We start from the raw sequence: 42,537 nt of genomic DNA on the forward strand, positions 1-42,537 counted from the left end.
CCACCCCAACGTGCAATTTCATTTCACGCCGACAAGTGCGTCATGGCTCAATCAGGTCGAAGTATGGTTTTCCATCTTGCAGGGGCAGTCGCTCAGCGGCACCTCCTTCACGAGCCTCAAGCAGCTTCAGGAACACATCGATGCCTACGTCAACGCATACAACGACAGAGCCGAGCCCTTCGTCTGGACCAAGAAAAAGGTCCGTCAACGCCGTTTCAAAGGCCGCCGTATCACTCAGCTCTGATTCCGGGTACTAGGCGCGGCAGCGACAGTCCTTTTTTTCTTGGTCAATCCACGCGCTGCGGGCGTTGGCCTTAAAGAGCGCGGCGTGATCTCTCTGGTCATCATGGTGGTCGGCAGTAGCGTACCGTGCGCGATATTGTACGGCTTAGGCGCTTTGGCTCGCCGTGTTTTTGCGGGAGCGACTTGAAGAGCGAGTTCGGCCGCTACAACTTCGGCCTGCTCCTGCGATGGCTCGCAGAACTCTTACGTGCCATCATCCGGGCCTTCGCCGAAACTGTCCCGGCTCAAAAGATCGCTTAAATCATCGCTCGTCCGCGTTCTTCACGGAGGACTCTTTATTTATTTGTTTGCACTGCTCCCTTGAGGATTGGGAATGAGCCTAAATTGGCCGCCTATGCGTCAGGTTGTGGTCAGCCAAGCGGTATATCCTCCTCCGCGCGGAGCTTGCGCGGCACGAGCTCCAGCGTGCAATTGTGCCGAGAGGAGAGCGAATCTGATGTATGGTAGAATCATTGGATCGTCCAGCCAGCCTGGAAGCGCCAGCCATGTTGATGAATCTGGAGATGAGGGAGAGAGCCCCCGATTTGCGGACACAGTTGCGGGTATGGAGCCCGGTACGTCGTCGTCGGTGACAACGACGCCATACTCTCTGGCTTCCAAGCCGCCGATCATAGAGATCTATCATCAACGCTCCTTCGAAAACGGACTGAGGAGATTTTTGGACGGCGACGACATCACGCACATCGCCGGTAACCCACAAGAGTACTCGGATCACGTGTCCAAGAAGGCTTGGCGCACAAGAGCGGTTGCTGGAGCCTACCTCAACACTCCCGAATATTCAAACAAGCCAGGACGATTCTACAGCTATCAGTTAGGTGACGAAACTGTCGGGCTTTTAAAAGCAGGTGGGCCGACCGAGCAGTTCACGTCCGTGGTTGAGCTTCGGGTTACTCATCCGTTGGTCGAGAACGCGGGCGATATTCTGCTGGAGCATCAACTGCGACAGGACGGCGACCATCCCTTGGTCTTGTCACGTCCTGGCATGGAGGGCATGGAACCCCGCCTGACCAAAATGGGTTTTGTCCACATGGGTGATAATAATTGGGTGCTTGATCCTAACCAGCATCCCGAAGTGTGGACGAAGAACGAGAGCAACGAGTGGCAGCGAGTAGACAAACCTACTAAGTATCTTACTAAGGTCGAGGATAGTGACACCGCTTCTAGTGACACCGCTTCTGAAGCAAGTGACGAAAGTGCCGAAACGACCTCTTCAGGTGGTGATCCGTCATCCCTCTTGGCGCAGTACCTCGAACGAATGCGCATGGAGTAGAACAGCCGCAATAAAGAGAGACCTTGGCAGGAAATAGCGGCTGTTTCGTGAATGGACGCGGCGCCGCGAAGGTCCTAGCGCTAAACGAGGGGGGCGTACGTTAGCAGCGTGCGCCCCATTCGCCTGCCTATCCTATTCAGAAAGTAGAGTAAAAAGGCACTCCGCTCCATCACAGTGCGAACCACCGATGCGAGGGGCGACCGCCGGTCTTGGTCGAGGCGAACCGCTGCTCGATCTGCTTGGACTCGAGAAGCTGTTGGGTGATGTCGTTCAGGCGGCGCAGGTCGAACTCGCCGTTGACCATCTTCTTCAGCGTCGAGCTAGTCACGCCGTCCGATCCGGCTTCCTTGATCCAGCGGCGGACCTTCAGGTACTCGGCCTGCTTATCGTTGAGGGCCAGCCGGTCGCTGACCTCGACGATGCAGTGCCGGGTCGAAAGCTCCATCAGCTTCGCCGCCCAATCGACCAGATCGCGCGTTAGCACGGGCCGGATAGGATCGACGCCGATGGCGACGATATGGGCGATGCGCAGGGCGACTTCCATGGTGCGGGTCCACAAAGCAGCCAGGTCGGGCGAACACGCCTCCCCTCGCCGCTTGAACGCCAACCTCAGTTCCATCCACCGTTCCTTCGCGCCGACGCCCCAATCGGCCACGCGAGGCCGCAGGATCGGACGCGACGACGAGTCGCCCAGGTTGCCCGCCCCGTTGTGGGTGATGATCGCCCGGCAATCCTCGATCAGCTTGGTCGGCGGTTCGAGCGACGCCTTCGGCTCAACGCCGTCCGCCGGGTCGCCGGTGATCGTGAGGACGAGCCAGCGCGGCAGGAAACCGTCCGAGATGCCCTTGCCCGACATGGACGGCCAAAAGTCGTGAGGCGTGGACGTGCCATAGATCGAGAAGTTGGGGTTATAGATCGGCACGGCGCTTTCGGCCGCCGACGCGGTGCCCTTATAGAGCGAGTCCGCCGAAGTGAACATCTGCATGAGCATCTGACGAATGCTCGACTGATGCGTCCCGGCGCGCCGGTCCATGATCTTCGCGATGAAGGCCCCGAACTCGTCCATGAGCGACAACTGCGACGGGTTGTGCTCGATGGTCTTGCGGAGCGCCGAGTCGGACAGGAAGCCTTCCGGCCCGAGATAGCGATCGAGGCCCGCTTCCACGGCCAGCCGGGACAGTGCCTTGCGAGGATGGTCCTTGCCGTAGCCAGCGGGGGCCAGGGCGACGATGTAGAGGTTGGTGCGGAGATTGGTCGGTCCCGCGTGATGCCGCCCAGCGAGCGTCCCCACGAAGCCCAGAGCAGGCCCCAGGGCGAGCGGACGCGACGGGCTCGACGTTGACGCGGCGATCCAATCCATGATGCCCCCGACCAATCCCGGCGGATGGCACAGGGCCTCCAATTCCGCCATCGTGGGCGTCGTTTCGTTGTGGTCGGCATCCGTAGAAGGATCTTCAGCGGCCTCGCCAGCGGGCTCCGCAGGCACCGTAGCGGGCACGCCAGTGATCGTTGCGAGCGCCGCCAGTTCATAGGGCTGCGGGTTCGTCTTGACCCACGGGGTAATGCCCGCCGCCATCTGGCGCTCGACCCAAGAGCCCGGCTCCATGCTCGGCGCAGCTTCAAGGATGGCCTTCTCGCGCGAAGCGATCCGGGCGGCGTCACGTTGAGCGGCTTCCGCCATCAGCGCGGCTTCCTTCCGGCGCGAGCGCAGGTCGATCTCGACGCCGAAGTTATAGCCAAGCTGCTCGCCCAGCCATTGCACGGCCGCGTCCCGCTGCGCCTCGCCAAGCTCCATCGCCTTCATGACGACGTTGATGGGCGTGAAGGTCTCCATGGTGCCGAAGTCCTGAATGCCGCTCGGATCGAACGACAGGTTCGGGTGGCGCTTCGCCATGGGGCGTCCCGAGCCGGACGAACGCCAAGGGGCGACCGCGCGGTACTTGGACCCGAGCCACCGGCCCTTCGGCAGCGCCAGCTTGCCGACCCACGAATGCAGGTTCGCGAGCGCGTCTTCGTTCAGCTTGCGGAAGAAGTCCGTCGAATGGCACTGGCTGACATCAGGGATATCGGTCGGCGGCTCATAGCGCCGGTCCGCCTGGGGATCATAGCCATACGGCTTCAGCGCCTCGCCGATGCGCTCGGCGATGTCGTCGGGCAACTCGGTCAGTTGGTCGAGGCGCACGTCGAGCAGCGTGTCATCGGTCCACCAATAGTAAGGCTCGCCGGTGTCAGGATGGATCGAGGGCGGCAACACGGTCTGCTTGCCTTCAGCGAGAAGATCGACAAGGCCGACGCGGTCAGGCGTGCGGAAGTTGCGCGAGCGAATGGCGTCGGTGTTGCCGCGATAGAAGAGCGAGATGCCCTTGCGGCCCTTCTTCTGCACGTTTGACTGCGGCAGCATCGCAAGCAGCGCGTCCATCGCGGGCTCGAAGTCGATGTCGATGCAGATCAGGCCAAGGCCGCAGGCCACGCCGACACCGGCGTTCGGCCACTTAGACCAATAATTGATCTGCAACTGGCTAGGCCGCGTGGTGCAGTAGTCGTTCCAACCCTTGGCTGCTTTCCAGCTATCGTCGGCATAGGTGCCGGGCAATTTGCTATTCGGCATAATCGGGATCGGGCTGTAGCCGTTCTCAAAGAGCCCCGGTCCGGCCTGGGTGAATGGCGAAGCGATCATCAGCGTGAATCCTTAGAACGGGGCAGTGCCAGCGGTGACACGCTTGCGCATGTTCTCGCCGTATGAATTGAGGATGGTGGTCAGGAAGTTGCCCCACTCTTTCTCGCTCAGTTCGGACAGGTTGAACTTGCCCAGGCGTTCGAGGTAGGCACCAGCGTCAGCGCCAGCGTCTTGAAGAGCAATAGTTTCGGTCGCAGTCAGAGTCTTTGGCGTCATGTGGAAGACGGCCTTTCCTAGTGAGATACATTCAAGCTCTTCGCAGAGCCAAAGGATCGGCCTGCCACCCTTCGGGGCGTAGCCAATGCCGGTTGCTTCGCGGCGGCAGACGCCGCAGCAAATGGGCTCGGGATCAAACACGCGCATTGTTGTCGTTGCTCGCTAGACGTTGGCGGATCACGCGCTTGATCTGCGACACGCAGTTGTCGGCAGACCGGCAGTCGCCGGCGCTCGACGGGAAGAAGAACTTGACGCTCTTCCCCTCGCCTAGCTGCACCACAACATACGGATGCTTCCCCGCCATCGACGGCTCGAACGAGTAGCCGTGCTGCGTCAGGTAGGCGCTCAGTTTGATGAACGACTCGTTGCGCCGAAGCGCCCTATTGAAATTCCCCATGTTCGTCCCCCTTCAAAACGGAATGTCGTCGTCGAGATCGGTGTTGTCCCAAGGCGCTCGGGTCTGCGGCAGCGGCGGCGTGATCTGCGCATTCCACGGAGCCGTGGTGCGAATCTGCGCGACCGGCTTCTGATGCCCAGGCATCACGGCCCGATGGTTGTCGTTCGCCACGGGAGTCGATTGCCAAGGCTTCAGCTTCGCCGCCACGGCAGCGCGGTACGCCGCCGCCTCTTGCGGCTTCCCGTTCAGTTCGAAGTTGCGAGCGATCATGTCATCGCGGCTCGGAGGCGGTGCCGCGACGAACGACTGCGTCTGACCTTCCGGCGCGATCTCGCCCAGCTTGCGCGCGACGATCTCCCAATGCTTGCCGTTTGCCTTGATCATGATCTCGGCGGTCTCACGGCATTCCTTCGCGCGCTCGAACGTCTCTTGGATCGAGAACGGCGCGTTGTCCTTGCCAGTGTGTTGCTTCCACCACTTCTCGAACTTGACGCGAGCGAAGCCCTTGTGCTCGGGGCAAATCCATTCCTTGTGAGAAACGGTCCCGCACAAATACTCGACGCGGATGCTAGGCGTGCCCCCCGGCTTGTCATGGCGATAGAACGTGCGCCGCTTCACCGGCACCCAATCGGGTTTTGACGTTGACATGATGGGCGTCACGTCGGCGGTCTGCTTGATGTTCTTCTCGACATCGCGCTCGAACTTGTGACCGCAATCGGGGCACTCGCTAAGACCGGCGAAGATCAACGAATGGCACGTCGGACATTCCTTCACCGGGGCCTCGCCGCCGCCCTTCCCCGGCTTACGAATCGTGACGCGATCAATGGGGCCGTGACGCCGGACGTTGCCGCCGAAGTCGAGAACGAGGCAGTCTTCTTTGCCGTTGCGGATGGACTCTTCGTAAGTGTCGCCCAAGAGCCGCGTTCCGCGTCCGCACATCTGGACGTAAAGCTGCGTGCTATCCGTCGCGCGCAACAGCGCGATCAGGTCGAGCCGCTTAATGTTGGTGCCGGTCGTGAGCACACCGAAGTTCGTGACAGACGTGAGTTTGCCAGACTTGAGATCGTCAAGAATCCGGTTGCGATCACCCTTCTCCATGCCCCCGTGGATCGTTTCACACGAATAGCCGCGTTCGCGGATCGCATCGCGAACATTGAAAGCGTGCTCAACGCCAGCACAAAACAGAAGCCATGACCTTCGCGGCCTCTCGTTGCTGGCCGCGTAGCCAATGATTTCATCGACTGCCGCCTTCGTGATCTCGCCCTGATCGAACACCGCCTTGAGCGACTTGTCGGTGAACTCGCCGCCAGATCGGCGAAGCTTGCTCAAATCGACCATCGTCTTCGCGGTGGCCGTGGCCTTCGAGACCAGCGGACAAAGGAAGCCCTTTTCGATTAGCTCGCGGATCGAGATTTCGTAAACGATGGCGTCGAACATCGCGTCGTCGCCATCCGTGAGCATGCCGGAGTTGGTCCGATACGGCGTCGCGGTCAGGCCCAGGATCAACATCTTCGGGTTGATCAACTTCAGAGCGGCGATGAACTTGCCGTACATGGTCTCCGCATCTGGCGGCAGCATGTGCGCTTCGTCGATAATCAGAAGGTCAACGTGGCCGATGCGGGCAGCGTGCCGCCACATCGTTTGGATGCCGCCAAAGACTATCTGCGCGTGCGCTTCTCTGCGGCCGAGGCCAGCCGAGAAAATGCCAGCCGGGGCGAACGGCCAAAGCCCCATAAGTTCGGCGTAGTTCTGTTCGATCAATTCGGAGACGTGCGTAGCCATGACGATGCGCGTCTGCGGCTCGAACCCGATCATCTCTTCTGTGATGGTGCCGAGCACCGGCGACTTGCCGCCGCCGGTGGGGATCACGATGAGCGGGTTTCCGTCCGGCTTTTCGGCCCAATAGTCATAGACAGCGTCGATTGAGTCGCGCTGGTAATAGCGAAGCTTGAAAGCCATCAGAGAGCAGCCCCAAACAGTGAATTGTCGTTGGCTGCGCGAGCCGGATGGCCGGGCAGATGAAACAGGTTCGGGACACCGCCGGTCTTGCCGACCTCGTTGCCCCATTGGCTCCAACCGGCGCGCGCGTGACGCGCGAACAGTTCGATGTACGGGCCATCGAGAAGGCGTTCGATGCGGTTGTAGGCTTCGAGCGGCTTTGCCGAGCGCTCACCGCGCGGTGCGAGGATCGTGCGATCATTCGGATCGAGATCGAGGATCAGGCGCTCAACGCCCTTGCCGTTGCGCTTCGGCTTGCCGCGCGTGCCGAACAGGCAAATCTCGGGGTTGGCGCGAGTCCAATAGCCCATGCCCATGTGAGGGCGCAGAGCACGACCGACCTTCACGTAGTAGAAAAGGACGGTCTTGTATGTGAAGCCCCACTCGGCGAGCACCTTAATGCCTTCGTCGATCATCGTGTCGATGACCCAAAGGCCGCACGCAGCGTCTTCCGGCACGATCTCTCGGACCGGCAGCGCCTTGATCTCGTCAAGCGGCATGCAGTCATAGTGCTCTTCAGGCGAGCGCTCTTTGCCTTCCTCGCTCCACGTCTCGAACATCCAAGCCGGGTCCGCGTAGACGAACGGAAAGTTCATTGCAGAACCTCCGTCAGATCGGGCTCATGGTCGGTGTCGTCATCGCGCGAGGATGCCGACAGGTCGAAGAAGCTGATCTTCCCCTTCTTGAGCGGCTGATGCGTCGCCTTGTGATGGCAGTCGCAGTACGACTTGTCGTCGGTCGCGGGCGCGCCGCAGACGAAGCCCTCCATGCCGGATTCCCCAGGCAGGAAGAACATGCACTGGCCGCGCTTCGTCTCGACGAAGCGGGTCTTGAACGGATAGGCGGACATGCGCGTTATTCCCCTTGCGCTGTGTAGTGATCGGTCAGGCGGATGAACTCGGCGAAGGTGATCTCTTCGCAGAGAGGTTCGGTGTCGCGAGGATCGGGCTCGCCGGGGAGCGTGGCGAAGACGCTTCCGCTTTCGGGATGGTGCCAATAGCTGCGCTGCGGCTCGGGCTTCACGCCGTCGCGCCACTCGCGGCCGTCATGCAGCGTGTAAAGCGCCCACTCTTCTTCATCGCTCGCGTCGATCAATTCGCCTGGGACGAGCGACGGCAGGAAGATATGAGCCGGACAGGCTTGCTTCTGCTCGGCGAGTGAGAGCGGGTTATTCCAGCGGGCGCAGGACCACGCGGCATCGCCGAACATCTCGGGCGTGGCATGGATGCAGGTCCGGCAGGTCAGGCGAGCGAACGAATGCTCATGGCAGTTGGCGAGATGGTTGCACATCGTCCGGCACTTGAAGGCCATCTTCGCGTTTGGATCGTCGTGCAGACGCGGCGGCGGGTTCGCGTACTTGATGATGCGCTCGGCGCGAGCGAGCAGCCGGATCGCTTCAGCGTGGTCCGTCTCGATGCGTTCGCTGATGACTTCGCCGGTGTTCTTGTTCCGGCAGATGTAAAGGCCACGCTCGAAGCCGAAGAGATGGCAATAGGTGTTCAACTGCACCCAATGCGCGAAGTAGCCCTCGCGGACGCCGAGCTTCTTCACCTTGTCCCAATAGGTGTCCTTCATCGACTTGGCTTCGACGACGTGCCAAGTCTTGGGAGCTTCCGGCAGGCCGAGCACCTTGCCGTCCGTCTTGCCGCGAACGTGGCCGGACACGGCCGTCACGCGGTATTGCTTGCCGCGATCATCGACATCGTCCACTTCGCAGCCGATCATGCGCAGCGCGTGGAGCAGCCGCGTCTCTTCGATCTCGCCGGTCTCGAACGTGATGGCCTTCAGGCCGTCAATCACTTCGGGCTTCGAGGCCCAGCGGAAGGCGTACCAAAGCGCTCGCTCGCACTCTTCACCGAGCAGCGAGATCGAGATGCCGATAGAGTCCCAAGCTTGGCTGCGCGCCTTCGCATAGGCGGCATAGATGGCTTCGGTCGTGGCGCTATGGGGTCTCGGCAACGGTGCCATCAGACAAGCCTCTATCGTTCGCGCCGAAGCGCGTTGTGCAGACTGGATTGTGAGGGGGAGGAAGAAGGTGCCGGGGCCGAAGCCCCGGCGTTAGTTCCAGCGTGCCGTTAGGCGGTACGCTGCCAAGGCATCTGACGGCCGCCGCCGGACGCAGCCGCCCCGCCGTTCTGCGTGGAGCGCGCGGTCGAGGGGTTCGCCTGGGTGGTGGTCGTGGTGGTGGCCTTCACGTTGTCGTTCGCGGCCGGGGCCTTGCTCGGCGGCGGCTCGTTCGCGTTGCCCGCATGGATGAACTTTTTCACGACCATGCGTTCCTTGTCGGAGTTGTCGCGGCCCTTGTAGGTCTCGACATCGAGATCGGCGTAGAACGGCTGGAACAGAAGCTGGTCGGTGTCGGTCAGGTTGGCCTTGCCGATGCCGGTCGCTTCGGCGAGCGCGGCCAACTGAGCCTGACCGATCTTCTGCGCGGTGATGTTCTGATGCGTGACGTTGATGTTGCCGAACACCTTGACGCCTGCGAACTCGCCTTCGACGACTTCCGCCTTGTACTCGAACAGATCACCGGTGTTCTTCGAGTTGCGCTTGACCTCGCCCTCGACGATGTTGAGCAGGTAGCGGTCGCGCGGGATGATTACACCACCACCGCCTTCCGCATCCTTTTCATTCACGTCCGAGAGGTTCACGTTCAGTTGTGCCATGTTTATCTCCTATGGCGTTGTGTTGGTGGTGATTAGGCGGCTTCAGCGAGGGGCGCAGGCAGGTACTTGGCGAGCGCCGCGTAGCCTTCACCCTTCTTGAACTGCATCTCAGCGGGCATGCTGAAGCGGTTGCCAGCGATGAAGCCGGGGCGCTCTTCGAGGAACATCCAGCGAGTGCCGCCGCCTTCAGCGTGCGTAAGCTGCTTGTTGAAGCCCGCATCGACCTTCTTGATCGAAGCCTTGAAGTTGAGGAACGCGATCACGTCGCTGTTCGCTTCGATGATGTCGGCGGCGTCCTTGTGCAGGTTGACGCGATAGCGCGAATACGGATCGGTCGTCGGCGATTCGAAGCGGCTGATATCGCAGTGACCGAGTTGCACCACGGCCATCTGCCGATGCGAGCGCAGCGTCATGATGCCGTCGATGTATTCGAGGAAGATCGTCGCCGCGATCTTGTAGCCCTTGCCGTAGCCGGGCTCTTCGATGGTCTTCCAACCGTTGCGCGCGCAGGCTTCCGCGCGGATCAGGTTTTCGAGGCCCGTCGTCGAGTCGAAGATCGCCGTGGCGTAGTTGTGCTCTTCGTTGACGAGCGCGCCGATGGCCTCGCACAGATCGTTGTAGCTGCGGACTTCGATGGTGTCCGCGACGATGCCCGCCGGGACGCTTTCGCCAGCCGCCGTCTGGATAAACACCGGACGCGGAAACTCCGCAGCCAGCGACGATTTGCCGATCTTCGGCACGCCATAGATCGTAATGATCGGTTGGTCTTCGGCAGCCGACTTCTTCTTGACGCTGCCCTTCAGTGAGATTGCCATGTGGCTCCCCGGTTAGTGCTCGACGGCGTCGAGCTTCAAAGTCTTCGTCCACACCAGCCGGTCAACAAGCCGGTAGCCGGTGCGATTGATCGTCTCGATCTTCACGGAATGGGGTTCGGTCTTCGACCGGATGCGCGACATGAACATCGCGACGCTGTGATCCGGGCGATCTTCGGTGCCGTAGAGAACGAGCATCGCCATCTCTTTCGTGACGGTGTCGTTCGCGAGCAGCGACAGGAACAGGTCGCGTTCCTTGGGGGTCAACCGCCAGTTGGCGGGCAGAGCGGCGGATGCGCGCATAGAGTTGCGCAGTTCGACGAACCTCTGTTCGAGCGCCCCGACGCGCGCGACCAGCGCTTCCTTCGTTTCGTTAACAAATTCCATCCGTCGATACCGCTTGACATCCGTCACCTATCCGGCTTTAAGCCGAATCAGTTGGCAACTTTTCCGTGAAACCGCTGAACTTTCTGTAACGGACGGAATCGGAGGCGTCAACGGATGGCAACGGATGAATAACAAAATTCATCGGACGGTCCGTCGCCGGGCATTGGTAACAGGGCATTTGTCTTCGAGTAGCGATCCCGAGACAGCTAGTTTAGAGAAGAAGGGGCTATCGAAATGGTGATCAGCAGAGTGCGTGGGGGGCTGGGAATGAAGTCGCGAGCAGATGAGAAGCGCACCAAAGCGCATCCGGCGCTCGAAACCATCAAGGCGAGGATTGCGGAACGTCTGGTGGCCGCCGGACTATCGGGAAGAGAGGCTTCGGTTCGAGCGAAGCTAGGACTCACATACGCGAACGACATTCTTTCAGGACGTTCGCTAAATCCAACGCGCGAGACACTTGCTAAGCTTGGAACTGTTTTGGACGCCGACGCCGACTATTTCTTCGGTACTCAGAGCAGCCCCCGAAACCTTCCACCCTCCAACCTGCTGCCAATGCGCGAAACCGTCGCGGCTGAAGCTCCTCTCCCCGCCGCAGCGATTCCATTGTTCCAGATCGGCTTGACCGATCCTGACGGCTTCTTCGCTCTGAGAGCAGATCGTCGGACCGCATGGACCTCGTCGATAACTTCGAACGGCGATGCCTACGCCATCACTGTTCCCGACGACTGCATGGCTCCGCGCTACCGGATCGGTGAAGTTGTCGTTGTGAGCCCAAACAAGCCCGTGGTGCATGGTGGCTTCGCGCTAGTGCGCCAAAAGGACGACCGCGTTGCGATTCGGCAGATCGTCACGATCTCCACCGACAAGATCACAGTGCGGTGCCTCAACGGGGAAGCCGACATCGATATCCCCCGATCCCAGGTGAAGGCGCTGGAGCGCATTATCGGTTCTTGTGAATTAGTTTGACTTAGTCCGATTGATTTGTCCGTCGCCATCCGTCACCATCCGTTGACATAACGGATAGGAGTCCATATGGTCCGTTGCCACTCGGGAGAGGCAACGGACCATGCAAAGCATCAAATTAGTAGTTTTGGAGTCGCCCTACGCTGGGGCGGTCAACGACAACGTCGCCTACGCGCGGCGTTGCCTGAAGGATTGCGCGCTTCGCGGCGAGAGCGCCCAGGCTTCGCACCTTCTGCTCACTCAGGTTCTCGACGACACCAAGCCGGATGAGCGCGCGCTGGGGATCGCGCTTGGTCTCGCTTGGCGCGAGGCCGCCCACTACTCCGTCTTCTACACGGATCGGGGGTGGTCGAACGGGATGCAAGACGCGCTGAAGAGCGCGCTCGAAGAGAAGCGTCCCTTCAAGCTCCGCGCGCTCGACGGCTCGGTGAAATTCCCCAACCCCTACTTGCTGCCGCTCAACCTGTACGAAGCGGTCGATCACTCGAAGGCTCCCGCCAATGATGCGTGAGCCCTCGCCGACCGACAAGCTCGCGCTTCTGCGCGCGCACGCTGCGTTGAGCGTCGGCGATTCGATGGTGGCTCGCCGCCATCTCGCAACTCTCGATGCCGTCGCGATCCGTGACGAGATCGACGTGGTGATCCGCGCCGGTCTGAACGATGACGCATTGCATCGTCTCCGTCTCTTCACCCATCCGAAATTTCCGTCCGTTGACGAGTGCAAGGCGCACGTCGGCAGCGAGCGCCACTTTCACACGACCAAGCAAGGGAGCCTTCTGTGAAGTTCAAGATCAATCGTGACACTCTCGCCGACATCGTAACGCGCGGCGTATCCAGCGCACCGAAGAACTCGCCCGCTGTGATCGCGAACAACGCGCGCATCATTGTGCAAGATGGCACGATCTCCATCGCCACGACCGACTTCGAGATGATGGTCGAGGCGACGGGCGCATGCGAGGTCGAGGCCAACGGCGCGACGACCGTCGATGCGACCAAGCTGAAGGCAGTCGTGGATCGTCTGCCGAAAGGTGTCGATGTCACCTTCACCATGGACACGGCAAAGTACGAACTGATCGCCAAGGCGGGCCGCTCGCGCACCACCTTCCCGACGCTCGCCGCTGAAGACTGGCCTGCTCGCGACTACGCTATGGACGGCGCACAGTTCGCGCTCGAAGGCTCCGATCTCGTCCGGCTGTTCGGCCACACCGCCCAGGCTCTTTCGACCGTGCTCAACTCGCCCATGCAGGGCGTCTTCCTTCACGTTGCCGACGACGGCAAGCGGCTCGCTGCCGTTGGCACCACCGGAACGATCCTGTTCAAGGCGACCGTCCCTGCGCCGGACGGTGCCGACGACATGCCGATGAACGACAACCGCCCCGGCGTGATTTTGTCAGCGGAGACCGTCAACGCCGTGCTGCGCCTCTATCGCAGCGCCGACGTTGTGAACGTAATCGTCAACGCCAACTCGATCTTCTTCTACACCGACACGACTCGCTTCTGCTCTTCGCTGTTGGTAGGCACCTATCCGAACTATCTGCCGCTCGTCTCGAACCCGGCGGCCGAGAGCGTTGTCGTGAGTCGCGCATCGTGCGCCAGCACGGTCGCCCTGCTCGAAACCTTCGCGTCGAAGGAATTGGGCCATCGCTTGCAGTGCGCCGGTTCGGAAGATGGTTTCGTGATCGCGGTCGGCAGCCAGACCGGCGGCAGCGTTGACGTGGTCGAGGCGACGATCAACGGCGACATCGCCGCGTTCGGCATCAACGGCATGTTCATGAAGACGATGCTGAACTCGTTCCGTGCGAGCAGCATCGCGCTCCACCCCGACCACCGCAATCGTCGCATCATGTTCCAGGCGGATGACGAACATCTGACCGGCGTCATCGCCATGATGAACATCGCGACCGATCTCGCGTCCGGTCCGAAGCATGAGTAGCCGGACCCGCGACCGTGCCAATCGGCGCACGGTGACGATGCCCGACCGCGTCGGCCCTCATGTGAAGCTCGTCTTCGCAGAGATGGCGCGGCTCCGCGTCACCTATGACGAGACCGAGGAAGGTTCTGGCGTCCGCCGCGCTTCGATCAAGGCGTGGCGGCGCAAGAACAAGCCGGGGCTCGAGTCTCTCGAAGCGGTGCTCGGCTTCCTCGGGTGGGACTTCGTCGCGGTGCCGCGCGCGAAGGTTCTGCCCGAGCAAGTCCGCGCGGAGCTTCAGCCCATCGCCGACAAGCTCGGCCTGACCATGCCGCAGACGGTGACGGCTCTGATCGAGATCGTCACCGGCATCCACGAACGCTTCCCCTTCCTGCGCGACCCGACCGCGATCCGGCCGGTGCGTTTCAAGGCGGAGCGGAAAGAACGGCCGACCATCCACCCTGATCAACACTCGCTCTTGCAGGAAGTCCAAACCCATGTCGCTCACTGACATCAACGACATCACCACCCAGCGCATGGTCGAGGCCGCCCGCTCGCGCAACGCGAAGCCGAACGTCGACTCGGTCGCGCTTGCTCTTCTCGACGCCCGCTTCCGGGCCTTCGAGATCAACATGCGGATCGACGCCGTGATCGCGGGCGTGCGCGAGGTCTCCCGCCGGGTAGAGGTCGAAATCGCCGACAGCTAATCGCCACACGTCGAGCCCGAAAAAGCTAGTGATTTCGGGCTCTTCCCCATCTCCTTGCAACCGCTCTCGGTCCGGTTTAAAACCGGATCATCCGTCGAGAAGCCGAAATCGCAATATGAAAGCAGCGAACGACAATGTGCCGCTGGGCACCATTTCGACCACCGCCGAAGTGATGGTCCGTCTCCGCGTGTCGCGCAAGACGCTTTACGGTTTGGTGGCGACACATCTTCCCGACGCGGCTCGCGTCGGTCGCGAATATCGCTTCGAGGAAGCGGACATCATGACTATCTGGCGTGGAATGAAATCATCATGCGACTCTATCTCTGGCAACGAACCCCCGGCAAATCGAACTGGATCATCCGGGGGACGGACGACAAAGGGCAAGAGGTCCACGAGTCTACAAAAACGACTGACAAGAAAACGGCCGAAGCTCTCCGCATAAAACGCGAAGGCAGGCTGCTCACGGAGATCGTCCACGGCAAGCAGGCCGTGGTGACATTCCATGAGGCCGTCGAGTCGTATCTCGATAACGGCGGCTCGCCTCGCTTCTTAGGGACGTTCGACGAAGACACACGCCAGTGGTCTGGCCTCATGAAAGAATTGGACGGCGTCCTTCTGAAGGACATCACCCAAGACCGGATGAACAAGATCGCGGCGACGCTCTATCCCAACTGCCAATATGACACGATCAACCGGCAGCTATGGACACCGTTCATTGCGATCTGGCGCAACGCCTGCCGCGCCGAGTGGGCTACACCGAAGTTATGGGTGCGCGCGAAGAAGCCGAAGGGGACGAACGTCGTCTCGATCAAGGCGAAGCGCGTCGGCTCCTATCCGGTCGATTACGCCACGGGCTGGCGCTTCGTGCAGGGGCTCGGCGTCGCCAACCAGATCATCATGACGATCCTATTTTACACCGGACTGCGCCCCATCGAACTATTCGTTATGGAGACCTCCCAGGTCAACGTCCCCGGCCGTTGGATCACGATCCCGAAGTCCAAGATCGGCGAGCCGCGCGGCGTCCCGATCCATGAGGCCATCGTTCCCTTGCTGGCCGACATGGTCGAGAACCGGCCCGGTAAGTTGGTCCGCACATGGGAAGGCGCTCCCTTCACCGTCTATGACGACAACGGCGGCCAGATGAAGAAGGCTATCGCCGCCGCCCGGCTACGGACCCATGTCTTCGACGTGGCCCCGTACACCGCCCGGCACTCGGTCTCGACGCAGCTAGTCGTCAACGGGGTGCATCCGCACATCAAGGATCAGATCATGGGGCACGCAGCCGACGACATGAGCCGCCTTTATACCAGTGTGCCGCAACCGAAGCTGATCGAGGCCATCAACACGCTGCCGACCTTCCCGGATTGGCTCAATGCCGATTGGATGAAGACGCCGGTCACGCTGACCGCCCGCAGGGCGAAAATGCTAAGTAAGGCTGAACGCGACGCAGGAACGCGCGCTTTTGAAGAGTGGCGAGCCCGTCGAGCAGCATAGTTGTTTATGTAATTTCCAGCCCGGCCCATAGGGCGGGCGCAATGCAGATCACGGGGTCGTCGTCTGCCGACTTCTGAATCAAGCCCTTGAGTCGTAAGATGTCATAGTTGACATCGTGGATATAAGTCACTTGGTTAGCATTGCGCCGGAGGCCAAGCACACCGTGCCAAAGCAACATCGTGAAAATGGCTTCGGCCGGAACTGTCTTGCTGACATACTTTTCTATCAATGACAGGACCTGCGAGCGAGACATCTCGCGCGGCTCTCCCAGAAATGCGTACAGGACGTTCCCGGCATCGGGTAATACGTCTCTGATTTCCAGACCGATCTCTTTGATCGTTTCGGTCGAGTACGTTGATAAACCTTCTTTGATGTCCTGCTCGTCGATCCGGTGGCGGTCAAAATTGATGGCGTTTCCTCGGCAATAGTTCAGCAGTCGGATCAGATAGCGTGGCCTCATCATAGAGTGCGCGATGAGAAATTCGAGTGAGTTCTGCCCGTCGACCATTGGAACGCAAAGGGAGTGCCAAATTTGGCCAGCATCAACGTTTCGGTGACTGTGCGCGATACGTCTCCTCACAAGTTGCGCCAACAGCTGCGGATTGGTCCAATCGACCAGCACGACGGTTTCCTTCCCGCGATCAGACGTGTGGGACAGCAGCGCTTCGTACACATCGTTCCGCAGAAAAACTGAGCTTGAGAACTCAATCCCTTGACGACGGAAATCGTTGCCAAGTTTGCGAGCGGCTTCGATTAGGGTTCGAATAATCACGACATCGGCTTCTTCCAGTCCTGTCGCGTTCCAGCCCTTGTCGATGTTGTCGAAGAGAATAAAAACCAATCCCTTGTTGGACGTATACGCAGCCACCTGTTCTCGCAGTTTACCAAGGCTGCTTTGATAGAGAAGATTGGTGAGCTGATCGTCACTAAGATCTACGCCTTCCCGATCCTTAAACGTGTGAGCGTAACGCTCGGACAGTCGATCAATCAGGCGCAAAAGACGGTCCGAAAAACTGATTCCTGCCGTAGACGTTTCTTCACGGTAAAACTTCATCAGGCGTTGGTATGGCTCGAAGAGCTTGTGGTTGCGCTTGTGAACATCCTCGTCTTTTTCCAGCAGCTTACCGCAAATTTCGAGCAGCAGCACGTACTCCCAGAAGGCGGATAGCAGAAACTCCTTGCTGCCCGCAGCCAGCCAGCGCAGGACGAGGTCCTTCAATTTTTTTAGCTGATAAGCTTCAGGACTCAGGTCGATGATTACGTTTGATCTCGCGTCCTTCAGGCGGTTTCGAACCTGGTAAAATATTGCTGTCTTTCCTGATCCCTTGCGCCCGACAACAATTTTTGCCCGGCCATCAAGCACCTGCCGGAACTCGTCGCGTTCGAGAAAATAATCGTCCAGCGCGTCTTCTTCGTTTTCAGCGGCTGGATCGCCAAAGTTCAGTGTTGCCAGCGGGTTTTTAGGACCGGGTGCAGGAAGCGCACCCGCGTATCTTACCTCGTGTACCTTCGCGGCAAACTCGGTGAAAGCCGTCGCAAGTTGAGCTTCAGTGTGGTAGCTGACCGTATCGTCACGGACGTCGAGCGGGACCGGCCAGTTTCCCTTCTTCAGAAGTAAGGTTGGTTTGCCAAGCGCGTGTGAGATGCCCGCGACAAATGCGGTTCGAAGATTGTGCTCCTTTGCCCCCTTCATTTCAGGCGCGAGTAGTTGCAGCACGACACCGCTGGAAATCGCAACTGCTCTAACTGCATCGGTCGCCGACAAACGCGCCTGGTCGAATTGATCGTAAGTGCGCGGCCTTAACCCCGCTCGTCTTGCGCGAGTCACAAGTTGGTTAGCGTCGTCTGTCAACACCGGCGGGAGAACAATATAGAGCGGCAAAGGGTCCAGCGGATAGTCGGTCGCGAACCTTCTGCCTGGTTGGGCAACATTAAGTAGGCCAAGCAGGTCGTTGGCTGTCGCGTACTGCTCGTAGAGCAGAGTGTCGAAAATGCCGACCTCTTGCGCCTCTTGCTGGCTGTGAGCGAAGGCACGACTAATGATCGGCAAAGCGCGCTTGCCGAGCCCGATCCCATAGCCGAGCTCGTAGACAACGTTGAAATTGAGGTCCGTGATATCGCCTACGACAATGTCGGCGTCGCTGATCGCTTCAAGAATAGGTGCAATTACTGGCTGTCCAGAAAGATCATCTCTCTTCCAAGTTGTGATATCGACTGCTTTCCCGAAGGCGCGTTTTGTCGCTTCGATTGTTTGTCCGATATCGGCAGGCAGCGCAGGGTATGCTACGAATATTTTGGTCATGAACGGACCTCTTTGATCCGTACATATACATTTGCGCGATTGGTTTGCCTATTTTCAACCGGCTGTGTTGACGAAATTTCAGCCTTGCCAAGGCGGCGATATTGCTGCATTAGAAAATTAGCCAAGAGGCCGTGCGCGGGCTCTGTCAACGGGTCCCCAGGAGCAACAAGATGTAACCCATTGAAGCCTTGTCAATTTTCGCTTCATTGAGATGTCGTAAGCGCGCTTTTGGCGCGCTTACTCTTTTGGCGTCACACGACGCCCCCGATTAATTACCTGATTGTAGTTCGGCAGCCATACGCTGGCGCCTTGAGACTTCCGGCTCGATTCGTATAACCGCCTACGGCACGGCCGTCTACTACGTGTATAAGCCGTGCGCGCCGCTGGGTTAGGCAAACAACTCTTTGATTTTTCTTGCAAAATAGGAATGGCCCGCAGCCTTCACACGGGAGAGGTCCAAGGTTCGATCCCTTGTGCGCCCACCATTTCAAACCTGAATTCAATGATTTAGTCGCTGGCTTCCCCTGTAATGTGCCCCAAAAAAGCGGGGGCACAATAGGGGCACATCGGCTCCTACCTTGGTCAGTCGTTTCCGAGAAGCCAACCATCCAAGAGCAGACGGCAGGCGCGTTATTGCCGAGCATGTTTTCGTAAAGAGCATGCGATGCTGCTCTAGACTTGCGAGCAACAGCGACGACGCGCGTGAAGGCTTTGGTCTAGTCCGCAGCGCATGAAAGCGCCGCTCGCGATCATCGCGGATTCGATGGCAATTCCCGCCGAACATGGACTGCGGAGGTCTAGGTGGTTACAATTATGGGTTGACTCGTCTGGGGGCAGACGGGCGTACGAACAAGGGGGTAGGCCGTCTGTCGACCATCACCGCGACTGATCTCACGTCCGCGCTGACAGGGAATCCGGAAGCACTCGACGTTCACCTCATGTTGGTGGAGCGCGACGTCCTCATCGAGGGTCATTCGGTCAAGATCCACTGTCATTGCCTCACAGTGGATGGAAACGGCCGCGTCCAGCCGCACCGGCTGGCGGAGTTCATGCGGAACGCCGTAGTCGACTATGCGATACCGCGCTCGAAGCTCGCTGCAGCGAAAGCGCGCGACGCCAAGTACAATAGCACCGAGGCGGTCGCCGAACTCGTCGAGCGCGCCAAGCGGTCGTTCACCGATTTGGCGAAGACCGGAGAGGGCGGCGAGATGCTGCTGTTCTTATTGGCCGAGCGCTTCCTCAAGCTGCCTCAGATTCTGTGCAAGATGGATCTCAAGACAGACACGCGCCTACACTACCATGGAGCCGATGGGGTGTACGCTGGCGTGATGCCGGAAGGCATCCCGAAGCTCTACTGGGGTGAATCCAAAATCTACAAGGACGCGGGAGCCGCGATCCGCGACTGCCTCGCCTCACTCGCTCCCTTCCTCATTGAACCAGAACACGAGGAAACCGACAGGGAACGCGATCTGGTGCTCCTGAGCGACAAGGCCGACCTCAGTGATGCGACGCTCACCGACGCGCTGAAGAAGTATTTTGACAAGTCGTCGGTGATGTCCAAGCGGGTCCAATACTGCGGCGTGGCCCTGGTGGGCTTCGACGCGCCGTTCTATCCGAAAGATGACGTAAAGGCGATCGCGGAGGAGATCGTTGAGGCCTCACGCGCGGAACTGGCCGTTTGGAGCAAAAGGATCGGCGAGCGGCTCAAGTCGGAGAAGCTCGACCAGATGGAAATCGAGCTGTTTTGCATCCCGCTGCCGTCGGCCGACGGCTTCCGCGCCGCATTTCTCAGAGCGATGGGGATTAAGACGGAATGAGCCTAGTCGGTCTCCAGTCGTGGCTTCTTCAGGAAGGAATTCGCGACGATCTCGATGCGATCATTCGACTCACCGTGCGCACCGAACTTGACAACCTAGTGCCCGAACCCGCCGCCCCCTCTGCCGTGGCGATCGATTGGCCAAGGCTGCTGCTCGCCGGCAGCATATTGGCGCGGTCCGATCAACGGATCGACCAGGAGGCCGCGCTCCGGATCGCAACTGCGGCGATCTCTCTGACGGACGATCAAGCACTCAAGGACGCGGGCGCTGTCCTGTTGGGCAAGCTCTCCAATTACCGGGCCATCACGCTAGCCAACGATCGCCACCTACTGACGGCCGGTCTCGACCGGACGGCTAGGTGTGGCGCTGCGCCTTGAATCCCAGCGGCGCGAGATGGACCGTTCCATCCTGGTGGAATCGAGCGGCGCTTGGCTGCAGGTGAACGATTTTCAGCAACGCTTCTGGCCAATGCGGGCGGAGAAAGTTGGCTCTCGGCGTCCGCCCCCACTGCCTCCGGGAAGACGTTTCTCGTCCTTCAGTGGTTGATCGACCAACTAAGCGCGGGTGACACCCGGGTCGCAGTCTACCTCGCCCCTACCCGCGTGTTAGTTTCGGAGATCGAGACCACTCTCCAAGGTCTTCTCGGCAAGACCAAGCGCATCGAGGTGTCGTCCCTTCCCCTCCGTGACAAGTACGAAGCGGCGCGCGCTGGAGGCGCGCAAGTAATTCTAGTCTCCACGCAGGAGCGGCTGCACCTTCTCGCCAACGTGCTCGGCGACGCGTTCTCAATTGACCTGCTTATCGTGGACGAGGCGCACAAAATCGAGGACAGCCAACGCGGCGTGATCTTGCAGGACGCCGTAGAGCGGGCTAGCCGTGCGAACTCGAAGCTGAAGGTCGTATTCATCAGCCCCGCGACACAGAACCCGGAGGCATTGCTAACGGACGCGCCCGACGGTGTGCAGACTGTCGCCGTCGACAGCGACGCTCCCACCGTTCTCCAGAACCTGATCGTCGCGAACCAAACCCCACGCAAGCCGAAGCTCTGGAACCTGACCGTCCGACAGCAGGGTTCGACACTTCCAGTCGGAACGCTCCAGCTCGCAAGCACGCCAGCGGGACTTAGGAAGCGCCTCGCCTTCATCGCCGCAGCGGCGGGCCAGAGAGGCGGAACGCTCGTCTACACGAACGGCGCCGGAGAGTCGGAGGATGTCGCCGATCTGGTTAGCCAGCTCCTGCCTCAGCCTGGCTCAATCGATCCGGAGCTTGCACAGCTCGCCGACCTCGCCCGGAAGGGCGTACGCCCCAACTTCCGCCTTGCACCGCTCGTTGAACGCGGGGTCGCGTTCCACTTCGGCAATATGCCATCGACGCGGCATCGTGGCGCTTCGAGAGACTGGCCGCCGAAATGGACCCGAGCCGCATGAATGTGGTGAGCAGATAGGCGCCCGAGTCCTTGAGGTTGGCCGAGATGATCCGCGGGAACATCGAGTGGCACCGTACCACCGGTAGGACCTACAGCCTTCCGGTGCAGATCCGCAACACGATGGAGCTGGTCGAGCAAGTCGCGCGATTCAAGGCGCCGAAGTATCTGTCCGCCTACATGGATGTCCTGCACATGCATCTCCGCCAGATCAACCGTGAGGACCTGATTGATCACGGCTTGGACATCGGCACACAACTTGAGTTTGGTATTTCGTCGAGGACCCTCCTCTCACTCATGGAACTCGGTCTCTCCCGCATGAGCGCGGTTGCCTTGTACGAGAAGACCGATCTCAGTAAGGAGGAATGCGTGGCGTGGGTCACCGAACGCGAAGGTCAGCTCGAAGCCATGGATTTCCCGGTCATCATCGTCCGCGAGCTACGCGAGCGGCTTCTGCCGCTCGACGACGTGGACAGCAATTCTACCGCTTGATTGGAATGGAGGTTTCACATGCCCGCGAAGCCGATCGACCTCGGCCCACTGCACTTCGCCAAAAGAGGTGACGCCGTTGCTTATTTGAATGACATGCTTCACCGGTACGACGTGGGCGATCGGGTTGGCGCCAATGACACAGTGATTCTACGAGCGGCACTGGAGCACCATCCCGATGCCGAGGCCAAGAAGGGATGCGGAATTACCCACTTTAACGTCCGAACTGCTGACTTCGGTACGAAATGCTTCTGGTTGAACCGTACTGACGGAGCGACCGAAAAGTTTTCTCATAGGGCCTGTATCTACGGTACCTAGCTAAGCAATTCGCCGAGCTCGGTTGCATAGCGGTGCGCAGTTCTCGGCCTGGTCGGGCAAGATTTTCGCAGGTTCAAATTGCGGAGGCGCAACCACCGATACCGACATTCGGTTCAAGTTGCGATCTGATGGCTTAAGACCACGGCGTCCCGAACGCAGTGAGCATCTTCTAAGTTATTGATCTTTCTTGGTGTGGTGATCGTCCTCGTCCCGTTTTGTTCACGGTCGTTTCACCCAATTCGTTGCGATTTCATTGCTGCCTTTCGCAACGAGAACGGCGCTCGCTGAAACATCGAGCGTGCGTGTGGCAACGCAACGAGTAGGTTGCCGGCCGCTATTTCGCAGAGGGTCGACTTCCCGCGAGATCTCCAGGAGCGCCAGCAAGTACACTGATAGGGCGTTGCCGCTGCTCGACGGCATGAAGGCGCCCGAGAAAATTGTCGAAACGCGCCGCGGGAGATACTCAAGCCAATTTCGCCTAAACCGGAGACACCGGCGCCAGATCCAGACGAAGACGATATTGAGGATGATCTCGACGAAATCGATGAGGCGTCGCGGCAGGATCCGAAGTTGCCGCACTTTATTCACAATTCACACGGGGATGCAGATCCGCGGCCGCTCAAGGCATGGCTAATCAAACGGCTGATGCCAGCGGTGGGGCATGGCTTGCTGTCGGGTCAGTGGGGCGCCGGCAAAACATGGTGCACCATCTTGGTGCACGGTGAGCGAAGCAGATCGGGTTGGCGGGACGTTGGCCCATGCGCCGTTCTTCGTGGCGAGCTCCTTAATCCAGTCGGCGTCGTAGCCACGTCAGAAAGCTGCATCGATCCGCGCTTCAGACAAGATAGTCGCTTTCTGGCAAGCCGATTCTCGTGAGCCTCGTCGGGCGTCAGCGCCAGCCGGACCGGCAGGCCGTTGGCATCCACGAGTGCATGAATCTCACTGCGAGGAGGTGGAGGCGGCCGGCTTCGTACTGGACGCGGAAAGCACAATGCTCGCGAACAAGGACGATCCGCACTCGATGAAGGTGTTCGATCCCTCGATCAAGGGCGAGACCGATCGCTTCGCCTATCAGTTCGTGAAGCCATGACAGGTCCGGGATGTAGGATGGACGGAACTTCCTCTAATCGAGCGGCACATCAAGTTGGATTGTTGTGCCCTTTGGCTCGTTTGATGAGACCGCGATGCGTCCATTGAGTTGGGCAAGCAGGCTCTTGATCACCTTGAAGCCCAGGCTCGCTCGCGGCTGGTCCATATCGAAATCCGCCGGCAGTCCCACGCCCTGATCCGCTACCACGACATGCAAATCGGCTCCGCGCCCCGCGCCCGCCACCTGGATTTCGCCGGACTTGTCGGAGTAGGCGTGCTTCGCCGCGTTCGTGACAAGCTCATTGATCAGGAGGCCAAGCGGAATTGCCTTGTCCGCCGGAATCATCAGGTGGTCGAACTTACAGTCAATCTTGTAGGCGAGCGTTTCTTGCAGCTTCCTGCAAAGCTCGCCCGCGAAGTCCGCAATATCGACAAACCCGATCCTGGTGCTGCGCCACAGGTGGTCGTGAACCTGGGCGATCGTCGTGATGCGGGAAGCGGCGTCCTTGAGCGCGTTTTGAACTTCCTCGGACTGTGCGCTGCGGGACTGGACGCGGAGCAGGCCTACCACCGACGCCAGGCTGTTCTTGACACGGTGGCTCATCTCTCGAGTCAACATGGCTTGGTGCTCGAGGGCTTTTTGGAGCTCGGCGTCGGCATGCTGCCGCTCAATGGCGATGCCGAGCAGGCCCGCAAAGCCGGCAAGGAAATCAGCATCCGCGAGATCGAACTGACCCGAGTCAGCGCTGTCGACTTCCAGAACACCAAACGGTAGATGACCTTCGCCGCCCCGCGCGATGAGAACGTTGATGGCGCGCTTGATGCCGTGCTCCAACAGTAGTTTCGGCGTTCGAAAGCGGGTTTCTTCCTGCAGGTGGTTGGAAATGACGATTTGGCCGGTATGGAACGCGTAGCCGGCGGGAGACTCCAGATCGACGCCCAGGGATATCTGGCCGATCGTCTCCGGCGCCCATCCGACGCCTGCGCTCACCAGCAACCGTTTTTCCTCCGGCATGTACTCCAGGACCTTGGCAAAAGGTGTTTCGAGACCCTGGGCACAGAGCTGCGTCGCTCGTTGGAGTATCTGGCCGATGTCGCGGGTCTGCAGCGCGGTTCGGCCGAACTCGCCCAGCAAGGACTGTTGCCTCAACCGGTACGGAAGTTCCTGTCTGGTTGCCCCGGTCGATGCGACGGGAGACGTCACGGATTCTGTCCCCGTGAGGGTTGGCATGAACTCGTCCCTTCGAACCCTGGCTGGCCCGCCTTCGGCTTGTAGCATGATAAGTTACGCGCCTAACCTCTTTCCTAGCGTCTAGTGCTTGGCGCGGCCTTGCTGGAAAATACCCTAGTAGGATCTCAATTATGGAACTTACTGTTCCACCACGTCTTACCCTGCCGCGCGACTGCGACGAGGGAGCCAGGGGGAGATTGGCTTTGACCGATGCGGTTAAGATTCTGGTCGTCGAGGACGACAAGCTTATTCGGGCTATGGTCGAAGAAGCTCTTTCAGACGGCGGCTTTGCGTCCACCCTGACGGCGTCTGGCGAGGAAGCCATTACTCTTTTGCAGGCAGGACGACGAATCCAAATTCCGGGCGGTCGTGACCGACATCAACCTGCTGGGAAAGCTCGATGGATGGAAGGTCGGTCGCTCTGCCCGGGAGATCGATCCGACGATGCCCATCATCTACATGACCGGCACTCACGGGGAGGAATGGGCGTCCGAGGGCGTCCCAAACAGCCTACTGCTTGCAAAGCCCTTTGCCCCTGCTCAGATCGTAACCGCGATATCGCAGCTTCTTAACGCGGCCCCGCCGATCCCGCCCGCAGACTAGCGAGCCGGTCTCATGGGCGAGAAAGCTGAAGAACCAATCAAGCCTCGCTGGGCTAGTTCGACTAGGCTATCGAGGCCGAGCGGGCCGCATTGGAGGGCGCTCGTAAGCAACGCCCGTTGGGAGAAGCAGAAGCACAAGCTGAACTTCGCCGCGCGCCGGGCCCCAAAAAACATAGTTCACGCCGCCGCCGTTGCGCATCGCCATCAATGGCGCGGCGCAGGCCAACGTGCACCAGATCGAGTCCAAGGCGGCCTGAGCGAACGCGTATAACGGCCCGGCGTTTCAGGCACTACCCCCACTCGTCATCGAATGGGGGAAACGATGAACCCGCCCGGCGGAAGGCCGCAGCGCCGCTTTTCTACGGCGCGCGCACAAACCACCTGAAGGGACGGCTCGAAATCCGTCTACCCGGCAGGTGCACGCTGCCGCTGAGCGGCATTAGAAGCCATCCCTTCCATTCGGCAGGAGGTGCGCGATCTCCGTCGCAAGTTGAGCTTGCGTGTAAGGTTTCGCGAGACGTGCGACGTCTACCACTTCGCTTCCTTCCAGTTCAGCGAACCCCGTCGCAAGCAAGATCGGAAGTCGAGGATATTGGCGGCGCACTTCTCGGGCCAATTCGATTCCTGTCATTCCTGGCATCGCGTGGTCGGTTATTAAAAGATCAGCAGCTAAGCCACTTTCAAGAAGCCGCAACGCCTCAATGGCGGAATGCGCTTCAATCACCTGATGTCCCAGGTCTTCCAGCAGATCGACAGTACTGCCGGCGATCAGAAGATCGTCGTCTACAAAAAGAATCTTCGCTGGCGCCGAGGCTTGGGTAACGATGTTCGGCGCGCGTCCGGAAGGCGGCGACGTTTCACTGGCAACGGGAAGCCAAAGTCTGGCGGTTGTCCCGCTTGAGGGGGTGCTTTCGAGCCGCAGGGCACCTCCGGATTGTTGCGCCAGGCCGAACACCATGGACAAACCCAAACCCGTGCCCTTGCCGACTCCCTTCGTTGAGAAGAAAGGTTCTACGGCCCGGGCCAGCGTTTGTGCGTCCATTCCTTCTCCAGTATCTCGCACCGAGAGCACCACGTATCGGCCTGGTTGGACACCAAGCTGATCGTCGATGTCGACAATTTGCTCGGACAGCCCGATCGTGAGGACGCCGCCAGTAATCATAGCGTCCCGGGCATTCACGGCGAGATTGAGCAGAGCCATTTCGAGCTGGTTCGGGTCGACGTCGACGACCGGCATATTGTCTTCGGCGTGAAGCTCGATCCGAACCATCGGACCCACCGAACGATCTATGAGGCCTATCATGTCTTCCACAAGACTTCGGACGTCTGTAGCTTGCGCCTTCAGTTCCTGCTTGCGCGCAAAAGCGAGTAGCCTTTGTGTTAGAGTGGCGCCACGGCGGGCGCCCTCCATGGCGCCATCCAGGAGCCTGTGAAGTCGAGCATCTTCACCTAGTTTTTTCGAAAGCAGGTCGAGGTTGCCGATGACAGCCATAAGCAGGTTATTGAAATCGTGCGCGACCCCGCCGACAAGTTGGCCCAACGCCTCGATTTTCTGTGCCTGCAGCAACGCTGCCTGGGCCCGCTCGCGACCCGCAATTTCTTCCCGGAGTTGACTGTTCGCCCGCTCAAGGTCAGCCGTTCTCTCCGCAACCAAACGCTCCAGTTCGGCAGAGGCGCCGCGCTGCGCCTCAAGGTACGCACGAGTTTGATACTGTCGTCTTCGAGCGCGCTCTGCGGAAAGTACCGTGGCCTGAAGCGTGATGGCCTGCAAGGGGCGCTCGAGAAAGCCCACGTTACGCAGGCGAATGACCAACTCCCGCCTGAACGCGGCAAACTTGCCACCTTCATTGCGGTTGGTCAGTACGACAAAGGGTTGATCGGACCACGGTGGCTGACGGCCCACCCAGTCCTCCAGAACGCGGGCATTATTGCCGTAGAGCGCCTCCTCCGCCACAACCACGACTTCGATGACCCACTCGAGATTCTCTATCACTTCCTGAAGCGTGTTGCAGACCACGGGACGTAAGCCTGCCCTTTCGATCAACTTGGCAACAGTTGCCGCGTCCCGTCCAATGGGCATCAGGACCAAAACCACGCCTTTTGGCGTTTCAGGCCGGACCATCGGTGTCCCGAGGCATCAAAGGTGCCTCCTCCCCCTTGTACACCGGCGTACCGCCGAAAATGCCACTGAAACCCTTTAGCGGGGGTCCGACGGTGATGCCTTGGTGGCTCAGTTTGAATTCTCGGATCGTATGTTCGTGATTGCCGCTTCGCTTTTTCACGACGGACAGTGCGCGCCGCACGCTGCCATCAAACTCGAAATAACGCAGCATCAGCACGCCATCGGCGAGATAACTAATGTCCAGCGGCGTATCCATCGGTCCGACGAGGCCATGCTGAGCCAGCACGAGGATGGTCAGGGCGCCGCGATGACTGAGATAGCTCAGCAGCTCGTGCATCTGAAGAATCAAAAAGCGCTCATCCGGCATCGCATTGAGATAGCCATTGAGGCTGTCGATTATCACTACCCGCGCGTCAGCACGTTCTACGCTGCTCCGCACCGCGTCGGCAAACTCGCCTGGCGCCATTTCAGCAGGGTCGATTTGCTGAAAATCGATCAAGCCTTTATCGAGCCCGTCTTGAAGTGGAAGTCCCAACGTCTTCGCTCGCGCACTCACAGTGCCGCGTCCTTCGTCGAAGGCAAAAATCACGGAGCGTTCGTTTCGGGCTGCGGCTGCGATCGCATAGGTAAGCGCCAGCGATGATTTTCCAACGCCCGCCGCACCGATGAGGAGCACATTCGTTCCGCGCTCAAGGCCACCGCCCAGAAGAGTGTCCAGTTCCGGATTGCCGCTCAAGACGACGTCGCTGTCGAATTCCTTATGATGTTCTGCTGCGACAAGTCGGGGGTAAACCATGAGACCACCATGCCGGATGGTGAAGTCGTGAAATCCCCCCTTGAATTCGATACCACGCATCTTCACGACACGAAGGCGTCGCCGCTGCGCGCCGTAATCGATTGCCAACTGTTCAAGAAGCACAACGCCATGGGCGATCGAATGCAATTGCAGATCGTTCTGCTGTGATGAAAGGTCATCAAGCAAAACCACAGTGGACTTGCGACCTGAAAAGAAGTGTTTCAACGCGAGGATCTGACGGCGGTATCTAAGGGGGCTTTGTGCCAGCAGGCGAAGCTCCGACAGGCTATCGAGTACAATTCGCGCCGGCGCCAGTGCCTCGACCCGGTCAAAGATCATCTGCGTGGTTTCGCTAAGCTCCATCTCGGCCGGATGCAGCACCGTGAGTTCCTGGCTCGGATCCAGCGTGGTCTCAGGCGGGATCAATTCAAAGATTGTAATGCCGTTGAGCGACCACCCATGACGCTTTGCGACCAGACGCAATTCTTGCTCAGTCTCCGATAGCGTGATGTAGAGGGTCGGTTCGCCGACGCGAACTCCTTCCAGCAAAAATTCCAGAGCGAGGGTTGTCTTGCCTGAACCGGGTTGGCCTTCAAACAGATACATTCTCTCGGGATCAAAGCCGCCTCCGAGAATGTCATCTAGACCAAAATTTCCGGTGGAAATCCTCGGGAGCTCACAGCCGTCGAGCAACCGCTTTTCCTCATCCATATCAACCCCCGTTTCGCCGCAGGCGGAGCCGCCTTTGATTTATGGAAACTTCTGCTCCCGGGCAGGGTTCCCCGGCCAAGCCGGAGCCTCGACGGCGATACTCACCACTTGCGATCCTGTGGTCTTAAGCATTGCTCGGCCGGCCACGGCGACAGGGGCACAATGCCACGGTGTACGGAACAATCCCGCATCCAAATACGTTGAACCTGTTTGGGAGCGCTCCACCCGTTGAAAACACTGCAAACAAAGCTCGACGGGGTCGCCGACGCGCGGCCGCTTCAACTGCTCATCGACTCCATCGTGGACTACGCCATCTACATGATCGATGTAGATGGCACCGTGCGCAGTTGGAACTCCGGTGCCGAGCGATTGAAGGGCTACTCAGCGGACGAGATCATCGGCAAGTCCTTCTCATTGTTTTATCCGCCCGAGGATCGCGCGAAAGAGCTTCCCCAAACAGCGTTGAAAATTGCGGCAGAGACCGGCCGGTTCAGTTCCGAAGGGTGGCGCGTCCGCAAAGACGGGACCCGCTTTTGGGCGTTAGTCGTCGTGGATGCGATCCGCGACGAGCAAGGTCAGGTGATCGGCTTTGCAAAGGTCACGCGCGACATCACAGAACGTCAGCAGGCCCACAACGATCTGCTGGAGAGCGAGCGACGATACCGTCGATTGATCGAGGCTGTTGTCGATTATGCGATTTTTCAGCTGGATCCTGCCGGCAATATAACCGCCTGGAATCCGGGTGCACAGCGCATCAAAGGCTACGATCCGGATGAAATTATCGGTCAGCACTTCAGTCGCTTCTACACGCCTGAAGATATTCAAACTGGCGTACCGAAACGGGCGCTCGCCGAAGCGGCCAAATTGGGACGCTTCGAGGCTGAAGGTTGGCGAGTGCGAAAGGACAGCAGTCGCTTTTGGGCGTCAGTTGTCATCGATCGCATCACCGACGAGGCCGGCGAATTGGTTGGGTTTGCAAAAGTAACGCGTGACGTAACCGAGCGAAAGCAGGCCCAGGACGAACTCCAGCGCACTCAGCAGCAGTTAGCCGCCTCTCAGAAGCTCGAAGCGGTAGGCCAGCTCAGCGGCGGGATCGCGCACGACTTCAATAATCTCCTGATGATCGTGCTTGGCAACCTTGAGACCGCGGAGCGGAACAGCCGCGGCCTGACTAACAGCACGAATCTTCAGCGGGCACTCTCCAATGCCAAGCGCGGCGCGCAGCGTGCCGCAGCACTGACTAGCCGCCTGCTCGCATTCTCCCGTCGGCAAGCGCTGGATCCGCAGCCTATCAATCTGAATATTTTTCTGAATGGATTGCAGGAGTTTCTGCAACGTACCCTCGGTGAACGCATCGAAGTTCAAACCGTCGGAAGTGCGGGTCTCTGGTCGATCGAGGCTGATACCAACCACCTCGAGTCTGCCATTATCAATCTCGGTATCAACGCACGCGACGCGATGCCGGATGGCGGTAAACTCACGGTCGAGGCTATGAACGTATTAGCTGACGAGGACTATTGCCGAGTGAATCCTGAGCTCTCCCCGGGCCATTATGTCATCGTTTGCGTAACAGACACTGGGACCGGGATGACCGCGGACGTCCTCAATCATGCTTTCGAGCCTTTTTTTACCACGAAAGAGCTCGGGCAAGGGACAGGCCTCGGACTTAGCCAAGTCTATGGTTTCGTAAAGCAGTCGGGTGGGCACGTGAAGATCTACAGCGAAGTCGGCCAAGGTACCAGCATCAGAATGTATTTCCCCCGCTACCATGGAGATGCTCGACCCGCCGAGGGTAATGCAGACGAGTTTCGCCCGGAAGGTGAGAAACTGGAGACGATACTCGTCGTCGAAGATGATACGGACCTGCGTGCATATGTTTCTGAGCTTCTGCGAGATTTAAATTATCGCGTGGTTGTGGCATCCAGCGCCCAGGCTGCCTTGACCATCCTTCTGCAGGAAGAGCCGAAGGTTGATCTTGTGCTGACGGATGTCGTCATGCCGGGAATCAATGGACGGGAGATGGGCCGGCGCGCACAGCAGATCCGCCCAGGCATCAAGATCCTGTACATGACAGGTTACTCGCGAAATGCCGTGGTCCACCAAGGGCGCCTTGATGAGGGCGTCGAGCTATTAGAGAAGCCGATCTCTCAGGCAAAACTCGCTTTTCGTGTGCGCGAAATGTTAGACCGGCTTGACCAATACTGAATTGAATTCGCGCCAGCGCAGGCCGTGATCCGGTACACAGGTCAATTCTATTCGCTCTTCTTGTTGGCCAAAGTGCTCCGCGTCGAGAATCTGACGGCGAACTACATGCTTATCGGCGCGACTATCATCACCGTGCCTCTGTATGTCGTGTTCGTCAGTCTTTCGGACAAGATCGGCCGCCGCAAGGCGTATGTCGCTGTGGCCCGAGTATGCGTGGCCGCACCCCAACTTTTTCGGCGCCCGCGGTCGACCTCAGTCGAAATGCGGAGGCGTACAAAATCGCGCCAATGACGGAGAGAGTGTCAGTCAATCCCAAATGAAAGATAAAGCATTTTTAAGTTTCTTGGGCGCCAAAACCCGCCATTCGAGCTACGGCCGAACACAACTGTCTGCGGCATGCTCGAGCATTTCTCTAAGACAGAGGCCGTTAGAATGACCTATGAAAAGAACGAGGGCCGATGGCCCTCGCAGTCTGGGAGAACAGACAAAAGCAGTATCCGGCAGCCGTCATGACATGGTCGGCATGACGAATTCGGCACCGGCCCGTATTCCGGTTGGCCAGCGGCTTGTCACTGTCTTCATTCGCGTGTTGAAGCGGACGCCTTCCGGTCCATGCATGTGATGATCGCCGAAGATCGACGCTTTCCATCCACCGAAGGAGTGGAAGGCCATCGGCACCGGAATCGGAACGTTGATGCCGACCATGCCGACCTTGATCTGGTGAGCAAATTCACGAGCAGCATCGCCGTCACGTGTGAAGATCGATGTCCCGTTGCCGAACTCGTGCTCATTGATCAGCCGCGCGGCCGTCGCATAATCCGGTGCTCGCACGACCGAGAGCACTGGCCCGAAGATCTCCTCCTTGTAGATCTTCATGCTCGGCTTGACGTGATCGAACAAAGTCCCGCCCAGGAAGAAGCCGTCTTCGTAGCCCTGCATTTTGAATTTGCGTCCGTCGACGAGCAACTTCGCGCCGTCCGCAACGCCCGCATCGATGTAGCTTCGGACCTTGTCCAGATGCTGCTTCGTGACGATAGGACCCATCTCGGCCTCGGGATCGGTACCCGGCCCGACCTTCAGGCCTCGAACCTTCGGCTCCAAGGCTGAGATCAGCTTGTCCGCGGTCCCCTCGCCGACCGGCACGGCAACAGAAATCGCCATGCAGCGTTCGCCGGCGGAGCCGTAAGCGGCACCCATCAGTGCATCAACCGCCTGATCCATGTCGGCATCGGGCATCACGATCATGTGGTTCTTGGCGCCGCCGAGAGCCTGACAGCGTTTTCCGGTATTCGCGGCGGTCGAATAGATGTACTGCGCAATGGGCGTGGACCCTACGAAGCTGACCGCCGAGACGTTCGGATGATGCAGTAGCGCGTCGACGGCTTCCTTATCACCCTGCACCACGTTGAAGACGCCATCCGGCAGGCCGGCTTCCTTCAGCCATTCCGCCATGATTAGCGAAGCGGATGGATCACGTTCCGACGGCTTCAGGATGAAGGTGTTTCCGCAGGGGGCTCAGCTTGAACTGTTCGAGCAGCCTCGTACGGGCTTTGTGGCCGGCTTCCTCGGGTCTCCGTCGATCAACCTCGTCCCGGCGACCTCAAGACAAGCGGCGGCTGCGCCGCAGTTGTGTTTCAGTCCGGCGGTGCGCTGACGCTTCCGAATGCAAGAGCCAAATTGCGGACAGGTGCGGATGGCCAAGAAGTTCTGGTGGGCATTCGACCCCAGCACTTCAGCCGGGCTGGCGGCGGACCTCCGCGCGACGGGGTGGTCTCCTATTCGGCCGTCGTCGACCTCATTCAGCCGACGGGGACCCGTACATTCACCACCATCAAGATCGGCGGCGTCGATGCGGTCGCGGAGTTGCAGGCTCATGACGTCAGCAGCCATGGCGAGCGGATCAACCTCGCCATCGACCTCAATCGCGTGGTGCTGATCGATCCGGCCAGCGGCCTGGTCATCTCGTAACGAGCGCCGGCAATCTGGAGAACGGGAGGAAAAAATGGCGTCGAGACTGTTTGCCACCGGAATTGGAGCTCCGGAGGGGCCGGTGTGCCTGCCCGATGGATCGATGTATGTGACCGAAATGTCCGCGTCGACCCTTTGCATCACACGGCTTGACTCTCGCGGCAATCGCAGGGTGATCCGGACGACTGGCGGGCGTCCGAACGGGTTGACGACTGATGGCCACGGCCGGATCTGGATCGCGGAAGCAGGCCTCCGGGCGCTGATCTGCATCGACGACGGCGGAAACGAGATCCGGCGCATGCAGGGCGAAGGTACGGACCGCTTTCTATTTCCGAACGATCTTTGCTTCGGCCCGAACGGACTGCTCTACCTGACCGACTCCGGCATGGCGGCCGAAGATTTCATCAACGGCCAGGCCTTCGTCGACGGCTATATGGACCTTGATTGGGACGGCCGTGTGTATGAGATCGATCCGGCGGCCATGAAGGTGCTACGCGTGCTCGATCGGAAGATCCGCTTCACCAACGGCATTGCTTTCGGCTCCGACAATCACCTCTATGCCAACGCGTCCTTCACCGGCGAGATCTACCGATATGACGTGCTCGGCGAAGCCTCGCCTAGACGCGAGGTCTTCGGCAACGTCCTGCAACCGAATGCCAATCCCGATTTCAAAGGTCCGGACGGGATGGCCTTCGGCACGGATGGCCGCCTCTATTGCACGGTCTACAACCAGAAGAACGTCAGGGTGCTGGACCGACGGGGTGAAGTCGTCGACCGGCTGATCCTGGATGGGCCGCAGCCGACGAATTGTGCCTTCACGCTCGAGGGCAAGAAGCTACGCGTGACTGAAGTCGGCAAGGGGCAAGTCGAAGAGATCGATATGCCCTGCGAGGGCCTGCCGCTGCATCTGCCGAAGTTCGCCTGACGAGGTGCCTCGCGGTTTTGTCCCGCAAGGCGTCCCGCAGATGCGTCAAAGGAAGCCGATCGATAGCCAGGGCACGGCCGCGACGATCAGCGTGCCGATCAAAAGCGCGATCATGTAGCCCACGATCGGCTTCATGCCCTCGTCCGGGTTGATGCGGCTGATGGCGCAAGCCGCGTAGTAGCCGACGCCGAACGGTGGCGCGAACAGGCCGATGCCCATCGCGAGAACGACCACCATCGCGTAGTGGACATCGTGCACCCCGACCTGCCGCGCGATCGGGAACAGGAGCGGGCCGAACAAGACGATGGCCGGGATCCCTTCCAGAACGCTGCCCAGGATCACGAAGGTCACGATCGTCACGGCAAGGAAGACAGGTACTCCGCCGGGAAGGCTGGTCATGAACTTTGCAAGAGAGGCAGAAAATCCCGACTGGGTCAGCGCCCAGGCCATGCCCGTCGCCGCGCCGATGATGAGCAGGATCGCCCCCGACAGCGAAGCCGTCTCGACCAGCATCGGATAGATGCGGCGCCAGTCGAACTGCCGATAGATGAAGAGTCCCGCACAGGCCGAGTACAGGATCCCGATGGTCGAGACCTCCGTTGCCGTCGCAACGCCTTCGACGACGGCGGTCCGGATCACGAATGGCAGCGCGATGGCCGGTATCGCGATCACAAAGGCGCGGCCAATCTGCCGCCCCGTCGCCCGTTTGACGTGAGACAGGTCCTCGCGGCGGTATCGCCACCACACCACGGCCGCGAGCATGATCGCGAGCACCACGCCCGGAAGCAACCCGCCGGTGAACAGCGCCGAGATCGACACACCGGTCACCGAGCCGATCGTGATCAGAACGAGTGACGGGGGAATCGTCTCGGTCTGCGCCCCCGTCGCGGCCAGGAGCGCAACGAGATCGCCGGGCTTGGCCCCACGCTGCCGCATCTCGGGAAACAGCACTGGAGCCACCGCAGCCATGTCCGCCGCCTTGGAGCCGGAGATGCCTGAGACCAGATACATCGCCCCGACCAGCACGTAGTGCAGTCCGCCACGCACGTGGCCCAAAAGGCTTGCCAGGAAGCTGACCATGGCGCGCGCCATGCCCGTCATCTCGATCAGAAGGCCGAGAAAGACGAAGAGAGGCACGGCAAGCAGGATCAAATGGCTCATGCCCTCGTCCATTCGTCCGATCATCACGACGTCGGGCGTGCTGGTTGTCAGGGCGAGATAGCCGACCGTGGCGAGGCCAAATGCAAACGCGATCGGCACGGCCGCAAAGACCATCGCGCCGACCACGAAAACGAAGAAGATCAGAAGATTCAGATTGCCAAGTGCCTTCAAGACCGGCGCCAGCAGAATGAACGTTCCGATGATGCCTGCGACGATCGCCAGGGAGGCCAGCAAGCTGCGCAGGCTCGCGATGCGGATGAGCCGGAGGACGGCTGCGATCAGCATCAGCCCGATGCCGATCGGCAGCGCTGCCGCACGCCAGGTGTTGACGATCTCGAGCGCCGGAGTGGTGACGAAGGCCTCGTCGGCGGCGAATTCATAGGCCGGCCAAACGACGAGCACGAGAAATGCCAGCGACGCCGCGGCCGCTATGACATCCAGGAACGCGCGGAGCTCCGCACTGAGCACGCCGACGATGGCGGTCATCCGCATGTGCTCGCCGCGCTGGAACGCAATCACAGACCCGAGCATGGCGAGCCAGAGGAAGAGAATGCCGGCAAACTCGTCGGACCAGACGATCGGCGAGCGGAATACGTATCTGCCCACGATGCCCGCGGACAGCACCACGATCTCCGCCAGCACGAGCAAGGCCGCCGGGACTGCGACAGCGTGGCCAAGCACCATGTTCGCTGTCACCACCCATCGGCGCGAATTCGCTTGAGATCTGCCGGCCGCGAGCCCGGTATCCACATGCGGCGTATGGCTCACGCTGGTCATGATAGCTGGCCCGCGGCTTTTTCAAGGTGAGACCATGCCTCCTCGCCAAACTTGCCCTTCCAGTCGGCGTAAAAGCTGGTCTTAGACAGCGCCTGGCGGAAAGCGGCACGATCGACGTCGATGAACTTGAGACCTTTGGTCGACAGATCGGCGCGCAGGGACTGGCTGAGCTTTGCGATGTCTGCCCGCTGATCGACCGCGGAGCGATCGAGCTCGCGCGTCACGATCTCCTGCACATCCTTGGGCAGGCGCTCGAAGGCGCGCTTGTTGCCCAGAATCCAGTAGCCATCCCAGACGTGCCCGGTGAGGCTACACGTGCTCTGCACTTCGTAAAGACGCGCGGTCGCGATGATCGGCAACGGATTCTCCTGGCCGTCGACGACCTTGGTCTGCAACGCGGAATAGACCTCGTTGAAGTTGATCGGCGTCGGCCCGGCGCCGAGCGCCTTGAAGAGCGAGGTGAGCAGCGGCGCGGGCGGAACGCGGATCTGGAAATTCTTCAGATCATCCGGCGTCCGGACCTCGCGGCCCGACGAGGTCACCTGACGAAAGCCGTTGTCCCAGGCCTTCGAAACCGCCATGATTGGCGTCTTGGCGATTTGCGCCCGGATGTAAGTGCCGAGGTCGCCGTCCATCGCCTTCCATACGCTGTCGTAGTCGGCGAATGCGAAGCCGGTGTTCACAATGCCTGCGCTAGGTACGAGGGTGGCAAGAATCGAGGACGATTGGTTGAAGAACTCGACGCCGCCGCTGCGAACTTGGGTCAAAAGCTCGGTGTCGGAGCCGAGCTGGTTGGCCGGAAATAGCCTGATCTCCAGCCGACCGCTCGTCGCTTCGCGGATACGGTCGATCGCCTCTTGCGCCCGGATATTCACCGGATGCGTTGGGTCCTGTCCGGTCGCGAACTTGTAGACGAACTCGGCGGCAGACGCCGGGCGGGTGAGAATCCCGCAGAGAGGAACGGTGGTGGCGGCCATCAACAGCGAACGGCGACTGATGCTTCCGGGCTTCGATGCAGTCATGTTTTCCTCCTGGTCCTTCATTGACGTTGCTGCCCGTTGCATCAGCGCAGGCTGACGTGCAGCTTTCCGGGTTCTTCGCTTGCCGGCTCTCGACCACCGGCATTTGGGCAGGAGCAATCACTCGCCGCCGCAACATGCGACGGGCGTAGCTCCTCACCTGGGCTTGGCTAAGTTGGCGCTTAGCGCCGGTACACTAAAGCCACCGCTTGATCTGCCGTGCGACCTCTGCGGTGGAAATCCCGTAGCGGTCGTGCAGGGTCGGAAGTGCGCCGGCGTCAAGAAACTCGTCCGGCAATGCGATCTGGCGGAAGGGCGGATGGACGCCGGAACGCATCAGAAGCGCGGCAGCCGCCTCGCCGAGACCGCCAATCGTTGTGTGGTTTTCGGCAACGACGACCAGGCGGCCCGACTTGCCGGCTTCACGCAAGATCGTCTCGGTATCGAGCGGCTTGATGGTTGGAACATGCAGCACCGCAATATCGATGCTGTCGTCTTTCAAGGTCTGTACGGCTTCGAGCGCGCGCATGGTCATGATGCCGGATGAGATGACCAGGGCGTCCTTCCCGTCGCGGATCAGCTTGGCCTTGCCGAGCTCGAATTTGTAGTCGTACTCGTCCAGAACGACCGGCACCTGGCCGCGCAGCAGGCGGGTGTAGACTGGCCCCTGATGCGCCGCGATGGCAGGCACCAACTGCTCGATCTCGTGGGCATCGCAGGGATCGATGACCGTCATATTTGGCATGGCACGAAATAGCGCGAGATCCTCTGCGGCCTGGTGACTCGGGCCGTAGCCCGAGGTCAGGCCGGGCAAAGCACAAACGATCTTCACGTTGCGGTCTTCCTCCGCAATCGTCTGGTGAATGAAATCGTAAGCCCGCCGAGACGCGAACACCGCGTAAGTGGTCGCGAAAGGCATGAAGCCTTCGGCAGCGAGGCCGGAGGCGGCGCCGAACAGAAGCTGCTCGGCCATGCCCATCTGGTAATAGCGGTCCGGGAACTCCTTTGCGAAGATGTACATGTCGGTGTATTTGCCGAGATCGGCCGTCATGCCGACCACCTCAGGGCGGTGGCGCGCGAGTTCGACGAGCGCGTGTCCGAACGGCCCCGGTCTGGTCTTCTGCCCCTCGGCTGCGATCGATGCGATCATCGCTGAGGTGGTCAGGCGCGGCTTGCCCGGCTGCGGTGCTGATCTGACGGTCTTCATGCCTGCCTCCCGGCTTCCAGCGCGGCAAGCGCGAGCTGCCATTCGTGCGGCTCGACGCGGATGAAATGGCTCTTCTCGCGCTGCTCGAGGAAGGGAACACCCTTCCCCATCAGCGTGTCGGCGACGATGATCCGCGGCTTGAGTTCGGGATGGGACTTGGCCGCGTCGAAGGCGGCGACCACGGCATTGAGATCGTTGCCGTTGACGCGCTGCACGAACCAGCCGAAGGCCTGAAGCTTCTTGACCAGCGGCTCGAACGCCATGACCTGCGTGGAAGGACCGTCCGCCTGCTGATTGTTGACGTCGACGATGCCGATCAGATTGTCGAGCTTGTAGTGGCCTGCCGACTGGATCGCCTCCCAGACCGAGCCTTCGTCAAGCTCGCCATCGGAAAATAAGGTGTATACCCGCGCTCCGGATTTCTTGCGTTTGAGTCCCAGGCCCATGCCGACGGCGATGCTGAGTCCGAGCCCGAGCGAGCCGCCCGACATTTCCATTCCCGGTGTGTAGGAGGCCATGCCCGACATCGGCAGGCGGCTCTCGTCGCTGCCATAGGTTTCGAGTTCTTCCTCGGGGACGATCCCCGCCTCGATCAAGGCCGCGTAGAGCGCGATGGCATAATGCCCGTTGGAGAGCAGAAAGCGGTCTCGCTCCTCCCAGGACGGATCTTCGGGTCTGTAGCGCATCGCATGGAAATAGGCGACGGCGAGAACGTCAGAGATGTCGAGCGCCTGTGCGATATAGCCTTGGCCCTGAACTTCGCCCATGCGCAGGGCATTGCGGCGAATATTGTGGGCGCGGTCCGTCAGCTTGGGCGTGTTCGTAAGCGCGTTGGTCGAGGTTTCCATCGATCTGACCCTTGTCTCGCTGGCTCAGTGGATGAGCATGCCGCCGTTCACGTCGATCACGGCGCCGGTTACGTAGGCGGAGAGATCCGAGGCCAGGAAGGTGTAGATACCGGCGACGTCTTCGGCCGTACCGAGACGATTGAGCGGAATGCCTTCCAGGATCTTCGCCCTCATCTCGTCGGTCAGCTTGCCCGCGGTGATATCGGTGCCGATCAGGCCGGGCGTGACGCAATTGACGCGAATGCCGTCCGGACCGAACTCTCGGGCCATCGCCTTGGCGAGACCAAGTACGCCGGCCTTCGCGGCCGAATAGTGCGGGCCGCCAAAAATTCCACCACCGCGCTGGGCCGAGACCGACGACATGCATGCAATCGATCCGGCTTTCCGTCCGCGCATATGCGGGATCACCGCCTGGGAGAGAAACAGGATGCCCTTGAGATTGACGTCCTGAATGCGATCCCAATCGGCTGCCGAGATCTCCAGGAACTTCACCGGCTGGGTGATGCCGGCATTGTTGATCAAAACATCGGTGCCGCCAAAGGATTCGATCACGCGGGCGACCGCCTGTTCGCAGGACGATTTGTCGGCGACGTCGCACCCTAGTCCGATATGGGAATTTCCGAGCGATGCCGCAGCATCCGTCGCAGCGCCGGCGTCAATATCCAGAATGGCGACCCGAGCGCCCTCGGCGGCGAACCGCCGGGCGGTGGCAAGCCCGATCCCGCGCGGCGAGGCCGCGCCCGAAATGATGGCCGTCTTACCGCTGAGCAGCATCAGTTCCTCCCGCAAATTGTTCTTCCTTGGCGCTTAGGAATGACCCGCCGACCGCCAACGGACAAACGCGCAGTTGTCACGGATCGATGAATCTGGTTCACTTATGGGATGCTGTCGAATATCCCCATATCGGCAATTCGTGCCTTTGAAGCGGCTGCCCGCACCGGATCGTTTCGCGATGCGGCGAATGAGCTTCACCTGACACCGAGTGCCGTTAGTCATGCCATCCGCAAGCTGGAGGGCACCCTTCGGACCGCTTTGTTCGAGCGCAGCGCACGATCCGTGCGACTTACGCCGGCCGGCGAGAACCTGATGCGTCACACGGGAGCGGCATTCGATCAGCTCCGCCGTGGCCTAGAGGAAGTTGCCGCGCGCGGACCACAATTGGTGCGCGTCCATTCCGCGCCCAGCTTTGCTGCGCAATGGCTGGCACCACGGCTTGCACAGTTTCTCGCTGCTTACCCGAAGCTCGAGGTTCGGCTGGCTGCAAGCACGGACTATGCGCGCTTCAGCAACGATGATTTCGATATCGACATCGTCTACGGTCCGCCACGCGCGGAGGGCGTCGAAATTGTCCCTCTGCCGGAGGAGACGGTCACGCCGCTCTGCTCGCCCTCGCTCGCAAAATCGATCAGGAAGCCTGCCGATCTCCTCGATCAGACGCTCATCCGCTCCGACGTGAAGCGGGTGCAGTGGCATCAATGGTTCACCGCGAATGGGTTAGAAGCACCTGCGCTTCACGGCATGAGATTCGACCGAAGCTTTCTTGCGATCGCGACGGCTGCAGAGGGATTGGGCGTGGCCTTGGAATCAACGCTTCTGGCCGAACGCGAACTGGCGTGCGGGCGCTTGGTCGCTCCATTGGCCGGACGCGCCAACGATATCCGCTACGTCGGTCACCGCTTGATCTACCCGCGCGCAAGCCGACAAAGATCGTCGGTACGAGCTTTTGCGGATTGGGTGGTGGCCCAACTCGGCGGCGGAGATGTTCGCTCCTCGCAGTGAGACCTCATCGAGATATTCCTGAAGCTGATGCGGAAATCCACCGCGTTTTGAGGATCTGCCCTTCATAGGAACCCCTCCGACCGCGTGCACGTTGCCGTATCGCTTCAGGACCCCCTGCCTTGGAGCGCCCCAACAGCGGCCTCCGCGTTGCCCCCGCGGGGGTCGTTTTATCGCGAGGCACAATGGACGAGGGTTGGAGAGTAGTGTTCGCGATTAGCGCCACTGCCGTGGTCGCCGGGGGCGCGCCTTCTTTGCCATCCGGTTTATCATCGGTCTGCACCTTTAAGGTCGCCCCTTACCCGTATTTTTCCCTAGGTCCAAAGTCTCACATCCACACACCAGTGGAGAAAGTGTCATCGGTGCACTACGGCTTGCGCTCCCGCATCGGTTGCAGTTGGATAGAGGAGCGAATTTACAAGAGACGTTTTTGAGGGGGAACAATATGAGGGCAGCAACGCTCGTTGCCGGGCTTTTTTTGGCAATCGGAATAATTGGACCGGCCGATGCTCGCGGAGGAGGTCACGGGGGCCGTGTCAGCTATGGCGGCGGACACCACACCTCAAGCCACGGCGGCAGCTTTTCAGGCGGCTCGGGATCGTTGCACCGCGGCGGGACCTATGTGAATTCAAACACCGGGAACCGTTACGGCACCCACCAATAAGAGGAAGCGCAATGGCGAAGTCGACCCGGAATAGCGGCAAGCAGTCGACGTCAGGCGAAGTGAGCCAACTCAAACAACTTGTGAAGGGCAACACACCGACGCGAGTGATCGGCCTGAAGTTGGGCCGAACCGAAAACGCGATCTACAACAAAGCATCTGAGGAAGGAATCTCACTGGCTCCGACGAACCAAAGCCCCTACGGCACGAAGAAGTAGGTACGGAGATCATGCTGAGACATTGGCCTGCGGCGCTTTGCATGGCCCTCGTGGGTTCGGCTTATGGTCAGGCGCCTGCTCCGGCCGCGCCCAAAGCCGCTCCTGAGCCGTCGGCCTATTGTCGATCTTCTGCGCAAATACTCTTTCAGGGTGGAGCTTCGGACGGCGACATCGCCGCCGTCGCGAAGATCTGCCGCCGTGGCGATGTCATCGCCATCAGCACCAGCGCACAAGGTTCAGTATTCTAGGTCGGTCGCCTATGTGACTTTACGAAGTCAGTAGTCGTGATGGGTCCACAGACGCTTTGCGTCCTAGGAGCCGAACGAAGCGTGAGGTGACCAATCCGTGATCGTGATCATGCCCTGCGCGGCGAAATCCAGCTACTGGTTGCTCGCTCGACTGTCACGTCACCGCGACATGTGACATCTACCGCAAAAGCTTCTTTAGCGCAGCGTCGCTCGCTAATCTTGAACTTAAGCGTCGAGCCGCTCCCTGTTGGTTCTCGCCAAGCGTATCTTTGATGATTTCCGTCGCTCGGGTCATCACCTCTTTTCGGACGGATGGGACGGCGCGGATCATCGCCGCAATTTCAGCCTCTGACATACTCTTATTGGGATCCAACTGACGGAGTTCGGCGAACCTTGATTCAACCGCTTTGATTTTTGAGTCATCGAACCACAGAGCAACGCTCTTCTGAGAGTCCGCAATTTTTTGTCGCTTTGTCAGCATCCATATCCTGCGTTCCGACGGGCGAATACATTTGGCCAACTAGGGTCCAGACTCAATTGAGCCAATATGCGACGAGAGCGGCGAGATGAACAGCGGCCAAAAAATTACGGGCGAGCTTGTCATATCGCGTGGCGATGCGCCGGAAGTCCTTGAGCCTGCAAAAGCAGCGTTCGATGACATTTCGTCCTTTGTAGGCGCGTTTGTTGAAGCGATGGATGACGACACGGTTAGATTTATTGGGGATTACGGGCTTGGCGCCACGACGAATGATTGCGCCGCGAAGCTTGTCGCCATCATACCCTTTGTCGGCGAGGAGCACGCTCATGGGTGGCGCGAGCGCCAGGACA

The 42,537-nt window shown here is 59.9% G+C and carries 41 protein-coding genes and 4 pseudogenes; 22 read left to right on the top strand and 23 right to left on the bottom strand.

Annotated features, from left to right (window positions below):
- A pseudogene (locus IQ16_RS41175) lies at positions 1–244 on the top strand (IS630 family transposase); the annotation flags it as partial.
- A gap of 495 nt (positions 245–739) precedes the next feature.
- Positions 740–1,573 (top strand): host specificity protein, encoded by an 834-nt coding sequence (locus IQ16_RS41180; protein ID WP_244442005.1) that lies wholly within the window; start codon positions 740–742, stop codon positions 1,571–1,573.
- Positions 1,574–1,742: 169 nt separating this feature from the next.
- Here IQ16_RS41180 and IQ16_RS41185 read toward each other — a convergent pair whose 3' ends face one another.
- The 10 genes from IQ16_RS41185 to IQ16_RS41230 form a co-directional block, all read right to left on the bottom strand.
- Positions 1,743–4,250 carry a bifunctional DNA primase/polymerase gene (locus tag IQ16_RS41185; protein WP_038967876.1) on the bottom strand — a complete coding sequence of 836 codons (2,508 nt, stop codon included), beginning with the start codon at positions 4,248–4,250 and terminating at the stop codon, positions 1,743–1,745.
- A 12-nt stretch (positions 4,251–4,262) separates the two neighbouring features.
- On the bottom strand, positions 4,263–4,613 hold the full coding sequence (locus IQ16_RS41190; protein WP_038967875.1) for a DUF6511 domain-containing protein: 351 nt from the start codon (positions 4,611–4,613) through the stop codon (positions 4,263–4,265).
- On the bottom strand, positions 4,600–4,863 hold the full coding sequence (locus IQ16_RS41195; RefSeq protein WP_038967874.1) for a hypothetical protein: 264 nt from the start codon (positions 4,861–4,863) through the stop codon (positions 4,600–4,602). The genes IQ16_RS41190 and IQ16_RS41195 overlap by 14 nt, the downstream gene beginning before the upstream one ends.
- A 12-nt stretch (positions 4,864–4,875) precedes the next feature.
- A complete protein-coding gene (locus IQ16_RS41200) occupies positions 4,876–6,822 on the bottom strand; it encodes a DEAD/DEAH box helicase (protein WP_038967873.1) in 1,947 nt (648 codons plus the stop codon).
- On the bottom strand, positions 6,822–7,457 hold the full coding sequence (locus IQ16_RS41205; RefSeq protein ID WP_038967872.1) for an MT-A70 family methyltransferase: 636 nt from the start codon (positions 7,455–7,457) through the stop codon (positions 6,822–6,824). Before IQ16_RS41205 ends, IQ16_RS41200 begins: the two co-directional genes overlap by 1 nt.
- The gene (locus tag IQ16_RS41210) at positions 7,454–7,711 is read right to left on the bottom strand and encodes a hypothetical protein (protein WP_038967871.1); all 258 of its coding nucleotides are present in this window, start codon (positions 7,709–7,711) and stop codon (positions 7,454–7,456) included. The genes IQ16_RS41205 and IQ16_RS41210 overlap by 4 nt, the downstream gene beginning before the upstream one ends.
- 5 nt (positions 7,712–7,716) lie before the next feature.
- The gene (locus IQ16_RS41215) at positions 7,717–8,829 is read right to left on the bottom strand and encodes a hypothetical protein (RefSeq protein WP_038967870.1); all 1,113 of its coding nucleotides are present in this window, start codon (positions 8,827–8,829) and stop codon (positions 7,717–7,719) included.
- A gap of 107 nt (positions 8,830–8,936) precedes the next feature.
- Positions 8,937–9,524 carry a DUF669 domain-containing protein gene (locus IQ16_RS41220; RefSeq protein WP_038967869.1) on the bottom strand — a complete coding sequence of 196 codons (588 nt, stop codon included), beginning with the start codon at positions 9,522–9,524 and terminating at the stop codon, positions 8,937–8,939.
- A 32-nt stretch (positions 9,525–9,556) separates the two neighbouring features.
- Positions 9,557–10,339 carry an ATP-binding protein gene (locus tag IQ16_RS41225; protein ID WP_038967868.1) on the bottom strand — a complete coding sequence of 261 codons (783 nt, stop codon included), beginning with the start codon at positions 10,337–10,339 and terminating at the stop codon, positions 9,557–9,559.
- A gap of 12 nt (positions 10,340–10,351) precedes the next feature.
- Positions 10,352–10,750, bottom strand: coding sequence for a helix-turn-helix domain-containing protein (locus tag IQ16_RS41230; protein WP_244442004.1), 399 nt, complete (start codon positions 10,748–10,750; stop codon positions 10,352–10,354).
- Between the two features lie 240 nt (positions 10,751–10,990).
- Between IQ16_RS41230 and IQ16_RS41235 the strand changes: the two genes are divergently transcribed.
- From IQ16_RS41235 to IQ16_RS41270, 8 genes are all read left to right on the top strand, one after another.
- Positions 10,991–11,689, top strand: a complete 699-nt coding sequence (locus IQ16_RS41235) for an XRE family transcriptional regulator (RefSeq protein WP_244442003.1) — start codon at positions 10,991–10,993, stop codon at positions 11,687–11,689.
- 100 nt (positions 11,690–11,789) lie between these two features.
- Positions 11,790–12,197, top strand: coding sequence for a DUF7768 domain-containing protein (locus tag IQ16_RS41240; RefSeq protein WP_038967866.1), 408 nt, complete (start codon positions 11,790–11,792; stop codon positions 12,195–12,197).
- Entirely contained in the window at positions 12,187–12,468 is a 282-nt protein-coding gene (locus tag IQ16_RS41245; protein ID WP_038967865.1) for a hypothetical protein, read from the top strand. Before IQ16_RS41240 ends, IQ16_RS41245 begins: the two co-directional genes overlap by 11 nt.
- Positions 12,465–13,619, top strand: a complete 1,155-nt coding sequence (locus IQ16_RS41250) for a beta clamp domain-containing protein (protein WP_038967864.1) — start codon at positions 12,465–12,467, stop codon at positions 13,617–13,619. The genes IQ16_RS41245 and IQ16_RS41250 overlap by 4 nt, the downstream gene beginning before the upstream one ends.
- The gene (locus tag IQ16_RS41255) at positions 13,612–14,106 is read left to right on the top strand and encodes a hypothetical protein (protein WP_038967863.1); all 495 of its coding nucleotides are present in this window, start codon (positions 13,612–13,614) and stop codon (positions 14,104–14,106) included. Before IQ16_RS41250 ends, IQ16_RS41255 begins: the two co-directional genes overlap by 8 nt.
- Complete coding sequence (locus IQ16_RS41260; RefSeq protein WP_038967862.1) at positions 14,093–14,302, top strand: hypothetical protein; 210 nt, start codon at positions 14,093–14,095, stop codon at positions 14,300–14,302. Before IQ16_RS41255 ends, IQ16_RS41260 begins: the two co-directional genes overlap by 14 nt.
- 115 nt (positions 14,303–14,417) lie before the next feature.
- The gene (locus tag IQ16_RS47735; RefSeq protein ID WP_108914089.1) at positions 14,418–14,744 is read left to right on the top strand and encodes a helix-turn-helix domain-containing protein; all 327 of its coding nucleotides are present in this window, start codon (positions 14,418–14,420) and stop codon (positions 14,742–14,744) included.
- Positions 14,660–15,796 carry a tyrosine-type recombinase/integrase gene (locus tag IQ16_RS41270; protein WP_369525143.1) on the top strand — a complete coding sequence of 379 codons (1,137 nt, stop codon included), beginning with the start codon at positions 14,660–14,662 and terminating at the stop codon, positions 15,794–15,796. The genes IQ16_RS47735 and IQ16_RS41270 overlap by 85 nt, the downstream gene beginning before the upstream one ends.
- 4 nt (positions 15,797–15,800) lie before the next feature.
- On the opposite strand, the gene IQ16_RS41275 is transcribed toward IQ16_RS41270, so the two are convergent.
- A complete protein-coding gene (locus IQ16_RS41275; RefSeq protein WP_038967860.1) occupies positions 15,801–18,098 on the bottom strand; it encodes a P-loop ATPase, Sll1717 family in 2,298 nt (765 codons plus the stop codon).
- Positions 18,099–19,036: 938 nt separating this feature from the next.
- Between IQ16_RS41275 and IQ16_RS41280 the strand changes: the two genes are divergently transcribed.
- From IQ16_RS41280 to IQ16_RS41290, 5 genes are read left to right on the top strand one after another with little or no spacing between them, the layout of a single operon-like run.
- Complete coding sequence (locus IQ16_RS41280) at positions 19,037–19,915, top strand: HamA C-terminal domain-containing protein (protein WP_225895011.1); 879 nt, start codon at positions 19,037–19,039, stop codon at positions 19,913–19,915.
- Positions 19,912–20,292, top strand: coding sequence for a hypothetical protein (locus IQ16_RS47035; protein WP_011084976.1), 381 nt, complete (start codon positions 19,912–19,914; stop codon positions 20,290–20,292). The genes IQ16_RS41280 and IQ16_RS47035 overlap by 4 nt, the downstream gene beginning before the upstream one ends.
- A gap of 51 nt (positions 20,293–20,343) precedes the next feature.
- Positions 20,344–21,342, top strand: a complete 999-nt coding sequence (locus IQ16_RS47040) for a DEAD/DEAH box helicase (RefSeq protein WP_244636057.1) — start codon at positions 20,344–20,346, stop codon at positions 21,340–21,342.
- Positions 21,343–21,386: 44 nt separating this feature from the next.
- Complete coding sequence (locus IQ16_RS47045) at positions 21,387–21,830, top strand: hypothetical protein (RefSeq protein ID WP_026312617.1); 444 nt, start codon at positions 21,387–21,389, stop codon at positions 21,828–21,830.
- 18 nt (positions 21,831–21,848) lie between these two features.
- A complete protein-coding gene (locus IQ16_RS41290) occupies positions 21,849–22,145 on the top strand; it encodes a DCL family protein (protein ID WP_018646984.1) in 297 nt (98 codons plus the stop codon).
- A gap of 741 nt (positions 22,146–22,886) precedes the next feature.
- Here the strand turns inward: IQ16_RS41290 and IQ16_RS47050 are convergent.
- Positions 22,887–23,089, bottom strand: a pseudogene (locus tag IQ16_RS47050) (transposase); the annotation flags it as partial.
- Positions 23,090–23,268: 179 nt separating this feature from the next.
- Positions 23,269–24,465, bottom strand: a complete 1,197-nt coding sequence (locus IQ16_RS41305) for a sensor histidine kinase (protein ID WP_026312616.1) — start codon at positions 24,463–24,465, stop codon at positions 23,269–23,271.
- Positions 24,466–24,834: 369 nt separating this feature from the next.
- Between IQ16_RS41305 and IQ16_RS41310 the strand changes: the two genes are divergently transcribed.
- Positions 24,835–25,068 (top strand): response regulator, encoded by a 234-nt coding sequence (locus tag IQ16_RS41310; RefSeq protein ID WP_014497706.1) that lies wholly within the window; start codon positions 24,835–24,837, stop codon positions 25,066–25,068.
- Between the two features lie 438 nt (positions 25,069–25,506).
- Here IQ16_RS41310 and IQ16_RS41315 read toward each other — a convergent pair whose 3' ends face one another.
- Both IQ16_RS41315 and IQ16_RS41320 read right to left on the bottom strand, forming a co-directional pair.
- Positions 25,507–27,189 (bottom strand): ATP-binding protein, encoded by a 1,683-nt coding sequence (locus IQ16_RS41315; protein WP_014497707.1) that lies wholly within the window; start codon positions 27,187–27,189, stop codon positions 25,507–25,509.
- Positions 27,176–28,696, bottom strand: a complete 1,521-nt coding sequence (locus IQ16_RS41320) for an ATPase domain-containing protein (RefSeq protein WP_018646982.1) — start codon at positions 28,694–28,696, stop codon at positions 27,176–27,178. Before IQ16_RS41320 ends, IQ16_RS41315 begins: the two co-directional genes overlap by 14 nt.
- Positions 28,697–28,906: 210 nt before the next feature.
- Here IQ16_RS41320 and IQ16_RS41325 point away from each other — a divergent pair, with 210 nt between their 5' ends.
- Entirely contained in the window at positions 28,907–30,901 is a 1,995-nt protein-coding gene (locus tag IQ16_RS41325) for a hybrid sensor histidine kinase/response regulator (protein WP_145832177.1), read from the top strand.
- A gap of 507 nt (positions 30,902–31,408) precedes the next feature.
- Here the strand turns inward: IQ16_RS41325 and mmsA are convergent.
- A pseudogene (gene mmsA / locus IQ16_RS41335) lies at positions 31,409–32,410 on the bottom strand (CoA-acylating methylmalonate-semialdehyde dehydrogenase); the annotation flags it as partial.
- A 120-nt stretch (positions 32,411–32,530) separates the two neighbouring features.
- Between mmsA and IQ16_RS47610 the strand changes: the two are divergent.
- The 3 genes and pseudogenes from IQ16_RS47610 to IQ16_RS41345 form a co-directional block, all read left to right on the top strand.
- A pseudogene (locus IQ16_RS47610) lies at positions 32,531–32,575 on the top strand (hypothetical protein); the annotation flags it as partial.
- Positions 32,576–32,611: 36 nt separating this feature from the next.
- Positions 32,612–32,869 carry a P-loop NTPase family protein gene (locus tag IQ16_RS47055; protein WP_231166575.1) on the top strand — a complete coding sequence of 86 codons (258 nt, stop codon included), beginning with the start codon at positions 32,612–32,614 and terminating at the stop codon, positions 32,867–32,869.
- Between the two features lie 34 nt (positions 32,870–32,903).
- Complete coding sequence (locus IQ16_RS41345; protein WP_011084962.1) at positions 32,904–33,794, top strand: SMP-30/gluconolactonase/LRE family protein; 891 nt, start codon at positions 32,904–32,906, stop codon at positions 33,792–33,794.
- Between the two features lie 45 nt (positions 33,795–33,839).
- Here the strand turns inward: IQ16_RS41345 and IQ16_RS41350 are convergent, their stop codons facing one another.
- The 5 genes from IQ16_RS41350 to IQ16_RS41370 form a co-directional block, all read right to left on the bottom strand.
- Positions 33,840–35,732 (bottom strand): TRAP transporter large permease, encoded by a 1,893-nt coding sequence (locus tag IQ16_RS41350; protein ID WP_018646980.1) that lies wholly within the window; start codon positions 35,730–35,732, stop codon positions 33,840–33,842.
- Entirely contained in the window at positions 35,729–36,754 is a 1,026-nt protein-coding gene (locus tag IQ16_RS41355; protein WP_014497714.1) for a TRAP transporter substrate-binding protein, read from the bottom strand. Before IQ16_RS41355 ends, IQ16_RS41350 begins: the two co-directional genes overlap by 4 nt.
- Positions 36,755–36,947: 193 nt before the next feature.
- Positions 36,948–37,958 (bottom strand): transketolase family protein, encoded by a 1,011-nt coding sequence (locus IQ16_RS41360; RefSeq protein ID WP_014497715.1) that lies wholly within the window; start codon positions 37,956–37,958, stop codon positions 36,948–36,950.
- Positions 37,955–38,806, bottom strand: coding sequence for a transketolase (locus IQ16_RS41365; protein ID WP_018646979.1), 852 nt, complete (start codon positions 38,804–38,806; stop codon positions 37,955–37,957). Before IQ16_RS41365 ends, IQ16_RS41360 begins: the two co-directional genes overlap by 4 nt.
- A gap of 24 nt (positions 38,807–38,830) precedes the next feature.
- Positions 38,831–39,580, bottom strand: a complete 750-nt coding sequence (locus tag IQ16_RS41370) for an SDR family NAD(P)-dependent oxidoreductase (RefSeq protein ID WP_011084957.1) — start codon at positions 39,578–39,580, stop codon at positions 38,831–38,833.
- Positions 39,581–39,688: 108 nt separating this feature from the next.
- Between IQ16_RS41370 and IQ16_RS41375 the strand changes: the two genes are divergently transcribed.
- Positions 39,689–40,585: a LysR substrate-binding domain-containing protein gene (locus IQ16_RS41375; protein ID WP_011084956.1), complete on the top strand. Its 897-nt coding sequence runs from the start codon at positions 39,689–39,691 to the stop codon at positions 40,583–40,585.
- Positions 40,586–41,257: 672 nt separating this feature from the next.
- A complete protein-coding gene (locus IQ16_RS41385) occupies positions 41,258–41,461 on the top strand; it encodes a hypothetical protein (protein ID WP_014497717.1) in 204 nt (67 codons plus the stop codon).
- A 426-nt stretch (positions 41,462–41,887) separates the two neighbouring features.
- Here IQ16_RS41385 and IQ16_RS41390 read toward each other — a convergent pair whose 3' ends face one another.
- Together IQ16_RS41390 and IQ16_RS41395 are read right to left on the bottom strand one after the other, a co-directional pair.
- On the bottom strand, positions 41,888–42,190 hold the full coding sequence (locus tag IQ16_RS41390) for a hypothetical protein (protein ID WP_014497718.1): 303 nt from the start codon (positions 42,188–42,190) through the stop codon (positions 41,888–41,890).
- 52 nt (positions 42,191–42,242) lie between these two features.
- The coding region (locus tag IQ16_RS41395) for a transposase (RefSeq protein WP_145832178.1) at positions 42,243–42,537 on the bottom strand (295 nt) is incomplete at its 5' end.

The organism is Bradyrhizobium huanghuaihaiense (assembly GCF_007830635.1).
GTDB lineage: Bacteria > Pseudomonadota > Alphaproteobacteria > Rhizobiales > Xanthobacteraceae > Bradyrhizobium > Bradyrhizobium huanghuaihaiense.

What these genes read in the sequence shown, in the direction of transcription:
- IQ16_RS41180 (WP_244442005.1), top strand. Translation starts at nt 740, where the DNA reads ATGTATGGTAGAATCATTGGATCGTCCAGCCAGCCTGGAAGCGCCAGC.
- IQ16_RS41185 (WP_038967876.1), bottom strand. Translation starts at nt 4,250, where the DNA reads ATGATCGCTTCGCCATTCACCCAGGCCGGACCGGGGCTCTTTGAGAAC.
- IQ16_RS41190 (WP_038967875.1), bottom strand. Translation starts at nt 4,613, where the DNA reads ATGCGCGTGTTTGATCCCGAGCCCATTTGCTGCGGCGTCTGCCGCCGC.
- IQ16_RS41195 (WP_038967874.1), bottom strand. Translation starts at nt 4,863, where the DNA reads ATGGGGAATTTCAATAGGGCGCTTCGGCGCAACGAGTCGTTCATCAAA.
- IQ16_RS41200 (WP_038967873.1), bottom strand. Translation starts at nt 6,822, where the DNA reads ATGGCTTTCAAGCTTCGCTATTACCAGCGCGACTCAATCGACGCTGTC.
- IQ16_RS41205 (WP_038967872.1), bottom strand. Translation starts at nt 7,457, where the DNA reads ATGAACTTTCCGTTCGTCTACGCGGACCCGGCTTGGATGTTCGAGACG.
- IQ16_RS41210 (WP_038967871.1), bottom strand. Translation starts at nt 7,711, where the DNA reads ATGTCCGCCTATCCGTTCAAGACCCGCTTCGTCGAGACGAAGCGCGGC.
- IQ16_RS41215 (WP_038967870.1), bottom strand. Translation starts at nt 8,829, where the DNA reads ATGGCACCGTTGCCGAGACCCCATAGCGCCACGACCGAAGCCATCTAT.
- IQ16_RS41220 (WP_038967869.1), bottom strand. Translation starts at nt 9,524, where the DNA reads ATGGCACAACTGAACGTGAACCTCTCGGACGTGAATGAAAAGGATGCG.
- IQ16_RS41225 (WP_038967868.1), bottom strand. Translation starts at nt 10,339, where the DNA reads ATGGCAATCTCACTGAAGGGCAGCGTCAAGAAGAAGTCGGCTGCCGAA.
- IQ16_RS41235 (WP_244442003.1), top strand. Translation starts at nt 10,991, where the DNA reads ATGAAGTCGCGAGCAGATGAGAAGCGCACCAAAGCGCATCCGGCGCTC.
- IQ16_RS41240 (WP_038967866.1), top strand. Translation starts at nt 11,790, where the DNA reads ATGCAAAGCATCAAATTAGTAGTTTTGGAGTCGCCCTACGCTGGGGCG.
- IQ16_RS41245 (WP_038967865.1), top strand. Translation starts at nt 12,187, where the DNA reads ATGATGCGTGAGCCCTCGCCGACCGACAAGCTCGCGCTTCTGCGCGCG.
- IQ16_RS41255 (WP_038967863.1), top strand. Translation starts at nt 13,612, where the DNA reads ATGAGTAGCCGGACCCGCGACCGTGCCAATCGGCGCACGGTGACGATG.
- IQ16_RS41260 (WP_038967862.1), top strand. Translation starts at nt 14,093, where the DNA reads ATGTCGCTCACTGACATCAACGACATCACCACCCAGCGCATGGTCGAG.
- IQ16_RS47735 (WP_108914089.1), top strand. Translation starts at nt 14,418, where the DNA reads ATGAAAGCAGCGAACGACAATGTGCCGCTGGGCACCATTTCGACCACC.
- IQ16_RS41275 (WP_038967860.1), bottom strand. Translation starts at nt 18,098, where the DNA reads ATGACCAAAATATTCGTAGCATACCCTGCGCTGCCTGCCGATATCGGA.
- IQ16_RS41280 (WP_225895011.1), top strand. Translation starts at nt 19,037, where the DNA reads ATGTTGGTGGAGCGCGACGTCCTCATCGAGGGTCATTCGGTCAAGATC.
- IQ16_RS47035 (WP_011084976.1), top strand. Translation starts at nt 19,912, where the DNA reads ATGAGCCTAGTCGGTCTCCAGTCGTGGCTTCTTCAGGAAGGAATTCGC.
- IQ16_RS47045 (WP_026312617.1), top strand. Translation starts at nt 21,387, where the DNA reads ATGATCCGCGGGAACATCGAGTGGCACCGTACCACCGGTAGGACCTAC.
- IQ16_RS41290 (WP_018646984.1), top strand. Translation starts at nt 21,849, where the DNA reads ATGCCCGCGAAGCCGATCGACCTCGGCCCACTGCACTTCGCCAAAAGA.
- IQ16_RS41305 (WP_026312616.1), bottom strand. Translation starts at nt 24,465, where the DNA reads ATGCCAACCCTCACGGGGACAGAATCCGTGACGTCTCCCGTCGCATCG.
- IQ16_RS41315 (WP_014497707.1), bottom strand. Translation starts at nt 27,189, where the DNA reads ATGGTCCGGCCTGAAACGCCAAAAGGCGTGGTTTTGGTCCTGATGCCC.
- IQ16_RS41320 (WP_018646982.1), bottom strand. Translation starts at nt 28,696, where the DNA reads ATGGATGAGGAAAAGCGGTTGCTCGACGGCTGTGAGCTCCCGAGGATT.
- IQ16_RS41345 (WP_011084962.1), top strand. Translation starts at nt 32,904, where the DNA reads ATGGCGTCGAGACTGTTTGCCACCGGAATTGGAGCTCCGGAGGGGCCG.
- IQ16_RS41350 (WP_018646980.1), bottom strand. Translation starts at nt 35,732, where the DNA reads ATGACCAGCGTGAGCCATACGCCGCATGTGGATACCGGGCTCGCGGCC.
- IQ16_RS41355 (WP_014497714.1), bottom strand. Translation starts at nt 36,754, where the DNA reads ATGACTGCATCGAAGCCCGGAAGCATCAGTCGCCGTTCGCTGTTGATG.
- IQ16_RS41360 (WP_014497715.1), bottom strand. Translation starts at nt 37,958, where the DNA reads ATGAAGACCGTCAGATCAGCACCGCAGCCGGGCAAGCCGCGCCTGACC.
- IQ16_RS41365 (WP_018646979.1), bottom strand. Translation starts at nt 38,806, where the DNA reads ATGGAAACCTCGACCAACGCGCTTACGAACACGCCCAAGCTGACGGAC.
- IQ16_RS41370 (WP_011084957.1), bottom strand. Translation starts at nt 39,580, where the DNA reads ATGCTGCTCAGCGGTAAGACGGCCATCATTTCGGGCGCGGCCTCGCCG.
- IQ16_RS41375 (WP_011084956.1), top strand. Translation starts at nt 39,689, where the DNA reads ATGCTGTCGAATATCCCCATATCGGCAATTCGTGCCTTTGAAGCGGCT.
- IQ16_RS41385 (WP_014497717.1), top strand. Translation starts at nt 41,258, where the DNA reads ATGGCGAAGTCGACCCGGAATAGCGGCAAGCAGTCGACGTCAGGCGAA.
- IQ16_RS41390 (WP_014497718.1), bottom strand. Translation starts at nt 42,190, where the DNA reads ATGCTGACAAAGCGACAAAAAATTGCGGACTCTCAGAAGAGCGTTGCT.